Origin of the sequence: Novipirellula herctigrandis (assembly GCA_007859835.1) — a bacterium.
GTDB lineage: Bacteria > Planctomycetota > Planctomycetia > Pirellulales > Pirellulaceae > Novipirellula_A > Novipirellula_A herctigrandis.
The window spans coordinates 6,175,632-6,233,302 of sequence record SJPJ01000001.1 but is presented as its reverse complement, the minus strand read 5'-3'; the positions used below and the strand labels follow the sequence as shown (position 1 = coordinate 6,233,302).

The following is a 57,671-nucleotide window of genomic DNA, read 5'->3' as shown; positions in this document are numbered from 1 at the left end:
ATGTCTTTCGCGCTGGACGCCACACCGCTCACTTTGACAACGTCTTGGATATCGTCGCTGGGGTGGATGCATGTCGCAAAAACCCGTTCGAGACGGTCGCCCCAGCCTTGGCGGATGAATTGAACAATATCTCGACCGTCGTTGGTGTATTTTTAGATTGGGATCAATCGCGACGACAACTTGTTCGTGCCGCCGTTGAGCGAGGCTGTAGCGTCAAAATTTTCGTCGTGAAAGACGGCGAGACATCCGAGCCGATCGAGTTTGACGAAGGCAACGTTGTGCAATTGGGGATCGCGGAAATTCGTGATGGAGCGATCGAGACGTTATGAAGACGCGATCCTCTATCCCAGCCACCCCTATCGCACTGGCCCCTATCACAGCCCAGCGAATTTGGGGTTCATTGTTGGTCGTGTTGCAAGCGTTCGCACTCGGGTACTTTTTCCACACGCCACTGTTTTCAACCACTATCGCCATAGCCACCGTTTTTGCTGTGGTGTCAAAAAAACGGTTCTTTACTCCGCAAGTCGCACAGCGGTTGCCAATTCTATTGTTTGTTTCGTATTTGGTTCAGCGCAGTGTGCTGCCCGGGACCTGGTCAACGGGGGTCCGAAGTTTTCTGGTTCCTGATGCGGCTCTGATCGCAGAGTACTTCCTGCTTTACCAAGTCGCTATGCTGTTGCTTCGGCGCGAAGAGGATTCTCTGCCAAGATTCATGCCGATCTTGGCTATTACAGCGGTCGTATTTATCGGCGATATCCGCGTGGGCGTTCAGGGGCGAATCGTCTTTCAATTGGTTTCGTTAACGCTCGTCTTACTGTCGATCGGTTTCTTTTTCGCGAATGGCCATCTTGGTGCGGGTGAGGGAAAACGCACTTCGCTCAAGCACAAGTGGTTGCTCGTTGCCGTTGCTGCGTTTTGCTGCGTCACCGCTTGGGTATCGGCCAGCGGTTTGCACCGCTACGCACGCCAAATCGAAGCGACGATGAATGCCATGATTAACCCTTCCTATGCCCCGCAATCGGGCGGCTTCTCAGGAACCGGCCAACTGGGCAGTGTGGCTCGACAAAAAGGAGGATCGAGTGACCGCATCTCGCTTCGTGTCTTTGCCCAAGATGCACCGGGCTATCTCCGAGGCAAAGCGTTCGAGACCTACAACCGTGGCCAGTGGCAAAGCGAGTCGAAATCGAGGCCCATCGCTCCGACGCCAAGCTCTGATGCTCATCTTGATCTTTCCAAAAACAGTCCTTACGACGAAACATTCAAGCTTGTAGACAATGCGGTGGGGGACCAAGCCTCGCTTGAGGTTTGGCCCAACCAATCTTTCCAGGAAGTGCTCTTTACGCCCTTTGGCGTCATGACGGTGCAAGCGCCCATCGAACAATTGTCCGTGGATATCCATGCGATTGTTACTGCCGATATGATGCCGCCTGACACTCGCTATTTTGTGTGGCGAAGCGACACGGTGTCCGAGTGGGGTTCGGCCCAGGTTGCCTCGGAGATGACAGAAGATGATTGGGCAAGACTAACTGATTTGCCTGATGATCTTGATCCTCGGATTGCCAAGTTAGCGGAATTCATCATCGGTGAATCGGTGACGACTAGCGACAAGATTGCCGCCGTCGAGAACTTCTTTTTGGACCACTATGAATACCAAATTGGCATCGAGGTTCCAAGTGAAACCGATCCGATAGTGTATTTCCTGCTCGAACATCCGCCAGCTCACTGTGAGTACTTTGCCAGTGGTGCGGTTGTGTTGTTGCGATCGGTTGGCGTGCCATGTCGCTATGTCACAGGGTTCGTTGCTGTAGAAAAGAACGATTACGGCGACTATTGGGTTTCCAGGAACCGCGATGCACACGCTTGGGCGGAGGCTTATGATCCAGATCACGGGTGGGTGCTGGTCGAAGCGACACCGGCCAGTGGAATACCAACATCGCCCCAGCCATCATCGGCGGCAAGTCAAGCTTGGGATGCTGTCCGTACCGGATGGCAGCGGACCGTGAGCTCGATCCGTGCCGGGGGAGTACGCAAACTGCTAAGAGTGCTCGCGCAATTTTTCCTGCACCCTATCTCGCTGATTGTGTTTGGCATGATCACCGTGTCTCTTGTAATCCGCCATTTCCATCGACGGCGACGAAACGTTTCTTTGACTCAGCAGAATCCGATACTGACGCAATTCCAACATTTGCTTGACCAGATGGATCGTCGCTGGCAGCGAGATGGAATCATTCGCAAGCCTCACGAAACTCTTCACCAATTCGCAGTACGACTCGAACTGGACGGAGCAACACCCGAGCACCAAATTTCAGCACGATGGTATCGTCGTTTTGCAGCAATACGCTATGGAGGCCGAATCGATGCTGATGCGATTGAGGTGCTAAGGGATGAGAGTGGATTTTGATGCCGAGCCCCAGTTATTCGACGATAGAACGCTGCACATGCGTCGGCTCATTCGTTAAGATCAAGTGACATCAACGTCACCTAGCTATGATCAAATTCAACATACACGTTAAGAAAGTACAAGCCATCATGAACGGACGTGAACGGTATTTGGGCATCTTGAAATCTCAGCCAGTTGACTGGCTGCCTCGAACCCCAATCTTGATGCAGTATGCGGCTGAGTATATCGGATCGAATTATGCAGCCTTCGCATCCGACTATCGTATTTTGGTCCAATCCAACCGAAAGTGTGCAGAAGACTTCGGCATTGACCAGGTAAGTTGTATCTCTGATCCCTATCGGGAGACGCAGGGATTTGGTGCGACCATCAAGTATGTCAACGACGGTCCGCCACATAGTACGCATCCGCTCGAAGAAACCAAAGATCTATCGGTTCTTCTTTCACCCGACCCACTTTCATCCGAGCGGATGCATGATCGCGTGAAGGCCGCCGAAAAATACAAGTCCGAAGGCCAAGGCGAGTATTCGATACTGGGCTGGGTCGAAGGACCCGCAGCAGAGGCAGCGGACTTGCGAAACTTAATGAACTTCCTTTTCGATTTGATGGACGACGAGGCTTTCGCTTGTGAATTGATGGACCGCTGTGTCGATGTTGCAATTGCCTTTGCCCAGGCACAAGTCGACGCCGGATGTGACACAATCGGTATTGGCGATGCCATTGCCAGTCAAATTGACCCACGTACCTACGAAAAGGTAATCCAGCCTCGCGAGAAACGGTTGGTAAATGCAATTCAAGAGATGGGAGCCTACGTCAAGCTGCACATTTGCGGCAACATCACTCATCTACTTCCAGGGATCGCAGACTTGGGTGTTGATATTCTTGACGTCGACCACATGGTCGACATGTCCACAGTACGCGATACGGTTGGCAGTGCCGTCGCGCTAACGGGAAATCTCGATCCGGTTTCTGTCATCCGGAATGGGACACCCGAATTGATTCGAGAGGCAACGCTCGCTGCGTACAAAGCAGTTGGTAACCCCTATTTCGTGAATGCGGGGTGCGAGATTCCAGCGGCAACCCCGGCTGCCAATCTCAAGGCGTTCTGCGAACCGGTGACCTACGTCCCGTAATCAGCACTGCTTCGCGTCAGAGCGGGCAGGCCATTTTCATCCATAATATGCGTGAGCAATCGGCGCGTCTACCTTGTTCACTCTGAAACGAAAAAACCGGGAGCCAACGCTTTGCGTCGACCCCCGGTTCGATTTTGCATACACGAATCGTTTTCTATGCACTCTTGGTCGTTGGCATTTGGAACATCTTTCGTGATCCGCTGACGATACTTTCGTCAACCGTATAAACGCTGCCGCGTTCTTGTTCGGGAAGATCGTACATGATGTCTAACATGACTTCTTCGAGAATTCCACGAAGTCCACGTGCTCCAACACCCTTCTCCAAGGCTCTGGCAGCTACCATATGAAGTGCCTCGTCGGTGAACTTCAAATCGCAGTTTTCCATTTGGAACAACGCTTGGAACTGCTTGATGAGCGCGTTCTTCGGTTCTTTCATGACACGAACCAAACCGTCCTCGTCAAGTTGCTGCAGGTAGCTGACTACCGGCATACGTCCCACCAATTCGGGAATCAAACCAAACTGTAGGATGTCTTCGGTTTGCACGTTGCTTAGCAGTTCGTTGTCGGTCAACTCGCTGCGTTGGCTCGTTCCACCAAACCCAAGCGTGCGTTGCCCCATCCGTTTGCGGATGATGTCTTCGATGCCAACGAACGTTCCGCCGACAATGAACAAGATATTGCTCGTGTCGATTTGAATGTACTGCTGCTCGGGATGTTTCCGTCCGCCTTGTGGAGGAACATTTGCAACAGTGCCTTCGAGCATCTTAAGTAAGCTCTGCTGAACCCCTTCGCCGGAAACGTCTCGCGTGATCGAAACATTAGCACTGGTTTTGCCGATCTTGTCCACTTCATCGATGTACAAGATACCTCTTTGAGCCGCTTCGACGTCAAAATCCGCTGCATGCAACAATTTCAACAGAAGGTTCTCGACGTCTTCACCAACGTACCCAGCTTCGGTCAACGTGGTTGCATCACCGATAGCGAAGGGAACGTTCAACATTCGAGCGAGCGAACGAGCGAGAAGCGTTTTGCCGCTGCCGGTAGGCCCGGCAAGCAAAATATTGCTCTTCTCGATCTCGACATCCGACGTTCCTTCCCACTCGCTAGTCAAGCGTTTGTAATGGTTGTGGACCGCAACGGCCAAAACACGTTTGGCTGAACCTTGACCAATGACATATTGGTCAAGGTGCTCGACAATCCGCTTTGGAGTTGGGATCTCATTGAAGAGTTCCTTACTTGGGCCGCGTCGGCGTTGCTCTTGGTCGAGAATCGATTGGCACAATTCAATGCACTCGCCACAGATGTAAACATCACCTGGGCCTTCAACAAGCGGTCCGACATCCCGATAACTCTTTCGACAAAACGAACAAGATGCGTTCTTTTTAGTCGATGAAGTTCCGCGGCGTGAACTAGGGGTTTCCTTCGAGGGCATACACGGCTCCTGGTTGTGCTACCGATGTTTTGCATTGTCTGTCCATGATTCCCTGCGAATTTCATGAGCCGAAGCTCTCGCGGTGTTCACAAACTCAAATAGCAAAAATCAGTAACGCGTCAAACGGTTAGGGCCACGGGCTCAAATGCTTTTCGGTGACTTTCGCATCATTGTCGCATTCTCGCCGGAAGGTTTCCGATTCGAACGCTTCGTTGAAGGTCACGGTCACCTGATAGGTCATCCGTTTCCTCGAAAGACTCGAGCCAATTGTGGTTTAATTAATTGAAAACAAAAATATAGTTTCCGATTGAACGCCCTCATGGAATTGGAAGGGTCATCTCAGTCGAAAAGGTTTTCCACCGAACTTACGTTTAGCTATTTGAATCATCGTGTGGAGTCTGAGGGTTTGGTGCCGAAGGAGTTTGGCTACTCGGACTGTTTTCGTGGTTCGCGTTGGCTAGTTGTCGATGGGTCGTCGCTTCTATCATTCGGTATTCTTGGTCGTCGATGTCACCCCGTAAGTGGATTTCTCTCAAATTTGCTAGCGTATCCGAGGCGGTTTCCCGGTCGTTGGCGTTGTAGTCGCGAAACTTTGACACAAGGGAAAATGCCACAGCAATCAAGACGCATAGGACTAGGACGGAAAGCCCAGCCTGTATTGTAGGATTGGAAAAGAAATCTGTCATAACCTTTCTTCTCGGCAAATGCGGTGGTGATCGTTTTGGTTGACAAATCCCACGTGTTCGACCTCCTTTCTTTTCGCGTGGCGAGTCCATTGGGGCGACAAGCGAATGATAGGAGTGTCCACCAAGCAGGGTCCAGCAATTTTGACCACTTCCGCTGGTTTTTTCCAGTTTCACGGAAATTACCGTCGTTTCACGCTAAATCCCATCCGCTCCTCGCCGAGTTCAGCCACTCCTCGCCGAGTTCAGCCACTCCTCGCCGAGTTCAGCCACTCCTCAGCGATTTCGGCCACTCCTAAGGGGGAGGCATGCCAGCTCGGATTTATTGACGGCTCGGATTTATTGACGGCTCGGATTTATTGACGGCTCGGATTTATTGACGGCTCGGATTTATTGACGGCTCGGGGCCATTTGGAAACGCTAACGGGCCAACTGGAAACGCTAACGCTTGACGCACATTCAATTGTGCCGGCCATGCTAAGTCACTGGGAACTTTGCGCCGAGCCAGAAAGCAGGGACAATCAACGCAAAAATGGCCAACCCCCATACTGGACCAGCAGCCAGTACTGCGACAGCTGCCGAAAGAGGAATGATCGTCAGAATGCCACTACGGACCGTCAATTGAATCTTCTGGGGATTCGGTGCGCTGATACATCGATAGCCTCGCAGCGCCACTGGATAGACGATCATCGCAATCAAGATCGGAAAATGCAGCCACGGTGACAAGTGCCAAACCACCTCGCGTGGTGCCGTTTGCGGGGCGAACGCCAAAACCCCTGCGCCGATCATGGTCACCACCAAACCAACCTTTAGATTGTGCGACCAATCGCTGGCCGAAACATCGCGGGCCGCTTCGTTGCGAGCCATGGTCGTAATTCCCATCACATAGAGCCCAAACCCCAGGGCGATCGCAATAACGTACTTCGCGGTGAACGGTTCACCAGCATCCGGCAACAACAACACAGGAGAAGCACCTAGCAAGAAACTAAGCAGCCGACAAATCCCCATTGCCGCAGGCGCAAGCGGAGTATTCTTGAGCGGTCCATCGTAGAAATAAATCATCATGGCAAGTGCCGCAGCAATCGCCGCGGGCAACCATGTTGGAACGACCGAATCACTATGAATGAGCCCACTCAATGCAGCAAGAAGAATCCCGACAACGAGCAGTGCCCAGCCGATCATTCGAGCGAATTTGGAACAAATATTCCCCGCCGGAAGTGGACGCATCGGACGTTCTTTGCGGTCGGTTTCGAGATCAAAAACGTCGTTGAGAATCATACCGCCCCAGTAGAGCGAGATACCGGCAAGGACCACAATTGCCCATCGCGAAAGCGGATTAGGACCACGGGCGATTAGCAAGAAACCGGCGCTCACATTAGCGATAACGGTGAAAACTGTCGGCAGCCGAACCAATTGGGACCAGTAATAGATTTTTCCACGTTGGCAAGATTCGGCGTTCAAAGGAAGGCTTTCGTTAGGCCGAACCGACCAACGGGAGTTCCGGCACCGGCATGATCGAACATTTGCTATTGATGCCGGAGATCCCGTTGGTCGCTCGCGGCCTACGCCATCTTACCACATTGCATTCGCATCCGGCTTGCTGGCAACATCGATCCCAAATTGCTTCATATAGCGGGTTGTTTCGTTGATGAAATTCACTTCCGCATCGCGGTTTTCAAATCGAAATCGAGCGATCGGCGGTGCCGTGATTTGCCGGATGGCGTAGAGCTCGATCAACGTGATCAGCCGCGCCTTGCTGATTGCATTGGTGTTAACTGCATTGGGTTCGGACTTTGCATCAGCCGTGTTTGCCTCCGGCAGACTCCAAAATTCAAACCGCACGGGCAAGAACTTGCCAAAACCGGTTTCGTCGCTTCCTGTCTTCGAAATAGCGATCCGCACTTTCACCGGATACAGTGCTGGCCATTGGCTCCGATTGCTTGATTGCATCAGGCGTTCACGCTGCTCTTTGGACATCACAGCTGTGATCACCCAAACCGATTGACCCTGCATCGTCGCACTATCGACATGCAAAAAATGTTCTCGATCGATCGACTCCAACATCTCGATCCATCCTCCTACGCGAAGCCGAAGCGGCAATTGGTCGGCGGGCATCGTGCCACTGGACCATTCATCCAACCGGCTCACGTCCACTCGTTTGAGCGAGACTTGATCAGCGATCTCGGTCCGTGTCCACGCAAGCCGGCCGTCACTGATCTGTTGCAAGGTGTGTTTGCCGTCACCATCGTGCATGGTCATTTGCAGGTGGAATTGGCCCGTTTGGTTCCCTGATTGTTCATAAGTGCCGACTCCAACGACTTCGCGGCCGGTCGACCACACTCTTTCTCGAACCTTGGATTCGAATGCTGGACCACTCGCCAGCCCAAAAATGACTCGCCGAAGCAATTTTTTGGCAGCCGCATGCGTTCGAGGCTGCTCGTTTTCAAATTTTTTTTCGCTTGTATTTGGATCCGTTTCACGCGCTGCGATTTGAGACTGCGCCGTTGGTGATGGCGTGTCAGCGAACGCGAGATTTGCAAAAAAAGCAGCCAAAACAAGGGGTATTAGTACTCGATGTTGTCGCTGGCCCGTGAAACACATTGGCGTGAAACCGAATTGGCTTTCGCTGCTCAGGTTGTTTTGTTTGTAGCGATCGATCTTCATGGTCGGGTTATGTCGATTTTTTCAAAGATACCGCCTGGTTTGTGCCGATGACCAACTACGAAGAAAGGTCTGGCCGTATGCCATCGAAATCGTAGTTGTTTTCGCGGCAGCGCGTCCACCCAGATCGTTCACACTTACAAAACAAATTCAGTCGGTGTCACGTGCGGCTTTATTGCTTTCTAAGCAAGACAGACCACTAAGTACATCACCCAAGGAACGGGGGGAAAGATGAAACGGATCGTCACTCATTTGTCGCTATTGGCGGCCACGGCGGTGATCGCCACCGGGTGCGTGCCGGTTCGCCACAACTTGCCACCGGAACAGCGATTGCTGGAACCCGGTCCAGGCGTTGGCGGTCCGGGACCAGGCGTACTTGGCCCACCATCAGTACAACCAGGTATGGGCGGGGCGATGCCCATGATGATGGGAGCCGGTGGAATGATGGGAGCCGGTGGGTTCGGAATGAACGGCCCAATGCCCGAAGGGGCCATCGGAGCTGCAGGCCCCGATGTGATGCGAAGCGCACCACTGATGCAAATGGCGTCCAACGGCAGTAACGGCGACATCCAACTCGCTAGCTGTGGTCCCGAATGTGGATCTTGTGGCGATGGCGGACTTCTCGGCATCGGCGGCGGAGCTTACTCAAACATCCCCGCAGGTGGTGGTGTTACTTCGGGTATGTCGATGATGCCTAGTGTTCCTGCGACCGTCCAAGTCACTCTTGGTCAACCTGAAGGAATGCAAGTACGCTACGACGCAACCGGTGCAGGCATGTTCGACAGTGAACCGCTTGTCGTACCAGCTCGGCAAAACTTCCCACAAGGTGGATTGTATCGTTTGAAATTGACGAACATCCCATCACGTGAAGGTGTCGAGCTCTATCCGACCGTGGAACTTGCTCACGCAAACCCACGCACGGGAGCCTACCTTGCTCACAATTCGGTGCCAATTCAGTTCACCCCCGAAGACTTCGACCAAGTCCTCACTGGTAACTTCGTCACCAAAGTCATTTACCTTCCCGATCCCGATTTCCAAGGTCCAGCCTTGGCCGGTATCGACACCTTGGTCAGCACGCGGCTTGATCCAGGCATCGACCCGATCGTGGAAGCCGACCGACGCGGTTCGATCCTAGCGATCATCCGATTGGGCGACAAAGACATTGAAATGGCCGGAACCGGTCAAGTCAGTGGTGGCATGATGGGTGCTCCCATCGCCGGACTACCTGCACCATTCGCAGCGGCAATGACCGAAGGGTGTGGCAGCTGTGCAGGTGACGGTTCAGGCTGCTCATCGACCCCGATGGGACTGCCCGGAATGATCGCGGGTGTCAATGCTCCTCAATACGGCATGCCTATCACAGGCACACCGATTGGGTTGGCCGGACCACCTCACATTCCACTCGGTCACCCAGCGGGATTGAAGAAGCATGTGATCAAGAACCACACGCCTATGCATATCCCACGACCTGTGGACAAGGTGAAGATGAGTGTGCGAATGCAGCCTGGATACAGCTATCCAAACCCTGTCAGTCGCGTTCGTATCACCGAGCAGAACATTCATCCCGGTGTACCTAACCAACGCGGTTTGTATCAACACGCTAGCCAGCAAGTTGATCCCGATTGCCGTCAGTAAACAGGTTTGAATGAAGTTGAAAAAGCGAAACGCGGCGATTGCTCGAAAGACACGCCGCGTTTCTTGTAAGTAAATGTTGTTGTCCAGCCCGCAGGCGTCGGAAAGATCCAAGTTTGATGCGGGTAAAGCATGGACACCAACAGGCTAACGTATACCTACGGTTGGTTTTCGAATGACACCTCCCCAGACATCTCTGTTGCGAATTGCTGCATCGATTATCATGATCGCAGTAAGCGGTTCGCTGTCCGAAGCAGCCGATCCGAGTCTGTACCTAAGCAACACAGGCCAACATCGATTGCATTCCTCGGACATGCCACCAGGCCAAATTGGCCAAGCACGGCTAACCGGTCGCGGTCCCGTCCAAAGCTACTTCCAGCCGGTCGCTTTCTCCGGACCCAAAGGGGTCGGATTCTCGATGCCCGAAAGTGGCAACTTCTTCGGCAAGCCCGATTCATCACTGCAAGTCGGTTTGATGATCGGTGGCGTTTATCGCTTTTGCATTACCGGGATTCCTGGAGCCGAAGGTGCTGAGCTATATCCAACGATCGAATTGATCGACCGAATCTATCCACCACCAGGATTGGCGACGTCGTTTCCGATCATGATCAATCTTGACAAAGAGGACCTCGCCGCGGCACTCGATGGCCGCATGGTCACGCGAGTGATCTATTTGGAAGACCCTCAAACGGCATTCGCATTGCCGGAAACTCCCAAGACATCACGAGCGATCGATATCGCCGAATACCAAGATGCTTTGGAAGTTGCCGATCGATTTGGGCGTCCGGTTGCGATCGTTCGTATCGGGTCGGTCAGTCCACCAAGCGCCGAAGCGCTCATGCCACAGTTCTTTTTCGGGTATCCACTTTGGGCTCCGATTTATCAACCTGAGCAACCCGAGTACGCGGTGCAACCATGAGTCGAATCAAAACACTATCCCATCTAACCAGCATCGCCATCATGGTAATGGCTACGGGATGCCAGCTACCCGGACAACGGACAAACCCGGTGTCTACGCCATCGGCTCCGACACCCAACGCGGCTGCGGCACTGCCAGTGGCACCATCGCAATGTTCGCCGACGATCCAACAAGTCGGTTGCATCCTGCCCGGCACAGACCCCGCATGCAGTGGTGATGGATGCAGTAGTGACAACTGCGAAGCGGAAACTTTTTCCATCAGCGATTGTAACCCTACCTCACAAAGCTGCGCTAACGGATGTTTAGCGTGCCAATCGGATTGCAACGTCGTGCCCCACGGCTACGCGGACTACGGCCCGATGGCATGGAATGCGTTTGGAATCGATCCAAACGAATTCCTATGCAATGGTGATGACTATCCACCCGATGCATTCGTACGCCAAAACGACCAAATGGGAGGCCTCCGTCTCGAAGACACCGTTGTCGATTACACCACCGAAGCGGGCGACATTCATGTTCAACCGAGCAACCGAACGTGCATTTACTCGCCCCGATTTGCCTCCGTTCGAAAAATCACCGGCGCCATTTCCGGCGGCCGAGCGGTCGGCGCGGCAGGGTTCGCGTTACCCGTTGGACCGAATCGAGTCCAGTACGATCAACCGCAGCTAACGATGACCGACACAACGGAACTAGCTCACGCGGATATTACTCGGCGGATCGACGCAATGCGAGATCGCAACCGAGGTGTTCGTATCGAAAGTGTCCTGCAACCGGAAATCGCCGAAGATGTGCTCGAGGTTTTGGCAAAGCTTTCGGCAGTCGAAATCACTCAATTGCAGGAAAACCAACTTGCTTTGTTGCAAGAAGCTGCAAACGCAGCCGTAGCTTGGGCGATCGACGAGTCGGTCGAAGTTGCGATCGAAGACGTATTGCCACCGACCTTAACACGAGATCAGCGAGTCGAAGAGCTAACGATCTACGAATTCCCGGATGCGGGGCGACTGCAAATTTGCAAACTTGCAGACAAAAAGCATGCACAGCCGGGCGAGATCGTAACCTTCATGATCCGAGTGGAAAACGTCGGCGACTCTGCGGTTAGTCACGTTCACTTGACCGACAACTTGACCACACGACTTGAATACGTCGCCGACAGTCAAACATGCAGCGGCGGTGCCGAATTTAAGACCGAAGCGAATGAAGGCGAATCGCTGACGTTGATGTGGAATCTCACCGATACGCTGAAGGTGGGCGAAAGCGTCACGATACGCTTCAAGTGCAAAGTACGCTAAGGTTTTGCTTCTAGAGAGCGATTAGACCTAAAGTGAAATTCAACCTTTAGGTTGCGGTCGAGCCAGCAACCAATACGTCCCGAGTGCTACAGCCGTAAGACTGCACCGGGACATTCTCGCGTTTCGATTTCTAAGCTAACCGGCATCGCGCGATTGGGATACAATACAAGCGGGAATTCGCCTTTCCGTTTGCCTTGTTTTCATAGACTTTCCGATGATGCGTTTATCATCCGTTCTTTTCGGGTTACTTTTCTTAGTCGCCTCTGGTTGTTGGCCGAACTACCGTGAGGATCTCGACTACAACTACGAAGTCGTGCAAACATGGCCCATTGAAGAATTAAATTTCGGCGATTTGGTGCAATTCAATTCGGTGACATTCGCTCCTGATGACACCGCTACGCTTCGCGACATGATCGTGAACGATGCGATCGTCAATAATCGTGACGTACTACAAATTGGAATCGACACGGGACTAGTAAGCCTTCTCTGTCTGCAAAACGACGCCCGCAAAGTGGTCGCGATTGATTCAAACACGGCTGCAATCGAAAACACTCGCTACAATGCGGCGCGGCTTCAAAGCGAAGAGAATCTCGATGTTCGCCTAATTCCGCCCGATGGCTCCTCCCCCTTTTCCGTACTCGCCGCTGACGAAAAATTTGACATTGTGATTTGCAATTTGCCTTGGCAAGAGAATCCCCTTAGCCATAATGGCGACAAAACGCCACAGGCAACGGTACGTCAAGATGCGATTCTTGATGCACTACCAAAACGTCTTCAAGTCGGCGGTCGGTGTTTGATCATTTATGGAAACAAATCCGCTGTCGAGCGACTTCAAGGGCAATCGAAACAGCGTCCCCTTCAGTTCAAGCAACTTGATGATCGAACGCTCGACACCCTTAGCGAAAACTTCCAACCGGGAATGTTGATCGAGTTACGTTTATCCATACCTACCGAAGTAGTATCCGATGGCGAATTTGTGACTCCGTAACCAAAGTTATTGGACGAATGGATTCGCTCGTTTGGTTTTGATGGCGATCAAAATTTCGTTAAACCGATCACGGGTCGATTGTCAAGAGAAGAAAGATTGTTCCAAAAAGTGGCAGTAATTTGGCTTGCGACCCATACCCCTGCGTCACTAACATAAAGTTATTGCAAGACGTTTTCTAATTCATTTTTTTCTTGATCGTTATTTGGCATCATTGCCAAAGACTTCTGCGAGATATCACTTTTATTGGCAGGATACTTGATTCATGATTCATTACACGTGCGATCGATGCAAACGAGAAATCGATGCAACTACCGAAATGCGTTACACCGTTCAGATTCAGGTTCAAGCTAATTCCGATTCCAATCGCGGCGACTTCGACGAAGACATCGATCACCTAACCGAACTGCACCAAATCCTCGAAGGCATTGCAGACGACGAATTCGAGTTCCCGTTGCCTGAGACGAGCCATTGTTCGTCGTATGACCTTTGCCCTGAATGCCATCGCCAATTCTTAAAGAACCCGCTCGGTCGCGATTCCGTTCTTGCACTCGGTTTTAGCAACAACTAACGTCGAATCTTTTACTTGGGTTTTGTCGCAGTCATCAATCCCAAATTGACGCGACTTGCGGCTAGAAAAGAAAACTGAATTTGACCAAACCCTACCGACATTAGCATTTGCTCGGATTCTTTGAGCGTCTTCATCGCTCCACTGGGTGTGTCCAGTTGAAGTTTTAACGCTTCGACACTCTCAGCCAAGTTCGGTTTCGTTGGACCACGAAACAAATCGACAATCACGATTCGTCCACCAGACTTCGTCGCCGACGCGGCCTTTGCAAGCAACCGCGTTTGATCGTCGCCCCCGAGCCCGAAGAGTCGTTGGGCAAGCAATACGATATCGTAAATCGGTTCCAATGATTCCACATCCATGGGGTCGGATTCAATCACCGAAAACCGATCGGCCACATTGATCGAAGCCGCCATCGTCGTCGCTGCTGCCAACGGCCCCTCAACGTCCACCGCTGTGATGGTTGCCTTCGCATCGCGATGCGCCATCGCGCAACTCCATACGGCTGAACTGCAACCAAGGTCCAAGATTTTTGCTCCTTCAATTTCACCTTCGCCACCCAAATTCAAAATTTCCGCGGCTTGGATTGCCGCGGGAGTGTGAACCCACTGCGTCGCAGCAACCTGTTCGAAATAGCGAACCGAATCGACATTCGAACGTTCATTGCGTCCACGCACATGATCGGTCAGCTGACTCCATCGCGAATCGCCAAGATCAGCGTCATAGTTGCATAGCAATTGCGCCGCTGACGACAACGCTAAATCGTCACCGTACTTTTCCACAATCCCAACTGCGACCAGCGCGTCGACCAGAAGCGAGGTTGGTTCAGGCAACACCCCCAACAATTCGCAAAGTTGGTCGATCGTTCGTTGGCCGTTCCTCAGTTCATTGAGGATTCCCGTTTGGCGCGAACTGCGGAGCAGTTGCGAAACGGCATTGACTTTCATCAATTCGTGGTAATGGTCGAGCGTTTGGTCTTGAGCAGTCATGGCCGTGTCAGAAAATCATGGCTGGGTATAGGGAAGCGATGAGACGCAGTTGGAAGCGAGCTTACGATAGCGACGCGAGTGCTTGTCGCACGACATTCACTCGCTGCATCGTTCGCTCGAAGCCTTCAAAGTTCAGCGATTGATACCCATCGCTCATCGCGGAGCTTGGATCGGGGTGAACTTCCAAGATCAACCCATCCGCACCCGCTGCGACGGCGGCAACCGCCATGTCCGGCACCATGTAGGTATGCCCCGTTCCGTGACTAGGGTCAATGATCACTGGCAAGTGAGTTTTGCGATGCAGGTACGGTACACTTGCCAGCGGCAAGGTGAATCGCGTGTGTTCCTCGAACGTACGGATACCTCGTTCGCAAAGCATGACATCTGGATTTCCTTCGTTGAGGATGTACTCGGCGGCCAATAGGAATTCATCCATCGTCGCCGACGCACCTCGTTTGAGTAGCACTGGTTTACCGACTGCACCAACCGCTTCAAGCAATCGATAGTTCTGCATATTTCGAGCACCGATTTGAAGCACATCGGCGTACTTGGCAACCAAGTCGACATCGCCGGTGCCCATAACCTCGGTAACGATCGCCAAATTGGTTTCGTCGCGAGCCGCGGCCAACATTTTTAGGCCGTCCTCTTTAAGACCTTGGAAACTGTAAGGGCTCGTCCGTGGTTTGAAGGCACCTCCGCGAAGGGCCGTTGCACCAGCAGCCTTGACCGCGCGGGCGGTTTGCAGAATTTGATCTTCGCTTTCGACACTGCAAGGACCAGCGATAACGCCGAACTGGCCCGCGCCGGCTTTGAAGTCGAGAACTTCGATGCAGCTCGGTTCGCCGCGAACTTCGAGACTCGCCATTTTGTAGGGAGCCACGATCGGGACGACGGCCGACACCCCTTCGAGGACTTCGAGCGAATCTTTGAAATGCTCCCTTTTCTCGCCAATCGCTGCGACGACGACTCGTTCGGTCCCAACGATAACATGCGATTTTAGACCCAACGCGTCGACACGTTGAGCGACGACTTTAACTTGGGCATCCGTAGCGCCCGTTTCCATTACCACAATCATTTTTGCACCAGCAGTAGCTGAATTTAGAAATTCGTAACCACCATGATTCTGATTGGAGGACCGATTTTTTCCAACCGGTCTAAAAACGAGTCCCGCTCTTTTTCTACGCTTTGGTCCAATCGAGAGTCCAGTGGCGATCGCTGGTCATGTTGACACATTCGGCAGAGATTCCGCATTCGGACGCCAATTCGCGAGCTTCTTCGAGCGTCAAGGATGCGTGTAGCGATTGCCGAAGGAGCTGCTGGGCCGCTTCGGGTTCCCCTTCGCCATGGATCTCGACCAATTTTTCAATTTCGGGTTCGGTTACAGGTCGGTAAAGATCCCGGATAAAGACTCGCCCGTTCGATTTGACAAGTCGAATGGCGGTTCGCAACCCCGCAATCGGGTTTTCCAAATGATGAATCACGCTATTACAGGCGACCGTATCGGCCATGCCTTCCTCAAATTCATCCATCGCTTTGACGTCGGCATGCTGCAGCATAACGCGGTCGAGCAACCCCGCTATATCGACTTGTCGTTTGGCCATGTCCAGCATTTCCACCGACATATCGATTCCCATGACCTGCAACGCGTCGTCGCGCCGAGCAATTTCAATCGCAATGAGTGCTGGCCCACAACCAAGCTCCATCACACGCGGTCCAACCGCACCACCCGCAAACAAATCGTCGGTGAAAACGCGATTGATTTGCTCGTGGTTCATATCCAGGTACAAGATGGCTTCATCCATCGTGTCCATGCTTTCGGGCTCAAGGGTTCGTGGCAGGCTCAATTTGACTACTTTCCGAAGAGGTGATTGTGTCGTGAGGAAACCAATACACTACAATGTAGCGAACTTCGATGAAATTGTACTCGCCCCCGCTAAGCATCCGACCGAGGTTGCTCGCTTCTGTTCCATCCTCTCTCAACGAAATCCTTCTCATGCGATCTATTCGTTTTATTGCCTTGGGCGTTCTCCTGGTCTCGACCTGCGGACTTATTGGGATGAAGGTAGCGGATCCGCCCGGGAAGCAACTGCAAGTCTTTGCGGAAGCGTTCCTAGCCACGCTCGACCAAGAACAATCGACCAAGGTCACCGAACCGTATGATTCGGAGCAACGCGTCGCTTGGCATTTCATTCCCATGCCGACGCGAAAGGGTGTTGCACTGCGTGACATGAACACAGCACAACGAACTGCGGCACTGCGACTGTTGCGAACGGCCTTAAGTGAGGCGGGCTATAGAAAGGCGAGCCAAATCATGCTGCTTGAAGGCGTGCTGCGACAACTCGAAGGCCCCGGCAGCGAAGCGAGACGCGATCCACAGAAGTACTTTGTTACCATTTTCGGAACCCCCAGTGACACGGACGCTTGGGGACTCAGTTTCGAAGGGCATCATATGTCGCTCAATTTCAGCTGCCGTGGCGGAACGCTTGTCGATACGACTCCGCAATTTTTCGCATCCAATCCCGCCACGATTATGACCGAAGTCGAAGGACCACTGGGCAAAGGAATTCGTGTGCTTCGGGAAGAAGAGGATCTTGGTTTTGAACTTCTCGAAAGTCTCGATGACCAGCAAAAAGAAGTGGCGATCATCGCATCCAAGGCTCCCGCCGAAGTGCGATTCGCTGGCGAACCTCAAGCAAAAGTAGGCGATCCCGAGGGCATTCGATTCGGCCGCATGCAACAACCTCAAAGAGACTTGCTCAAGCGATTGGTGGCTGTTTATACCGATGCAGCCCCCGAACCGATCTCGCAACAGCGTCGTGAATTGATTGAAGCCAATGGCTGGGAAAAAGTCCATTTTGCTTGGGCTGGCGCAACGAAACCTGGCATTGGACACTACTATCGAATCCGCGGACAAAGTTTCTTGATCGAATTCGTCAACACGCAACCAGATGCTTCCGGCAACCCAGCAAACCACATTCATTGCTTCTGGCGTGACCTCACCGGCGACTTTGACTTACCTAACGGCGAATAGTCCTCTTTGCTTCCAAGCCGAAGCCGATCCGCAAAGATTCACGCAAAACCCGATCGATCCCTGACGTCGGAGACCGTGCGAGAACGTTATTGTGCTTTGCCTGTTTTGTACGTGATGATTGGAGCCGAGTGATGATTCGATTTAGGTGCCCCGCTTGCAGCCACGTCCTCCAAGCTCCCGACAATGCTGCGGGTCGGCGAGCCAAATGTACTCAGTGTGGCAAGGCAATTTTGATTCCGAAGCCATCGAGTCCGAAGCCACCGAGTCCGAAGCCACCGAGTCCGAAGCCACCGAGTCCGAAGCCACCGAGTCGTTCGACGAAGACCAATCTCACCATGGCACCGCCTTCAATGCCGTCCGCAATATCCGAGGCATCGAAATCCGAGGCATCAGAGTTCAGGACGCCCGCAACGAATGCACCGGAGGACAAGAAGGCCCTCGCAAGTCGCTTAGCAGCGAAACTGGCCGCTTCGGCGTTGCCGACCGAGACGTCACCCTTAAATCCTTCCGACACTCTGAACCCTAGCGAGGCATTCAATCCTAACGACGAACCAGATGATTTCTTTCATGCGCTCGATGCGGCGACAGCCACGGTGGATGCCGCAGTCAAGGCTCAACAGAAACGTCACGCTGCGGCAATCAGTGCGAAGTTGACTCCATCGCAAATCGCCGGCTGCTTTCAAGGTAAGTTTGAACCGGTATCGCAAGCTCATTCGTACGGAAAGACCCTGATTGGGACGGCGGGAATGATGTTGCTCTTGCCAGCTTTGTTTGTTTTGCTGGTCGTCATCGCCACAATTGTCATGGGATGGGGCTTGTTTACGTGGATGGGGAGTGAGCCGACAGGCAAATTACCAAATCCATTTATTGTCTTTGGGTTGATCGGCTTAGGGCTGCTGCTGCTTGCTGCTTGGGTGCCGATTTTCAGTATGGTCTTTGCGGTTATCGCAACCTTGTTTAGTGGTAATCGAAAATCGCCTGAAACACGGACACTGACTCGTGAAGAACAACCAACGATGTATGAGTTCGTTGACCAAATCTGCAAAAAGCTCGGTGCCCCCGCTCCGTCGCGAATCGATCTTAATTGTGAATTCAACGCGTCGGCTTCGTTCGAAAGCGGACTGCTGAGCTTCCAGAATAACGATCTCGTATTGACCCTTGGCGTTCCGCTGATTGCCACTCAAACGGCCGATCAACTTGCATCGGTGATTGCCCACGAATTCGGTCATTTCTGCCAAGATACGGGAATGCGAGTGCAGTATGTGCTCTGCAATTTGAACGGGTGGTTTATGCAGTCAGCGATCCACAAAGCCTATCGCGATGAAGTCGTTGCCTATGCAGTATCCAATTCCGAGGCGGGTTCGAGCGTTTTCGGTTTACTGTGGGCGATCACTTATGTGATTGGCTACATCGGACGCTACATGATGTGGTGGTTCGCCTACGCAGGGCACGCGATTAGCGGAAACCTATCACGCGAGATGGAGTTTGATGCGGACCGCTATGCGATTCACTTGGCAGGCAGCAAAGCGTTTAGCGATTCACAGACGCTGGTCCAACGCTATGCGGTTGCCTATGGCGTTTCGATCAGCAATTTACAGATGCTCTACGGGCAAGGCATATTGGTCGACAACATTCCTCGCTTGGTTCAGCATATTGGTAAAACGATGCCGGCGACCACGATCGACCGAATCGCCAATGCAACCGAAAAGGAACAGCAAGACGCTTTGGATACCCACCCACCGACACGCGACCGCAAGCAAGCCGCGATGGCATTAGCCAAACCTGGCATCGTTTCGGTCGGCCGGCCAGCACACGATTTGATCGAGCAGTGGACGAAACTTTGCGAAAACATTACGCTCGATTTCTACAGCGAAGTGACAGGAAAAAAGATCACTACAGACAACGTGACGAAGCTAGAAAACATTCTTGCCGCCGAACACAAACTGTTGTTGGACAAGGCAGACTAGCGGTTTATCCCAACCGATCAAGCAACGAGGATGATTCGATGAAAGCACTGGTTAAACGTGAACGCGAAGTGGGACTTTGGATGGAAGACGTCCCTGAGCCGAAAATTGGCATCAACGATGTCTTGATTCGAGTCGACCGCACCGGAATCTGCGGGACCGATATCCATATCTATAAATGGGACGATTGGGCACAAAAAACCATTCCTGTTCCAATGGTCGTTGGCCATGAATTTGTAGGTGAAATCGTCGACATCGGCAGTAATGTTTCGGACTTTCGCACGGGTGACATCGTCAGCGGCGAAGGGCATGTGGTGTGCGGTCGTTGCCGTAACTGCATGGCGGGGCGAAGACATCTCTGTGCCCACACCAAGGGAATCGGCGTTAACCGCCCAGGTGCTTTTGCTCAATACATTTCGTTGCCCATGACGAATGTTTGGCACCACGACCATTCGATTGATCGTGACGTTGCCTCCATTTTCGATCCCTTTGGAAACGCGGTTCACACAGCATTGACGTTCCCCGTACTTGGCGAGGATGTCTTGATCACCGGTGCTGGGCCGATTGGATGCATGGCGGCGGCGGTGGCGAAGCATGCCGGGGCACGACATGTGGTTGTCACAGATGTGAATCCTTGGCGATTGGATTTAGCGAAAAAACTCGGAGCGACTCTTTGTGTCGATGTACGCACCGAAAAACTTGCCGATGTGCAACGAGAACTTGGCATGCGAGAAGGCTTTGACGTCGGCATGGAAATGTCAGGGAATCCGGACGCGTTCCGTGACATGATCAATCAAATGAACCATGGCGGCCGAATTGCGATGCTTGGAATCCCCTCGGGCGAAATCGCGATCGATTGGAATAAAGTGGTATTCAACATGTTAACCGTCAAAGGAATTTACGGACGCAGAATGTATGAGACGTGGTACAAGATGACGGTTATGTTACAAAGCGGCCTCGACATTTATCCTGTCATTACCCACCGCTTTCATTGTCTTGATTTTGAAAAAGGGTTCGAAGTCATGATGTCGGGACAATCCGGCAAAGTGATTCTCGATTGGAATTTGTAACCCTACGGCTTGTTCACCCTCCCTCTCACACAATTCATCCTGATGTACGGCGAATTCAAAACGCATCTTACCAAACAACTAGAGCAAATCCGCAGCGATGGGCTTTACAAATCCGAACGCAAAATCACCTCTCCCCAAGACGTGCACATTCGCATTGGAGACGGGCGTGAGGTAATCAATTTTTGTGCGAACAATTACCTCGGCTTAGCCGAACACCCACTCGTTAACCAAGCCGCCCGTGAAGGCTTGCTGAATTGGGGCTACGGACTCTCTTCGGTCCGCTTTATTTGTGGTACCCAAACGATTCACAAGGAACTCGAAGAACGACTGAGTGAATTTTTGGGGACCGAAGACACCATTCTTTACACTTCCTGCTTCGACGCTAACGGCGGTCTATTCGAGACACTATTGACTGAAGAAGATGCAGTGATCTCCGATGAGCTTAATCACGCATCGATCATTGATGGCGTACGTCTTTGCAAGGCAAAACGGTTTCGCTACCGAAACAACGACCTTGTCGAGTTGGAATCGAAATTGCAATCGTCGGCGTCGTCACGTTTTCGCCTCATTGCAACAGATGGTGTATTTTCGATGGATGGAACGATCGCCAACCTTCGTGGCATCTGTGATCTGGCAGACCGCTACAACGCATTGGTCATGGTCGACGACTCACACGCGGTCGGATTCATGGGAAAGCGAGGCCGAGGAACCCACGAGCACAACGACGTGATGGGACGAATCGACATTATCACCGGTACGCTCGGCAAAGCCCTTGGCGGGGCCAGTGGCGGTTACACTAGTGGTCGGCGTGAGATCGTCGAGATACTGCGTCAGCGATCAAGACCCTATCTGTTTTCCAATTCCCTAGCGCCGCCCATTGTTGCAGGTTCGATCGCGGCGATTGAACTGCTAAGCGAATCGACGGAGCTCCGCGATCGTTTACAATCCAACACACAACTCTTTCGCAAAGGACTTCGTGAGGCCGGGTTTGACATCGTCCCAGGCGAACATCCGATCGTGCCAATCATGCTAGGCGATGCGTCGCTAGCTTCCACTTTGGCTGACAAAATGCTCGACAAAGGAGTCTACGTCGTCGGTTTCTCTTATCCGGTTGTCCCCAAAGGCAAGGCGAGAATCCGTACTCAAATTTCCGCGGCGCATAGCGAAAAGGACATTGAATTCGCCCTCTCAAAATTCGCCGAAGCAAAGCGGGAATTGGGGATCTAAAACACCAAAATCGGCAGCTCGTGTCGTCACGACCGTTCGCCATGAAGGTAGCAACGCCGATCGGCTCGCAACCCAACTTGGACAAGAAAGACGAGTCAATCTTGCCAAGTGAGAGGGCTAAGAATCACAAGCAGCCATAGATCGGCGACGATAAATAACTGCTTTATTGCGGTAGGGGAGAGCGATTTCGCCCTCCACTCACTTTAGAAGTCGGCGCTGTACTTCTGAACCATTTCTCGGCGGATCGCCGCGGTCGCTTCGTCGATCTGTTGCCAAATCTGTTGGACCGTTGCCGCTCCACTGGTTCGTTCTTGACCTCGAATGATCGCGTCCGTCCGACCTTTTTCCCTTATCGAGGCTTGCGCGGCATTCACATTTGCCCCAACCGCTGCACCAAAGTTGCCATAATAACCGCCCCGGTATCCGCCATAGGAGCCATAGTAACCGCCTGATGTCGGATTGTTGCCGGAGGTTCGAACCGACGATCGCATGCCAACCCCTTTCATCGCCATTTCACCATTGCGAAGCAGCGTCGCGGTTTGAGCGCCAAAATCAAGCAATTGATCGTCGACGTTCAAGATTGGGAATTGGTCAATTTTGCGAGCGTAACGGTCGTACCAAGCAGCAGCCTGACCAAAGCTTGAAACATGATCACGGTGAGGCTTCTCACGCAGGTCGTCAAGTAACGTTGTGATTGATTGGAAGTACTGCTGAGAAGCAATGCGTTTGGCGGACCCTTCGGGATCGGAACCGGGTGAGGTGGCTTCGTGCATCGCGTCAGCAAGCGCCGGTGGCAATGCCAACACACTCAATACACGTCGAGTGCCATTGGTCGATAGGGTTCCGCGAAGCAGGAACGTGTTGCCGCTGATCGATGGTTTCCAATCGCGAATTTCTTCGATCATCACACCTTGGTTCTGCATGACTTCAATAATCAAATTCTTGCCAACCTTCGCCAAGAACTCAGGCGACTCCGAAAAATCGACGCGAATTGCACCGACCGTATCGCCTTGGACGGTAATGCCAAGGGTGACCCCTTTGGCTCCTTCCATCAACTTGGCCAACGCGTCAGGGGAAACACCGGAACCTTTGAGGGACTCGAATTGATCGAACTGTTGTTTCAAAGCCGCGCCAGAAATGACACCTTCGACATCGAGAGCCATCACGATCGGTGTCCCAACTTTTGCAGCGTAACCGAAGGCTCGTTCCAAATAGTCAGGAAGCTTTGCTGCCGATCCAACGTCGGTCGACTTTAGCCATCGAGTAACATCTTGGCGATTAGCAGGCGTGTAAGAACCAATCAGGTTACTCATGATTTGAATAACGTATTGGTCGTTCGGTAATCGCACTGCAGAGCGTCCTGCGACCGTGTCCATCGTACCGCCATATCGTTGCGCCGCGGCAGCGACGTTACGATCACTTCGCAATTTCATCATCGCCATTTCCCATACTGTCTCGCCAAATTCATGGTCGAGACGCCCGGCCAAGAGGACCGCCGTTGCATCAGGTGGCAATGCAGAAATCCCCGCATCGAAGGCAGCTTTACGACGAACTTCCCAACGCTCACGGTTCGCAACGGGTGACCCAAACAGTTTTTCGGCGTTAATCAAGACGATTGAGTTCGCGTCTTTGGGGACACGGTATTTCATCCCTTCAAATTGCGCCTCAGCGGTCGTCGAAGGAAGAGTTGCAATAGCGCAAACGGCGAGCAGAATCGAAACGGTAACAATGCGGTTCATCGAGGGTGCCCTGTTCAAAGTTAGAGACAATAAATTGCCAGACACCTTACCGGTGATTTAGTAGTGCTTGTCTGGCGAAGCTTTAAGGATAACAGAAGCGAAAGCAGATACTGCGTGAGTCACAAAAAAAAGGAACTCTTTTGAAGTCCCTGTTTTCGATCAAAAACCCAATACGGGTTCCGTTAATGTCGTTGGAAAGCTTAGAAGCGGTCGTCGAGCTCGACTGTTTCCATGACCTTGGTGTTCCGCTCGACTGCGACGACGGTGGTTCGTTGGCGAAGTCCATCGCGACTTTCTGCAGTGACCGGAAGTACTTGACGTTTGTCAGGCAGTTTTACGCGAACGGTGAACGAACCATCCGTTTGGAGCTTAACCGGACGACCGGCAATGTTCACCGTTGCGCTAGGGGCCGTCTTCCCAAACACGATCAATTCCGCATCCACTTTGAATGGCAGCTTGGATTGACGCAGCAAGCTTGGATCGGCCACCATTTGACCTTGTTCACCACGAGATGGCATGGGGCGTTGGAGGCGGTCTTCGAAGACCTCTTTCAAGTCCCCCGCGTCGCTCTCATAGCCGCCACTGAGGGAATAAATTCGTTCGTAGTCTTCGGCAATATCACTCCAATGTTCGTCGAGCCGATCACATTCACCTGGTGGCGGAGTCTCGACAACATTGCTTCTGCAAAGCGTGTAGAAGTCCCCCGTATCTGCCAAGTAACCGACCAGAACACGGAACCGGGAGGGTGGTTCATCAACATCGATGTACCAATTATCCACGCCGCCGTGGATCGGGATATCGCGGGCAACCACTTCCGCTTGGTTGTTGGAAATATCGCCAACCGCTAACAGACGAAGCATCGGCTTGGCGGAATGCCATCGTTCGGCCATAGACGATTCGGCTCGTTGAACACTGGCGCGTGTGATTTCCCAAGTTGCTTGCAGCCAATAGGAATCTCGCACCAGCAACACGACGCGATCCTGATGAGGATCAGGAGTGCGAGTTCGGCTTGATCCGCGGGCAACCGCAGATCCTCCCACGAGGGTTGCCGTAGACAGATCACGATGTTTTTGCATCGTCTCTCGTCGGCTTCGCATTTGGGCACGAATCCGAGCGGTCTTTGCCGAGATACGTTCCTTTTCTTCCAATTTCGCCGCTGCTTCGGCATTCTTCTTCGCGTTTTCCGCTGCCGTACGAGCTCGGGCCGCGGCGATTTGGGCCGACTTGCTTGGGGTTGATGACTGCTTTGCCTTGCTTGACGGAGACGCACTTCGGTTGGCACGCGCTGCAGTTTTGGTGGCGGTGGAGGCGACCGTTTTTTTCCCACGCGCCTTTGTTTCGCCGCCGTTTTTCGGCGCTGAAGCGCGTTGCTTCGCAGTGGAAGCACGTCGCAAACGACGTTGGACTTTCGAGATAGCCGTGACGAGGTCATCTTTCCGCATGCCGTGCCAACCTTCGACGCCGTAGTTCTTGGCTAATTCCGCGAGCTCTCGTCTAGTTTGCACTTTCAAATCAGCGTTCTTAATCAACTTCCGGTCTCCTAGCTGTGTCGCTCGCCCCGATTTCTCGGCTCAAGTTGTCAATGAATCATGATATTGGCGACCCCGCCTATCCGTCAGTAATGGCACAATCGTCACCTGAATCATTATGACAAGGGACAGACCCCTGTTCTAGATGCGGAAAGGTAAAACGGCCAGTTAAGTTCGTAGAAATTGAGGGTTAGCCCTCATTTTCAGTAAAACTACAGAAGAATCCCCAGCTGCCGCACCTTGCCATCTCAGAGTAGGTTGCCAAATTAGCTCCTAGGTCCGCGTCTGCTGGCCGAACAATGGTGCTTACAGTCCTTTTGACCTGCGAGTGCTAGGGTGATTCTCGGTTCGAACGGCGGAAACCAGGCCAATCGGCATGCGACAATACACCGCACCCCTGATTTACCATCATTGTAGACACCATGTTGAGCTTGTAGTCCGAGCTGGCTCAAAACGAGGAGCTGGCCCAAAACGAGGTCGTACGGGAGGAGAGTTGCAGTGACGGACGAAGATCAAATCGAGAAAGGCCGAAGATTAAAGGAGCAGATCGAGCCAACCGCTGAAGAAACTCGAACAACTCCGGCGATAGGCCCCAGAGGAGGCAGGACCTCCAAGAATGTCTGGATGCGGCTCGTCGGAATGGGACTCGAGCTAGCCGGGATCACCCTGATGTTTACTGCATTTGGCTATTGGATTGATGATTGGCGTCAAGCCGATCGCCCCTTTGTGACTGCTTTGGCGATGTTGGTCGGCTTTAGCCTTGCGATGACTCGGTTTATCATCGTCGCATTGAAGAGCGGAGCGACAAATCAGGTTCCCCCCAAACGAAACGAACCTGCTCCATTCCCCACCAAATCGAAGTGAAACACGGAATTCCATAAGATTGGATGATGCTGCCGTCCGAAGCGATCGCCCCATTCTCGAACCCGTTTCGATAGTCGACTCGTACGCTCGGGCGATTCGAGCGGTGACGATCGGATGGGGCTTGGCAACGGTCACTCTGTCCGCTGGGATGATGATGCTCGCACCTGAATTGCAGAGTAGTTTTCTGTTTCTTGCCATCCTTAGCGGGCTGATCGCGATCGCTTCGATGTTACCCGGGTACAGGCTTCGTCGCCGTGCCGAGATCACTTCGAAGGGCCACGGAACCGAGGAAGCGCCCCAAAGCGGGCAATCTTCGCCCGATCGTCTGCCTGATCCCGATCGTCTGCCTGATTCTGAGCGTCTGCCTGATCCTGAGCGTCTGCCTGATTCTGAGCGTCAAATCGAGGCCGTTGATCGAGTCGATGTATCCGAGTGCGGAACGCTCGAGAAAGTTGCACCAACAAGGGAAGAATTGTGGGCTGACTTTGGTCACTTTACCGTCGCTTGGGGCAGTGCAATGATGTTTCGCATTGTCGGCACGGTTGCACTGTTTTTGATCTGCCGTTATCAATTGGCCCATTCGCAAGATTGGATCGCACTAAATGTTCTCGGTTGGTACATTTACCTAACGACAATTGAAGTGTCTACTATCGTTCGTTCACGAATGTGAAACCAAGCTTTCGTCTTTGTCCTTTTCACTTTCTCGCTGTATTAACGACATTATCGGATGCCATTCCTCGTTGCCGCTGCCGATCACAGCCCGATCACCCATGTGGTTCCGCATCCACTGCACCCGGATCCATTGCTTGACCTCGATGTAGGCGGTGGTGATATCCCTGCGTTAAACATTTACGACGGTCATTACCAGTTCTTTATCACCAATCATTTGATGATGACGGCGGTCGCGGCGATCACGGTCATTTTGGTGTTTGCCTATGTGGCATTTCGTGTCCGGCCTAAGGGTGAAGGACTAAAAGCCTACAAAACGAAAGGGCGAATCTCGCAGCTCTTCGAGACGATGGCTGCATTCATACGCGATGAAGTCGCTCGGCCGAACCTTGGCTCGATGACTGACAGATATATCTATTACATTTGGACCGTTTTCTTCTTCATCCTGTTCTGCAACGTGATGGGATTGATTCCGATTGGCTATATCCTGCAATCGATTACCGGTGACAATCACTATGCTCATTGGGGCGGCACTGCGACGGGCAATTTGTCGCTCAACGTGATGTTGGCGTTGTGTAGCTTTGTGGCGATTTTGTTTATCGGCATTCGCGAAACTGGTGCCAAGGCGTTCTTCGCCCACTTCAATCCCGTTGGCTGGGACGATCCCAAAATGCTACTGATTGGCATTCCCCTCTACATTTTGGAGTGGGTTGGTTTGTGTATCAAGTCGGTGGTACTTGCCATGCGGCTTTTTGGAACGATGATGGCGGGCCACTTGGTGATTGCCGCTTTTGTCGGTCTGGTATTTTCTGCTGCGAAGGTGTCCACGATGCTCGGAATTGGTGTCGAGTTGTCGGTCATCCTTGGCGGTGTTGCTTTAACATTGTTGGAGTTGTTCATCTGTTTTTTGCAGGCGTTCATCTTCACGTTTTTGACGGTCCTGTTCATTTCGATGACGGCGACGCATCACGAGGATCACGAGCATGACGAACCTGGTTCAGATGCTGCCCAAATGGACCTTGATAAGATTGGTGACCTCAAACGTTTAGGTCCACTCGTCGATTAGCCCTATTCGGATAAGGGACAGCGATTGTTCGTTGAAACCCTTTCCGCTGAAATTTAACCTTTAACCCCAATTGGTCTGCTAGCCTCAAAACGGTGGCGGACTTTTCCTGTTCGAGAAAATAACCTCTGGAGTAATGTGAAGATGTTTGAATTGGCGATGATTCTGGCTCAAGAAGCTCTCAATGTTGGCAAAATGGGTGCTGGGATCGGCATCGGTCTCGTAATCCTAGGTGCCGGCTGGGGCATTGGTCGTATCGGTGCAACCGCAGTCGAATCGATCTCGCGTCAACCTGAAGCCGCTGGCCCAATCAGCACGCAAATGCTGATCTCCGCAGCGTTGATCGAAGGGGTGACCGTGATTGCATTGATCGTGATGTATATCCTCACCTAAGTTGTTTGCCTCGTTTCCTTTTCTCGGTTTGTTGCGATAAAGGCGACCCGATGCTTTTGAAATTTGTTCGTTTGTCGATTGTAAGCTTTGCCGTCATGACGGTCGGAGTCTGCTCGAGAGCGGTTTGCCATGCGGAAGTTGCTGAGCCGGTTGCGGCCGAAGCGGTCGAGGACGGCGGTGATAGCCAAGCCGGACACGATCTTGATGCAGCCACCCATGAGTCAGCCGATCACGATGCGGACGCTGGTCACGATGCGGACGCTGGTCACGATGCAGAGGCTGGTCACGATGCAGATGCCGATCACAGTGACACTCACACGCCACCGATTTTGCAGTTCGACATTGGTTCGGCCGTCATTAACATCGGGATTTTCCTTGGCGTGCTGGCGATTTTGTCCAAGTTTGTTTGGCCCCCGGTACTCGGTGGTTTGAAAGCACGCGAAGACAAAATCCACAGCGATCTTGAAGGTGCGGAGCAAGCCAATGCCGAGGCACGATCATTGCTGAGCGAGTACCAAACCAAACTCGATGAAGCGTCAGGGCAAGTGCAAGCAATGTTGGCCGAAGCTCGCCGTGATGCGGAAGCCAATAGCCAACGGATTTTAGCCGAAGCGAAAGCAGAAGCGGATCATAACCGCGAGCGTGCCGTTGCCGACATTGAGACCGCCAAGAAGGTTGCGTTGACTGAACTTGCTGGACAAACCTCCCAAATCGCCGTGAATGTTGCGAAACAGGTTGTCGGTCGTGAGCTTCAAGAGAGCGATCATGCGGACTTGATCCGTCAATCACTCGATCGTCTGCCAAGCAACAACTAGTAGCCTTTTCAGTCAAAACTTTCCCGATTCCATCACCATTTCATCGATGCGTTATTTGAAACGCCAGAGCGCCCCATGAGCGAAGCCCCAAAACACGACACGGTTCTTGATACCGGAGCCGAGCAATTGGGCAGGACTTACGCGCGAGCACTAATCGGAGCGGCCAGCAGTCAGGGCGTCGCCGAAGTGGTCGTGGAGCAGTTAGGCCGAATGGTCGACGAATACATTTCGCAAAGCGAGCCGCTAGCGACCGCCTTTGCGTCACCGCGAGTGAAACCGACAGAGAAAGTTCGAGTCCTGGACCGGATTTTCGGTGAAGAGTTTCACCCGGTGTTGGTCAAGTTCTTGAAAGTGATGGCCGATCGTGATCGACTCGGCTATATCTCGGCCGTACGCGTCGCGGCGGAGAAGTTGCTTGACGAATCGATTGGGCGAGTTGTCGCGAAAGTAACATCGGCCGTTCCGCTAGATGAAAATTTGCGAGGGCAAGTATCCGAGCGGTTATCCTCGGTACTCGGCAAAGCGGTTCGTTTGGAAGAATCGGTGGACCCCGATTTGGTCGGCGGCATGGTCATTCGTGTCGGCGACACCGTGTTCGATGGCAGTGTGTCGAACCGATTGGATCAAATGGGCCGTAAGGCTCGCGAAGGTTTCTCGAGCCAGTTGATGAAACGGTTCGAGACGTTTTTGAACGAAAATTAAAAGCAAAGCAGCAGTCATGGTGGTGCGACGTTGCCACCCTTTTACCAAACCATTTCAACGCCCCTATCAATCGATTAGCGTTACCCATGAAATTTAGCAGCGACGAGATCGCATCGGTCTTGCAACAAGAGATCGATCAATTTGACAGTAAGATTGACGTTCGTGAAGTCGGCACCGTGTTGGAAGTCGGTGACGGGATCGCACGTGTCTATGGACTTTCCGGAGTCATGGCCGGGGAGATGGTTGAATTCCCCAACGGCGCGATCGGGTTGGCTTTCAACCTTGAAGAGAACTCGGTCGGGGTCATCATTTTGGGCGACTACCTGTCGATCCAAGAAGGTGACGAAGTCAAAGCACTCGGAACCCTGTTGAGTGTTCCCGCAGGCGACGCGGTAATGGGGCGTGTGCTCGATCCGCTGGGCAACCCACTCGACGGCAAAGGGCCCGTTCAAACCGACATCACTCGACCCGTGGAAATTATCGCAACGGGTGTAGCCGAACGACAACCGGTCACCGAGCCGATGCAAACGGGCGTCAAAGCGATTGACGCAATGACACCGATCGGACGTGGTCAACGCGAATTGATCATTGGTGACCGAAAAACCGGTAAGACCGCAATCGCAATCGATGCCATCATCAACCAAAAAGGCACAGGCGTTAAATGCTTCTACATCGCTGTGGGCCAAAAGGACTCAGCGGTCGCCAGCATCGTCGAAGTATTGACGCAAAAAGGCGCGATGGAATACACCTGCGTGATCGCATCAGGAGCCAGTGCACCGGCTCCGCTTCAGTACATCGCACCGTATGCCGGAACCGCGATGGCCGAACACTTCATGTTCAACGGTGGCCACGCACTGATTGTTTACGATGACTTAAGTAAGCAAGCTACGGCCTATCGCCAAATGAGTTTGTTGATGCGTCGCCCACCAGGCCGCGAAGCCTACCCCGGGGACGTTTTCTATTGCCATAGCCGGTTGCTCGAACGTTCGGCCAAATTGTCGGAGGAACTCGGCGGCGGATCGATCACCAGTTTGCCGATCATCGAAACACTTGAAGGGGAAGTTTCCGCTTACATTCCCACGAATGTAATTTCGATTACCGATGGACAAATTTACCTCCAACCCGACTTATTCTTTGCTGGGATTCGTCCGGCCATGAATGCGGGAATCTCGGTATCGCGAGTGGGCGGTGCGGCTCAAATCAAGGCGATGAAAAAAGTTGCCGGTGGTTTGCGCCTCGACTTGGCTGCGTTTCGTGCCTTAGAAGCGTTTGCCCAGCTTGGTACGGACCTGGATTCGGCCACCCAGGCCCAACTTGACCGTGGATACCGAATGGTGGAATTGCTGAAACAACCGCAATATCAACCGATGGCGGTCTCCGAGCAAGTACTTAGCTTATACGCTGGTACACGCGGACACCTTGATGATGTGCCAATCAAATCGGTCCCACAATGGGAAAAAGACTTTTTGCAATATGCCAAAGACAAGCACAGCCAACTGCTTGCAGAATTGGATGACAAGAAAGACTTGACTGACGAGATTGCTGAAAAGATCGTTGCCGTGATTAAGGAATTCAAAGCCGGTTATAAGCCGGTCGAAGCGTAGCGAACTTAACCTGTTTGAAACCCAAGTGGCCAATCAAGCGAGGATTCCAGATGTCCAACCCTTTTTCGCCACCCGAACCGCAGCAGATAGACAACGACGTACCCGATCATTATTCGCCAAACCAAGATGACCGCAATCTCGCTTTGATCGCACACCTGAGCGGGTGTGTCGGCATCGTGCTTGGTGGCTTGGTTGGCTTCGTCGGACCGTTAATCCTCTATTTGATGTACAAAGACAAATCACCTTTTGTGGAGTCACAAGCGAAAGAAGCTCTGAATTTCCAAATCACCTTGCTGATTCTCGGTGCGATTTGTGTAGCGATCACACTGCTAAGCTGCGGGACATTGTTTCCAATCGTTTTCGCGCCCTTGATTTTGCAAATTGTCTTTGGAGTGATTGCCGCACTTTCGGTCCGAGATGGCAATGCCTACGAGTACCCGTATAACATTCGCCTGTTTCAATGAATCCCGTTTCAGAAAAGCTATAACCGCCTGTTTAGAATTTTATGGCCAACGCACGAGCACTCGATAAACGACGCAAATCCATTCGCAACATTCGCAAGATCACGCGAACGATGGAATTGATCGCGACGGCGCGGTACAAGAAATCGATGGATCGTGCGCATGCGGCAACGGCCTATACAAATCAAATCACCAAGATTGTCAGTCGGTTGGCCGCCGCCGGTTTGGATGTGAAGCATCCGTTACTAGAGAAACGCGAAGTGACCGAACATGCGCGAGTCTTGGTTCTGAGCAGCAACCGCGGCTTGTGCGGCGGCTACAACGGAAACATTCTTCGTACTGCCGTGCCGGCCATCCGTCAACTTCGCGAAACCGTCGAAGATTGTCCCGTCGACGTCAGCGGCAAACGTGGTTTGAATGGATTGAAATTTCGCAGAATCAAGACGGCCGATGCCTATTTGAACTTTGAAGACCAACCGGCTTTTGCAGAAGTCGAAAAGATCGCTGACAAGTACTTGTCGATGTATATTACTGGCGAGCTTGATCGACTTGATGTGGTCTACACGAGATTCATCAGCACCAGTCGCCAACAAGCAATCGTTGAAACTTTGTTGCCACTCGGTTCGCTCGATATGGATAGCGAAGAGGAAGAGCAATCCGGCGTGAATGCCGAATACGAATTCCTGCCATCGGCCGAGAGCATTTTGGAGGAGGTCGTGCCGACCAGTTTCAAGGTGCGATTGTTCAAGTGCTTCCTTGACGCGGCGGTGAGCGAGCAAGTTGCTCGGATGATTGCGATGAAGGGAGCAACCGAGAACGCGGGCGATATGATCAAGCAACTTTCAATGACTTACAACCGAGCCAGACAAAGTCAAATCACCGGCGAGATCATGGAAATCATCGGTGGCGTCGAGGCCCTCGAAGGATAGAAAACAACGTAGCGGAAGTTGCTGAGACTTCCGTGGAACCCATAATCACCGGAACTCTCCGCGAGTTCCGCTACGCATTTACCACCTGAAAACCCAGTTAACAAAAATTATGTCCACTGCAACCGAACAAGGTGTGACCGGCAAGGTTACCCAAGTCATTGGATCGACCTTCGACGCTGAATTCCCCGAAGGCCAACTGCCCGAGATCTACAACGCACTCGAAATCAAGAGCGAGCACAAAGGCGTCTCGATCAACTTGGTAGGTGAATGTCAACAACACCTCGGTGGCGGACGTATCCGTGCGATCGCACTAGGCAGTACCGACGGCATGATGCGTGGCATGGATGTTCTTGACCTCGGAAAACCGGTAACGGTTCCGGTTGGCCAAGCGACTCTCGGCCGCGTCTTCAATGTGCTCGGTAACCCGATCGATAATCGTGGCCCGGTTCAAGCCGATGACTACTGGGCAATTCACCGCCAAGCTCCTTTGATTTCGGAATTGTCAACCAGCACCGAAGTGTTCGAAACCGGCATCAAGGTGATCGACCTTTTGACCCCGTTCGTCCGTGGTGGTAAAGCGGGTCTGTTCGGTGGTGCGGGGTTGGGTAAGACAGTGATTCTGACCGAATTGATCGCTCGTATCGCTAGCAGTCATGGTGGCTATTCGGTCTTTGCAGGCGTTGGTGAACGAACTCGCGAAGGAACCGACCTGTGGCTTGAAATGCAGGAAACCGAAATTGGTCAAACCGGTCGCAAGGTGATCGAGCAGACATGTATGGTGTTCGGTCAAATGAACGAACCACCTGGGTCGCGTCTTCGCGTCGCGCTATCGGCATTGACGATGGCCGAGTATTTCCGCGATTCCACCGGAGCGGACACGTTGCTCTTCGTCGACAACATTTTCCGCTTCTCGCAAGCCGGTTCGGAAGTGTCGGCACTGCTAGGACGGATGCCATCGGCTGTAGGTTACCAACCAACGCTTGCAACCGAGATGGGTGCACTTCAAGAACGGATTACGTCAACCAAGAAGGGAGCGATCACATCGGTCCAAGCGGTCTACGTTCCTGCGGACGACCCGACCGACCCTGCACCGGCTACAGCGTTTAGCCAATTGGACGCGTTCATTTACTTGGAACGAGCGATTTCGGAAAAGGGTATTTATCCAGCGATTGACCCGCTTGCGTCGAACTCGCGAATTTTGGATCCACAATACGTCGGCGACCGCCACTACGCGATCGCTCGTCGAGTACAAACGATTTTGCAACGGTACCGCGAACTTCAAGACATCATCGCGATTCTCGGTGTCGACGAATTGAACGAAGAAGACAAGACCGTCGTGCATCGTGCTCGTCGAATCGAACGCTTTTTGTCGCAACCGTTCTTGGTTGCCGAAGTGTTCACAGGTAAAGCGGGTGAGGTCACGTCGCTCGAAGACACAATCCGCAGCTTTGAAGAGATTTGTGATGGCAAGTGGGATCACTTGCCCGAGCAAGCGTTCATGTACGTCGGAGCGATCGAACAGGCGGAAGCCCAAGCCAAGAAAATGGAGTCGAAGTAGCTCATGTCGATTCGTTGTGTTGTCGTCACCCCTGAACGAACCGAATTTGACCGCGAAGCGGATTCGGTGGTGCTACCAATGTATGATGGTGAGCTAGGCGTATTGAATGGCCGTGCGCCATTCATCGGCCGACTCGGTTTTGGAACGTTACGTCTACAAACCGCGGCGGGACCCGAACGCTATTTCATCGACGGTGGTTTTGCACAGGTAGAAAAAGACGTCGTCAATGTCGTCACGTCGCGAGCAGTCCCCGTCGATTTGCTCGACAGCGAGGAAGCACAAGCCTCGCTCGAAAAGGCATTCGAAATGCCTTCGGTGACGCCTGAACAAGCCGAACTCAAAGAAACGGCAATCCGCCGAGCTCGCGGGCAACTGCGAGCGTCCCGGTAACTCAGACGCGCCGTAACTCAGACGCGGAATTCGTCTAAGAACCTGAATGACGACTCTATCGTCGTAGGTTCAATAGCTCGTCAAGCAATTGCTGGCTTGTTGTGATCACTCGGCTATTCCCTCGGTATTGGGTACTGGCCAACACCAACTCAATCAAGTCTTTGCCGATGTCGGTGTTGCTCAACTCTAAAGCACCACCAATCACGCTACCAATGCCATTCTCACCCGGACCACCCATCACGGGAAGCCCCGTATTGACGCCTTGGGCATAGACGTTTAATCCACGTGATTCCAGACCGACGGGGTTGGCGAATCGAGCCAATTGCAGCTTTCCAAGGTCACGTGAGATCCCGTTACTGAATACGCCTCGCATCGTGCCGTCTTCACCAACAACAAAGCTATTCAACACCCCTGGTTCACTACCATCTTGTTGGGTCGCTGCAAGCGTGGCTTCTTGCGTTGCCAAACCCGATACTTTGCCGAAGTCGACGGTGAACTGCAGCGGCGAAACACTAGGGATGCCATTACGATTGATCGCAACTTGATCATTGGTCGTGGCGATAAAGTTGCCGTTCCCATCGAATTGAACCAACCCCGTTCCAACGGCAATGTTCGTTCCGTTGACCGATTGATTTTCGGGACTATCGGCATACCAGCGATAAACGGTCTGCTCATCGGTGCGACTTTCCAACGTCGCAGTCATGCGAACATTGATGGGAACGCCGAGCGAATCGTAGACGACGAAGTCACTCACCGCACTTTGCCCTACCGCTTCTTGGATCGTCCCAAAGCCAAGGTTTGGCGTTGTAACATTCCCCGATGCCGTTTCGATTCGGAAAGCGGATAGGTCAATGGTCAGTGCATTCGCCTCGCCATTGTTGCTAACAAAACGAATTGCTCCATCCTGGATATAGCCACCTGGAGAAATTTCTCCGGATTGGCCAGGCAAGTTATTTTGGGATTGCGGAATTGGATTCTGACCATCCACTTGAACCGTTTGAATTCCCGACGATGTTTCAATGAAGTCAATAAAGTCTTGCATCGTACTGGTGTCAGTAATTTCGAATTCTTTTGTTCCCAGTGCCCTGCCACCTTTGCGACCTGAGTAGCTGAGCGTGCCGAGTTCAAACGCATTTGAATAAGTAAGCCCGTCACGTTTGAGCACGTCCGTCAATAGCGTACTGGCGTTAACTTGGGGGCCGTCCATATCAAGCAGTTGATTACCGGTCGTTGTTAGATCTGCGATTTCCGCGTCTGTTTTACCGTCGGTAAACGTATCACCGGGTGCAACCGTATCCACCAAGTAGAAGTTGTTCTGGTCGTTCGACAAGTTGCGGTAAACACGGATTTCATCGTAGCTTGGATAACCATCACCAACCGCCGGGATCGGTGGTGTCGGGAAATCAGAAAGCGAGACACGTCCAGCGACGATGTTTTGTGGTCCGATCAATACGCTCGGGCGAGATTCCGATTCACCATTGCTGTGGTAAGTGATCATGTACGTGTAGTTACCGGTCAACGTGTCGGTGTCGAGTGCATTTGCCGAGAGAGCCGTCGCACCGTCATCAACAAAACTTGTACCCGCCGTAGCCGAACCAAGCATGAAAAAGTCGTTGCCATTGACGGCTGTTCGGTAAACGTTCACCGTCGGGTAATCACCACCATCGGGATCAAGCGGAAGATTACCAAGCTCGATCCGTCCGTTGGCTGCGACGGTTGCCGTCACCGCGCCGCTTGGCGCCGCTTCGTTCCCATTGGAATCGACCAGGGCCACGCGATACCGGTAAGTCCCCGCGGCAAGCGTTCCGACACCCGTATTATTAACCGTGATATTCGTATGGTCGGATAACGGTGCGCTACTAATGGAAACACCGGTTGCATCGGGCCGGGGTACCTTATCGTTGCCAAGCCGGAGACTTTGAACGATCTGTCCCGCATCGGCGATGTCACCCTCCGGCGTCAATCCACCTTCAAAAGTCACGTTCTCCGTCGCCTTGGCAACGCTTTCGGTTCCCAGTGGAACCGTCAACGGCACTAGGTCCGATTCCTGCAATCGAAATTGTTCGTCAATTCCGTAACCCAAGAGTCGCTGGCCCGTTGAATTGACAAGTTCCGCGTTGCTGTTGAGTCTGAAAATCCCGTTTCGCGTATAGAGACGTTCGCTCGAAGCACCTTCGACAATGAAGAAGCCGTCGCCTTGGATCGCCAAGTCCGACGCGCTACTGCTAATCTCGATTGTCCCTTGGTTGTGGTTGGCAGCGATCTCTGCCACTTGCACACCCAGCCCAATTTGCCGAGGATTCGTCCCACCGTTGTCCGCCGTCGGACCACCACCAAGCGAAAGTGTTTGCAGGAACTGAGTCGCGAAGACGGCGTCGGAGGATTTGAAACCGACCGTTTGCGAGTTGGCAAGGTTGTTACCAATCACGTCAATCTGCGTTTCCGCAGCAGAAAGTCCAGTTAGCGCGGTGGTCAGTGCGGAGGTTAGTCCCATCGACTTTGGTCCTGTCAGCGTATCGCGGATAAACCAAAAATCGATGCTCAGCGAAGCAAAAGAATGCTAGCTAAGGAATCGTAAAAGTTTACCCAGTTAGTATTTCACGAATGTTATCTATATCCATCGTCTTTCCACCCACGTGAACTTTGACAGAACGGGCATTGTTATCGCTGTTAGTTTCTACGGTAATACGATCAACTACCCCATCAACGTCGCTAGCATCATCAGCGAGCCCCGTGACGCTTCGACCGATCAGTGAACTGGCGGTCACAAGTTCCTGGCTCGATGACAGCGAAGAGAGCGTTTGCGTGAGTTGGTCGGTCGCGCCAATTTCACGAATTTGACCGATTTGCTGAATCATTTCACTATTATCCGTTGGATTCAGCGGGTCTTGGTTCTGTAGCTCGCTGATCAATAGTTTCATGAAACTATCGATGTCCACTCCCGAGAAGGCATCGTCCGAGCTTGCCTGTGCAGCCTGCTGCTGAGACGTAAAATCTGCGGTACTCGTTTGTCCGATTTGTGACATCGTTGTTGCCCTTCGCGAAGACAAGGAAAGCCAGTTAAAAATCCGTATCGGTTGTACGTCGCCAACGTGCCCAGACGCGAGAGCAGTTTTTAGTTCGAGTCCCTTCCCGCATTCCCGCATTCCGATCGAATCGGGAACAAGCCCCCGAAAAACAGGCAGCGTTCCCGTCTGGCTACCACCGGACGTCAACTCCGCCTGTCAGCGAGGTCGAGCCTTGCAGTCCCTCAGGTGAAATTTGGTCCTGTGATTTGGTGTCTCGATCCATTTTTTCCGAAGACGCGGGTGGCCGTCGCCAGGGACGATCAAACTGTCTGCCGTCGTCATCTTGTCCGCTCGACGAATGATCACCGAACGAACGATTCCCGTTTTGCGATTCCGATTCCACCTCGACACTCATCTTTTCAATTTGCATCCCTTGCGACTCAAGACGTTGGCGCAGTTCGGGCAAATTTTCGCGAAGCGCCGATGCTGCGGCTTCCGTTTCTGCGACCACTCGAGTTTGAATCTTTCGTTGCTGGATATGCATTTCCAAACGTACCGTTCCAAGCTCTGCTGGCGCAAGCCTCAATCGGACATGGCCGCCGTTAGGGCCTAAGTGTTGAAACGCTTTGCTGACACGCTGAATCAACTTGGCTCGCGAGATCAAATCGGTCTTCGATGACTTTTCGGTTTGCCCCGCTTGTTTTTTGGTAGAGGTATTCGCCCGATTCGCCTCTGATCCACCCGTTACAGCGTTAACCGAAGTCCTTTCCGAGCGCCCGGTTGCATTGGAAGTCGCTCCCGTCGCCGAGGCCACCGCGCTAACAGCACGAGTAGTTGCGGCGGCAGCGGCAGCGTTGGGGTCTGCGACAGCTTGGGGCACGACCGTCGATTGTGGCCGAGAAATTTCACTTGCATTAACCGTCGGAGCGGATGACTGCGTTGTTGAGGAAACGTTCGCTTGATCGGCCGCCTGTTCCGCCGCACGACGCTGCGAAGCCGCCGCATCGGCAGCACGTTCGGCACCTACTTTCTGGTTTGGGTCAATCACACCACGTCGGTTTCGCCGGTTACCGCGACGTTTCTTGCCATCATCTTCCGTTCCTTCTTCCGCCTCCCCAACCGACTGCACCACACTGCCAAGTGGATTTTCGACGGCCGAATCATCCGATGATGCTTTCTCGACTACCACTTCATTTTGGACCACGGGCTTTACTTCGACATTCTGCTTCGCCTTACCCGATTTCGAATCAACCTGTTTCTCGTCGGAAACCAACGATTCGTCAACGTTTTCCTGAACAACCGCTTCGGCTGAAGGATCACCGAGTTGATCCCCCATTTCGCTCATTTGCTCTGGCAAGCGTTCCTTCTGGGATTGGTCTGACGATTCCTCCGATGTCGCTTTCAAGATCGACTTGTCGTCTGAAACCGTTTCGCCGTCGCCGGTTTTATGGGGATCGACTTGTTCGACTTTGCCCATTGCCCCCAACAAAGCAACGTCAGCGTTCGCCTCGGATTTCGATTCTACTTCGGAGGTCTCGTCGTGTTCTTCCGCCGCAGAAGCCTCCTGATCCGGTTCGCCTGACGATGCCGTTAGGAGATCTTCGGTTTGGTTCTCTGGCTTTGCGTCGACCGGTTTAGCCAAGGCCATTTGAGAAAACACATCCGCGAAGGCATCGAGAATTCCTTGGGAACCTCCGCTGGCCGAAAACTGAAGTCCTAAACCTCGTTGATACGAGGATCGCAGCGAACTTCGAGCCTCGGTGATTGTTTGCGCAGCACTGGTCGCATATGAATTTGTTTGCGTATCACCCATCTTTGCTTGTTCCCTTTACGAAGCAACTTTTGGAATCGCAAAGTGGGAGCCCCCCCAGCAATCGCAAACCCTTAGCCGCCGCCTGCCTGATTAATCAGAGACGTGGTTGGATACCCTTCGCCGATTCGGCGCAGGATCTCGGCGAGTTTGTCCGCTTCGGTTGGTGTTACAAACTCCGCCAGTATATCTTTTCGTTTTTCGATTGGCATGGCTTGAATGATATTGACGACCTCATCAACTCTTTCATCCTCATAAATTCTCAAAAGTTGGTCCTTGGCCTGCACTGCATCGAGAGATTGCAGGGTTCTTTGCACTTCTTGGACTCCTTTGTCGCGAGCTCCTTGTTCCATTTTTTCTAATTTTTCTTTGAACGCTTCTCGCCGTTCATCGAAAAAATCTCTCTGACCGCGCAATTCTGCTAGCATTTTACTGAGGTCATCACGGTATTCGTTCTGACTTCGGAGACGCATATCCATCTCCAAGCTTTCCATTTTTCTTGCTTGAAGGATCTCTTCAAAGTCAGGCTGCTCGCGGTCTTCGCTTTGTTTCAAAATTTGTTGCAAACGGTTTCCCGAAATATCGATACCGTTCATCAATGCAACCATTTTGGTCAGCGTATCGCCATTAAAGCTACCTTGGACCAAGAAATAGCCAAGCAAAATCATCTCGGTCAAAACGGTCGCGACGCAAAACGCGACAAAAGCGTAGGTGAGTTTGTTTAACATGGTATCAATCAGGGCTAGTGTTTTGTCGCTCGAACCGCATCACGACGATTGTTCATTTCATCGATCTCAATTTGTTCGCGACGATTGATTTCATTTCGAAAATGATGCAAATCCATTTCCATCATTCTTTCAAATTTCTTCACTTCCGTTTCCGCATCGCGAAGTCGCTGCTGTCGCCGCTCGAGTTCTTCGATTAGCTTCAACCGTGTTTCACGAAGCTCATGGATATCCGCCTGCAGTTGCAGGTCATAACGTCCGCGAGCGAGCAATCGATCAACCGAAACATCGCCGACACGTTTTTCAGCATCATCAATCGCAAGCTGCTTTCGCTCTTGTTCGATCGCTTCAATTTGATCTTCTACTTTCCCAATCGCCGCATTCGCTTCACCAACCATTCCTCCTGCTTCATCCCTCTCTCGGCGGCGAAGATCGAGAATCGATGCGAATCGAAAGTGAAATTTCATGTTCTGTTTTGCCTGCTAAGACGATAACCCTACGAAATGTTTCACGCAGGCATTTGTGCTGTTTGCACTTGCCCCGCAGAAACTTGAGCTGCTTGCACTTGACCCGGATTGCCTGGCGCAGGTGCCTTTGGCTGCATCGTTGCCAATACGTTGAGCGCCGCCAAAGATTGTTCCATAGGCGCCACTTCGTTTGCATCTTGCGATAAAAACAACTTCATGGGCTCGCGCATCGAAATCGCCGCGTCGACACTCGGGTCGCTACCGTTGCGGTACGCACCGATCGAAATCAAGTCGGCGTTCTTCTGATAGACGCTCAAATGTCGTCTTGCGATGCTGGCCGAGTTAAGGGTCTCGCGTGAAACCAAATGAGGCTGTAATCGACTTAGGCTTTGCAGCACATCGATCGGTGGCCATTGAGCCTGTGCCGCCAATTCGCGATTGAGCACGATATGTCCGTCAAGCAATCCACGAAGCGTATCGGCGATCGGCTCGTTATTGTCATCCCCTTCAACCAATACGGTATAGAACGCCGTGATCGATCCGAGCGACGTTCGTCCGGCACGCTCCACGACTTGAGGCAACAGATTGAAGACACTCGGCGGATAACCTCGCGTTGTTGGCGGTTCCCCCGCCGCTAACCCTAGCTCGCGTTGAGCCATCGCCAATCGCGTAACCGAATCGACCAACAACAAAACATTTTGTCCATCATCGCGAAATGATTCGGCAATTGCGGTGGCAGTCCATGTCGCCGCGATCCGCTGAGCCGCAGGCCGATCACTTGTCGCAACCACAACCACACTGCGGCGCAAGCCTTCTTCGCCCAAGCAGCGTTGGATGAATTCTTGGACCTCGCGACCTCGTTCCCCGACCATACAAATGACGATTCGGTCGGCACTCGAACCGCGAGCCAACATCCCAAGCAGCGTACTTTTCCCGACACCACTGCCCGCAAAAATTCCCAATCGCTGTCCGTTACCGCAGGTCAAAAGCGAATCAATCGCACGTACGCCGGTTTGTATCGCAGCGTCAATCGGCGGTCGATCGAGCGATTCGGGAGGCTGGCGTCGAGTATCGACGGGAATCAAATCGTCAGGCAATGGTTTGCCATCAATCGGACGGCCAAACGCATCGATCACTCGACCACACAACGACGCACCACTTCGAAGTGCGATGTTTCGGCTTAGCAGTCGTACTTTATCACCCGCAGAAATCGCTCCCATTGTTTCCATCGGAGCGACAATGGGGCGGACACCTTGAAAGCCGATCACTTTCACTAACCGGCGATCGGGTGAATTGGGACTGATCTCACAAATCGCGCCCACGGGTGCCGTGATCCCATCGAGTTCAATCGAATCGCCTCGTACCGCCGCAACGCGACCGCTGATTTCGAATGTAATGGTCTCGCCAATCAATTCTGCCACAGGCCCAGGCAAATGGATTTTGGGCGTTTCCAAGGAATACTGAAATGTCGTCGATGTCACGATAGAAGTTCCCGAAGTCGTTCGAGTTGTTCGGTAAGCCCCGCGTGAATTTGACCGCCGGGTTGGCGTATAACGACCGCATCGATCGCAACCGATTCATCCGCTTCAACCGTCGATTGTTCAGGAAGGTCCGCTGAAGCCAACAATTCGTCGAAGGTTTGTCCTAAATTCGCAAGCGTCTCCGGGTGAACTGCAATCGTCAATTGGCTCGCCGAACGCGCGCTGTACACCGCTTCTTCGGCCCATCTAACCAACGTGGTTTGATCCTGTTCGAGTTTTTGCTTAACGATCTTCTCGGCTGCCGCGATAGCGATTGCTGACAAGGAATCGGCATACTGTTGCATCCAACTCTCATAAGTGACGTGCAACTGCTGAACCGCTTGATGAATCGTCGCCAAGGAATCACTGGCTAGTTTTTCAGCTTCTTTCTTGACTCGTTGATTGATTTCATTCTCTGCGCTGGCAAGCCCTTCTTGGCGGCCTTGCTGTTTCGCTTGTTGTCGAAGTTTTTCGGATTCGTTTTTTGCAGCCTCTAATATCTTCCGAGTTTCTTCTCGGCATTGATCAATCCGCAAGCGTCCCTGATCCGCCAAGTCGTCTAAGTTGAACCCGGCCAACCCGCTGACCTTGCGAGCAGCATCAGCAGAATCGGGTTGGTCCGCTGTACGATTCGGTTTGAGAACAATTGCCATGGATATGCTTAATATTTACGAAGAACGTGTTTCTAGGCTGCCATTGCGGTCCGCTTCATGGAACTTGCAGAATTCGATTCTTGCTGGAGTGCCGCTTTGGCGACGGCCGTTTTCGCATCGTCGATGTCTCGCAATTGAACCGACTCAAGAGAAATCATCTGAGTACGAACCTGTTTCGCTTGGGCCCGCGGCAGAAAGCTCAACGCTTGATCACAAACTTCATTGGGCAAGCCACACAACGCCAACAGAACTTGACGCGTTTGGACTTTGCCAAGAGCTTGGCACAGCTGTTTGCCTGAAAGTTTGACAAGGAATTGATGGGTTGCATCAGTGGAATCCAATACCGCAGCGCCGGGTGCGAAAAATTCATCGGCGTCGGCACCTTGAATCGTCGATTGTGGCGTACCCGAATGGGTTTCCTTTTCAACCTCCTGAGGCGTCGGTGAAGTCCCCGGGGCCACCCTCAGTGAATGCACTTCGATATGCTTTAGATTGGCGTTCGCTTCGGTTTCCTTTTCGACTTGATCGGTTGCCGAAGACGTTGGCACATAGGCGTCGCGTTGTGGCGAAGCATCGCGTTGTGGTTTCGCTTCGGTTAGCGGTTGCATCTCGCCTTGCGATTGGCTGAGTCCGTTGGGCATCGCGGCAAGTATCGCACTCAGTGCTCTTTGCCCGGTGGTCTTGTTTTGCTGTTGGGCATGCTGCTCGACTCGAGTTCGCAGATGCGTTGCCAGCTCTTCGACCGCTTCTTTTGGCACGTCGCCAAGTCGGCCAATCCGACTTAATGATTCGCTTTGGATCGCAGGATCCAATCGCGGAATGATTCGCGCCGCTTGTGCAGGAGAGATTGATGCTAGCACGAGCGCAACGGCTTGGGGATGTTCCAGCGACAACATTTCAACAAGCGAATCGTCTTCTACGTCGCTGAGGAAAGAGAGTGGCGAATGATTTGATGTGTCATTGTCTGTTTTCGGATCGAACGAATCTTCGCGAAGTCGCTTGACCACGTTCGCCGTGTGTCCGATATCGGAATGGTCATCACGGGTTCCTACGGAAGCTTTGTCAACGGATTGGTTTTGCCGTGTGAATGTGTCCATCTGTGACTGCGTCACCATCCCCTTGAATGCAGCCAACGCCCGTCGGCGTTCGAGCGGATCAACGTCCGAGAGGTTTGTCATGGCTCGGCGCACGAGTTTTTTCAATGAGGGCTCGATGCTCGTCATCAAGTTTGCTGCAACTGCCGGCGGTAGACTACTTAGAACGATTGCCACTCGCCGCAGTGCTGCTTCGCGATTGGCCATGGTGGTTGCTCCTAGAAGGTGTTTGGATCATCACGGGCTTTCGTGACCCATACCTTGTAAGAAACAACGCCGCCTGAGGGAAGATCGAATTAAGCGGCGTCGGCTACCCAATTGCGAATCACATTGGCGGCAACTTCGGGATTGGATTCGACAATCGAGACCAACTCATCTTTAAGGGTCCCGCCGGTAATTTCCATCGCATCGTTCTTTTCAGTACTCTCAGCGACTTCCGCAGGCGGGGCAGGCAATTCGAGTCCAAAGCCCTCGTTGAATTCACTCGGCACGCCATTGTCACTACCGCTGCCACGAATGGCCGATCGAGCGACCAACAAAGCAACCAAGGCTAGACCAATCATCGCGATCGTTTGCCAAGACCCGGCAAGCCAAGTCAATGCTAATTTCGCCGTTTCCGGTTCCAACGTAGCCGGTTGGGGCAGGGTAGGGTAGTCGGACACTTCGACCAATTCAATTTTGCTTTCACCCGCGTTGACTTCTGGCAATAGCGGAGTGACCGTTCTTTGGATGTTTGTCTTCACTTCCAACCGCAACTTTTCAAGATCCGCTGTCCGCATCGGTGGCACATCGGCAATCTTCTTGTCAGGATTATTGAGCAACCAATTTTGGGCCCACACTTCTTGATAGTAGCTTTGCGGCAATGAGATCGACGCGCGCACTCGAACGGTTTGCAGCGACGCCATCCGTGAATTTTCATACTGCTGGCCCGCCACCCCGACGCTTTCTCGCTCATCTTCCTTTGTCTTGGATGTCTGAGCGGTGCTTTCAAGGTCTTCGAGACTTTGAGCACGGTTTCCGATCGCGTTGGGAGCGGCACCTGGCACGCCCTGGTTGAGCGGACGGATCGTTTGCGTATCAATCTTCCTTGATTTGTCTTGCAGCGTGGTACGCTCCGAATCGTACTTCAATGTTGTTTTTTCAACATCCATCGTCGGATCGATTTCGGCATAAACCGAAATACTAAGCCCGCTGCCGTAACCGATCAGGTGTTTACGGATTTTCTGTTCGTAGAAGGCGATTTCGTCACGCCGTTTCGCGGCAAGTGGATCCGCATCCTCATCAAAGCCGATGGAGCCATCCGAATTGGTATCGATCACTGCAACATCATCGCTGGACATCCCCGCGTAAGAGGCGCGGATCATTTCCTTGATTTGGTCGATACGCTGTTTCGATAATGGCTCTGTGCCTTCGGGCGTAACGACAACACTAGCCGATTGTGGCCGATCCCGACTTAGTCCAACTCGCTCGGCGCGGTCGTATTCGACGCTTGCGAACTTAATATCGGGAAAACGGGCTAAATGACTGCCAAGGTCTTGTTCTTTCGCGTGCATTTCTCGCGAAAGTCGTTGTTCGCTCGACTCAAACGGGCTAGCACTATTGATTGCGGTTTGGACGTGGCTTTGCAGCGAAACGGGCAGCGATGCGGATTCTTCGAGGGCAGCTAAATAGGCATTGCGTGATTCGCGTGGGATTCGGATTCGTCGCCCTTCACGTTCCCAATCGTTTAGTCCGGCGTGGCTGAATGATAATTCGACAGCATCAATTTCATTTTCATTGAGGACCCGGCCACCGAACAAAACTTCGTGATTGACCGAACTCGTGCCGCGAACCAAAAAGCCAAGCCCAATTGCAATCGCAGCGACAAGCAACGCAGTGATGATGCGTGATTGCATCGGCATCGCATTGAATGCTTCACGCATCTGTTCGCTAGATTGACTAAAAAAATTCATAACTGGTTAGTGAGATCTAAATCTGGATTTGCTGAACTTCGCGATACGCTTCGAGTAATTTATTTCGTACTTGCAATAGCATGCGGAACGCCAGATCAGCTTTTTGCACCGATGTGAGCACCTCCGCCTCGTTCACATCACCACCGGTCAACAACGAATGCACCATTTCGTTCGCATCGGTTTGCATCGCGTTGACTTTGTCGACCTGACCGCCGAGCAAATTCACAAATGTATCTGCACCCGTCTTGGCACCTTGTCCGGCTGACGCCTTGGCAAAGGGATTGATCGGCTTGAGCGGCGGCCCAAAAGAGGTGGAGATCGATTTCATGTGTCCGAAGCTGTTCTAGGAGGGTCTACGCCAAAATCGACAAAGTTTCGCGGCTGAGCCCTTTCGAAATTTCCATCACGCCGACGTTCGCTTCGTACGCTCGCGTGGTTTCAAGTGCGTCGACCATTTGCGTCGTTAGATCGATGTTTGGATAAGCGACATAACCTTTCCACTTGCCTTCTTGGATCGCTAACGGATGGTTGGGCTGGTAGCGATACAATGGATCGGACTCGTTCGTTTTGATCTCAGCAACCTTCACTCCGGCAGCTCCGGTAGACGAGAAGGAATCGTCGGATTGGAAGACAACTTCGCGCGCCTTGTAAGCGTTGGGTTCGCCATTTTCGTCGGTGAGAGTCGAAATATTGGCAATATTGCCAGAGATCGCATTCAAACGAGTACGCTGTGCAACGAGCGCGGAGGTACTGATATCAAGTGATCGCAACATTGTCTTAAGCCCTTTCGGTAATCGCCGCTCTCAACAATGCGAATTGGCTTCGCATCGTCGTGATGGCTAAGCTGTGTAAATGTTGATTCTTTGCGATTTCAGTGACTTGATGTTCCATCGAAACGTCACTGCCGTCGTGATAGACAACTTGCTCGGTCGCATTCCGCGGACCGGAATACAAGTCGTCTCGCGTGACCGGCTCAATCTTGCTGCTGGCATCAGGGCTTTGAGCATTGTGGATCGATTCAGCCAATGCATTTTGAAACTCGCCAACATCCAAGTCGCGTGACCGATAACCGGGCACATCAAGGTTTGCCAAGTTTCCCGCGAGCAGTTCGTGGCGTTTCTCGGAAAACTGGAGCGTCTGTTCGAGGGCTGGAATCGTGCTCTTATTGAAGATGCCTAACATGGTCTAAGCCGCCATTCGTGAAGCACCCGCGTGTGGACGAAAAACAACCGTTGCGGCCGCGCCACCTTGAGGACAATTTTGCCAATGAACTTTTGCTCCGATTGCAGCTGCGGCAAACGGAATCGTCGTTTCGCGTTCTTCGATACTGCGACCGGTATCAGCGACTTCGAGCTCAAGCCCCGTTGCAGCGTCGATCGCCGTGATCGTAATGTCACCGCCTCCGTCGCCCATTTCGACAATCGAGTGATTGACCATCGTGCGAATCAATTCCGCCACTTTTTCCCCTTTCGCGGGAATGCAGAGATGGGAATCGATGTCAATTTCGAGGCAAATGGGAGCGTGATTCTGCGTGAGTTGGGCACATGCGACCGATTCCACAAGAATGGCTAAAGAATCGCAGGCTTTCGGGTCGATCCAATGATGTGACACGGTACGCTCCCAAGGAATGTCTTATTGGGGGGAAGGGTTAATTCGGAACTGGCTGATAACTTACCATCCCCCTCCAACGCAAGATGAATTCTTGTGGTTGCGCGTGGAGCGTTAAGGAGGATCGTTCAGGAAGCGCGGAAAAATCGCGTCGAATTGCCTCCGGGGCCAATCAAGATCTTGATTCGCTTAGCACATTTGGGGCAATTGCCAACATAGGCTGTTTGCGCAGCATTCCGATAGATTCGCCCATAAATCCCGCAGCACTCAAATTGGATCCCCAAAAAGGGCCGACGCTGGGAGACTTTCGAATCACCTGCCTTGTTATTGGAACCTGTATGTGAACCAGGATTCTTATTTGCCCCCGACCTCGAAACCGATGCGTCCGGGTTGTTATAGGCATCAAACTGGGATGACGACATTCCTATTCTCGATCAGCAAAATGTGCCTTCAATTGTTGGATTGATTCGGGCTTATCCCAACCATTCGGCTCCGTCACCGCTATCCATGCATCGATATAGCTCGACGAACTGTAATTGTGCCCGTAGCCGATTGGGACGGTAGTCGCCATCGGCAAATCAAATGCGATTTGCAAAAACGTGACGATCGGATACCAACGCAATTCAGGTGAAACGTCTGGCCCGCGAGGGTTGTTTAACCAATCGGGGCGATGCCACGCTAGATCAGGAGAGAACCAAACCATCGGATCACTGGCATGTTGGATGTAAACATTTCGAATGGAACTCCATCGCTTGCCGTTATCCAGAGCGTTTTTCTGGGCGGTGAAGCGTATGATCGCCTGATCGCGAAACGTCGGTAGCCACTGGGGACTGTCGGGGTTACGCGATTGGACAAGTGCTGCCCATTGAGCAGATGGAAACGGTGGGCCACTCCACACACACCCTTGCCCAGGATCTTCAAAGATTGTCAACACGTCGGCCGCTGTCTCGCCGCCAAAACAACCAAGACTCAAACCATGAAGGTAGAGGCGAGGCCGATTGTCCTTCGGAAGGGTTTTCCAGTGATCATAGATGCAGTCAAAAAGTGCTTTTGCCGATCTTTTCGCACGACTTGGATCGACCAAAATAGTGATCCAACTCGGCAGGTAAGAGTACTGAGTCGTAACCATCGCCGTATCGCCGTGATGGAGATATTCCAGCGTATCGACCGCGCCGGGGTCGAGCCAACCTGTTCCGGTGGGCGTTGCAACAATCAAGACACTTCGATCAAAACCGCCGACTCGCTTTAGTTCCGCCAAGGCCAACGCCGCTCGGGCTTCCATCGTCTGTTCGGTGCGCATTCCAACGTATACACGAATCGGAGCCATCGCATCAGCACCGGTCTGTTTGGCGATCGCTTCTTGGGTTGGTGCTGCAGCGATAAAGTCCTTCCCACGCCGACCGATCGACTCCCACAAGACCAACGAATCGGAACTGCCACAGGCGATCGTCCGAGTCGGCTGCTCAATGCCCTCGTCGATCAATTCGTCGGCTTTGGAAAAGAACGAATCGGCGGCATTCAACAACCCGCGAGCCAACACACCATTGGCGACAAAAATCAGTAAAACACCAATCACCGCTGTGCTGACAGCACGCGAAATGCGAGGAGGCAGAAATCGGTCGAGTTTATCGGCTAGCTTCGAGCCAGCGAGAATCATGACACGGGTAAATGCCACTATTCCAGCTGCTAAACCGACTGCGATCAGAAAAAAGCGGAGCGGGTATGCCGACTCCACGGGCGGCATTTCCATCAGTTCGCGGATCGAATTTTGCCACAGCGTTGATTGGCGAAGAAAGACAATGAAGACCATCGCCGTGAATACCACCGTGACTCGCTGGGACCATCGATTGAGCGAATCACTCGGTTGAGACAATCCGAGAAACTGCCAAAACCATACTGATGCAATGCCAATCGAATAGCCAATCGCAAGCGCAAACGCCGATAGGACACCTTGAGTCACGTAATGCCGAGGCAACAGCGAAGGGGTGACCGACGCTGAAAAAAACAAAGCAGCAACAATAAGCCCAATAAACGAGAACGATTGCGTGTAACGTGTCAGCCAAGCTTTCAAGGGTGGTTCTCGCGATCGAATTTGACGGCAAAAAAAGAGACAATCACGATGATACCAATTTGTCACGTCGTGGTTGATCGGTTTGCCGTTGCTAACAGCGGGTGGTGTTCAGGGACAGCAGGCCAACTCTGCAAATCCTCCCTATCTCAATACCGAATCGAGCGAAGAATTCGGGGGCAATTCATTGAGACCATGGTCGGTTAACCTATCGAGTTCCTGGTAGCGGATTTCAATCAACTCGGCAATTTCTTCAAACGTATCGGCAATGTGCTGCTTAACGATCCGGTTCGCTTTTTGACTGCTATACCTCTCGTCGACACCGATGCTCGTTGTAAAAACCAACTTGCTTTGCACCTTTTCGACAAACCGCTTTTCGAGCATCGGATCACTGGAAATGCGAACATGATCCAATTCGTGCAGGACGACGCGGTCGGTCCAAAACGTTTCCGCACTGGGGCGTTGGAGCAACCAAACCGTGTGACTATGATCGATACCCAGATCGAATAATTTAGCTGTCACCGTCACCTCCTTGTCAGACCGCCCATCGATCGTCTCGTTCCATCGATTGTAACTACGAAAACGATACGAGACTCGGTACTCGGTCAGCCCCGCAGTCTTGCGGCCTTTGCCGAGCGCTCGCGTACGCAATCTCTTTTGCGTTGTTGCTTTCTCTTGTGGTCCGAGGATGAATCGAACCTTTGCCGATTCGATCAACTCCGCGATCGCGGGCGGTGGCTCGGAAAGCTCCGAAAGATCAATCGTTTCGATGATCGCCTCTTCGTCATCTCGGTTGGTGCCTTCATCGGTGTCCTCATCAGCGAACAATTCAATTGCCCGTGTCGAAGCCAGACACCAAACCGATGATGCAAGTACAAAGAAATCGCGACGATTCAAAACCAAATGCTACCTTGCTCGGAGCGTGCCGCGCGGAGACATTTCTTCGTGCGAATGCGAAAAGTGTCTCGCTCTCAAACGTGTGGCCACCAGTGTGACAAATCGGCCTCGCTGGACAATTTTTCCATGTTGGTTGAGCAATTGACGAATCCAAGTGACTCGACCCGATCGGCGACCATGTTGTTGGATTTGCTCCACTTCCGTGAGAACCTGAACACAATCTCCAAAGAAAACCGGAGCTTCGAATTGCCAATCCGAAATACCCACCAATGCCAACGTCGCTACTTGAGGATGTTGACTGCTTAACCCCGCCAACACACTCAGTCCTAACAGTCCGTGCGCGACCGGTTCACCAAACGGGGACCTTGATGCGTCACTGCTATGAAGCGGGTCATTATCGCCAGTGAGCATTGCAAAATCAGCGACATCTTCCGATGAGATTTCACGCATTGGACTTAACCAATGATCCCCAACCTTCATGTCTTCAAGGAACAGCGGTTCGATTGCGGCAGTAGAATTCACCAATCGCTCGACATTTTGGTTGAAAAAGGATGTGCGGATCCCCACGGAGATCCGCAGTATCATGCCCGGTGCGAGTCAATTCCAAAAGCGAAATTCTTTCGATGACTATGACAAATGCCTGAATCACACGTCGGTCGATCCGATCGTAGGAAAAAGCTAGACTTCGCTAGCATTGCGGTGCCTCCTTTTCCTTCATTCGCCAAGTTGGATTCTCGCCGTTGGTTGACATTAGCATACTTGAGCTGAGTTCGATGTGAGACCCAACCGAGAGGTCGAGGCAGCGAAATTGTCTGTTTTTGTCCGTTTTCCCGCTTCAACATTAGAGTCAATTTCAAACATGTCCCCATCCCCCCCCCCCGAATCTTATCTATCCAACCTAACCATCCGTGATGCTCAGGTTCAAGTTGACCAGTGGATTCACTCGATCGGTGTGCGGTATTTTGACGAAATGACCAACCTTGCCCAATTGATCGAAGAGGTAGGCGAGGTGGCCCGAATTTTGTCCCGGACGTGCGGCGAACAATCGTGGAAAACGGGAAAAAAGCCGGCTGATATAACGAACTCGCTGGCTGATGAACTCGCGGATGTCCTGTTTGTGACTTTTTGTTTAGCCAACCAGTCCGGCATTGACTTGACCAAGGCGTTTCAACGGAACCTTGACAAAAAAAAACATCGTGATGCTGCTCGCCACCAGCAGAACGAGAAACTGCAAGACTAATTTGCTAGCAATCTACAGCTCCATATTCAGGTTGCGGAACTCCAATTCTTAATTGGGACGCAGCACTAACTTGATCCATTCTTCTCCCATCATGCATCTTGCTTGACGCTTGCCCTTGTTATTTGCTAATCCAAAAGCAGCGTTTTCTGCGACTGGAAAGCATGAGCAAACAAAAGCCCGAGAAGAATAAGGCCGATTCGAGTCAAAAAAGTTACGACAATGTGGCTTTGGGGCTATTGTTGTGCGCTGCCGTAGCGGCCGTCGGCGGTTCCGGAGTTCTATTTTCAGTTTGGTGGAAAACGGGTCCGCCCGATCCTATCGAAACGATTGATTTCGCTTCGCGAGAATATATCCAAGGCCGAGTGGTTTTAGCGGGCGAATTGGCCAGGACCGCCAAGTTCGAAGACGAACTCGACGCTGATGACGAAGACTTTCTGCCGGAGATCGAACCCGAAGAGCAGGCGGAACAGACAGCCGAACCGGATGACGAGACTGCCGCCGCACCAAATCCTGAAGATGAAACCGCTGCCCTAAAGAAAAAACGAGACTTTCTTATCGGTGCTGGCTTGGTCGCACGTGCCAAGGAATCTGCCGACGCGCGATCGCAGCGTGAACACTTTGCCGAAGCCGCACCGATTCTCGAAAAAATCGCCGCTTCTGGATTTCCAATCGGCCGCGAAGTCGACGGATTGCAGTTCTTAGGTGAAGCCATGTTCGGACTCGGCGAATATGACAAAGCCGCCAAGCTTCTCACGCAAGCCATCCAACGTGATCCAACGCTGCGTCGATCTCTGACGCCAACGCTCGCACAGGCTCAATTGAAATCAAACGAGCCATCCGCTGACGCTGCCCTCGCAACAATCGAAGAATACCTTCGCGACCCCGCCTTACGAGTACCGCTACGACGAGCCGCCGAGAATATCCAAATTGAAGCACTCACCCAGCTGCGCCGTTTTGAAGAAGCCCAGCAAATCATCGATAGCAAAATTTCGTCGTTGCCTGATCCAGAAAATGATCCGCAAAACGAGCTTTCGGAATACCGTGATCAATTGAAATTGGCTGGCGCGGTTGTGCAAATCCGAAAGACAATCGACCGCTACGGCAAAAAACCAAACGAAAAGTTTTTAGATCGCAGCAAAGCCGTCGCTGAACTGAGCGAGGCGATGCAGAGCCTAGCCGATATTCATCGCGAAGGACCGCCGCGACTCGCGGCAATCGCCCGCGTTTGGGCCGGGCGAGCCTATCTATGCCAAGGGATGCCCGACAGAGCTCTCGCACAAATGACGACAGTTCGCCAACAACGTCCGTTTGGTGCCGAGGCCATCATCGGCAGTCTTGAGGAGATGGAATTGCTAGCCGATCAGGGGCGTGGACTTGAAATGGTACAGACAACCCGGTTCATCATGCATGAACTCGTTAACGAACAAGGTTTTGACGCGTCGCTTCTGTCCTTTGATGAATTCCAGCGCCGCATGATTGTGGCACTGGAAAGATTGCGTGATCATGGAAAGTATCCAGCCGCGATCGACATTGCTCGGATGTTGCCCCCCGTTTTTTCGCCCGCCGAAGCGCTGATGCAAGAAGGGATCACGTACCGAGAATGGGGTGCTAGTACCGTTAAGGAAGGAACGGGCATCGGCGGCGATGTCTCCCGAGCGGCGTCGTCGCTTGCGAGAACCCGTTTTCGTGCAGCCGGTGACGCGTTTGCTCAGGCCGCCGAATACGATTATGACACGCCTCGCTACCTGCCGACCACATGGGCGGCGATCGACGCATACCAACAGGGACGCCACTATGGGCGAAGCATCCAATTGCTGCGACCGTACTTGCGTTACGAAGAACGCCGCCGACAACCACGTGGTTTAGTTGCCTTTGGCCGTGCATTGTTAGCTGACAACAAGCCGATCGAAGCCATCGATTCACTTGAGACTTGTATCGCTGAATTCACTCGCGATCCGCTTCGTTATGATGCCCGGTTGCTACTTGCAATGGCTTGTTCGGAAATCGGTGATCTGGACAAGGCACGAGCATACCTGATGGACAATTTGCACGATGGCGAATTGACTCCGCAAAGCCCTGCATGGCGAGATTCACTTTTTACTCTCGCAGAAATGCTGTACCGCAAAGGTTACGAAAACCATTTGCTTGCCGAGCAAGCTTATCCAGCCGAACGGATCGAGTTGCTAAAGAAAAATCAACCGATCTTAGAAGATGCCATCCGCAGACTTGACGAGTCCGCTGAGCGGTATTGGCCTTCGCCCCGCGCTCAAATGGCGGCTTACCTTGCTGCGCGCAGCCATGTATTGGCGGCCGAGTGGCCTCGGCTCGAATCGATCGCTCCTGATGTGCTTGATACCGCCCGACGCTCGCTTCGAAATAAGGTTGACACCGAACTGCAAGCCGCCCTTGATGGTTTTGGACGATTAAGAGAGAGTCTGCTCATCCGCGAAGATGAACAACGGCTATCGGACGATGCCAAATCAATGCTCCGCAATTGCTTCATGGCCGAAGCAGACACCCTAAAAGAACTGGGGCGGCTCGACGATGCGGCCGTCGCGTACCGTGCTGTATCGCTTCGCTATATGAATGAACCGCCTGCACTTGAAGCGATCCTCGGGCAAGCCCGATGCATGAAGGCGCTTTCAAGAAAACGCGAGGCCGATCTTTTGATTCGACAGGCCGAAGTGGTGCTGCAGCGGATTCCAACGAGATTCGACGGTGAATTTGATAGAACAACTCGGTACGATCGAAAAGGATGGGAGCAGTTGTTGGCGTGGATGAATTCGGGCATCGATGATCTTGGCGGAATTCCAGGTCGATCCTAACAGACGCTTTTAAAGGGCAACGCATGATCAATGGCAGCGAAATTTCTGTACTGGTGGCAAAGCGACACGCGACGCTCGTCGAACTAGTCGACCTTGGATACGAACAGATCGGCGCAGCTCGTTCGGGACGGATGAATGAGTTGATGCACATATTGGCGAAGAAACAAAACCCCTTGGCCGCATTAGCCGCAATATCAAAACAGTTGAGCCGAGCGGTAGGCGATGATCCCGACGAACGTGATTGGCCATCGATCGAAATGCGTAATCAATCACGCGAATTGAACACACAGTGTGATCGAATGCTCAAAGAATTGATGGATCAAGAAGCGGAGTGCGAGCAGGTGCTGGTGCACAGCCGAGATCAGATCCAAGAGCAGCTCGCTCGCTGTGACGGCGCGAAACGAGCGAACCAAAGTTACAACCAAGCAAGCCAAACGTCTCAGACGGGTGGACAATTGGATCTGTCCAGTGGTTGAAGAACCGGTCTAGACATCCGATCGACTCCTAATCTAAAAGGTCATCATGATCTATCAAATCCCGTTCGCACTTGAACGGGTCAAAAAGATACAAAACGGAGAACCACAATGAATGTCAATTTTTTTGAATGGCTACGTGACGGAGTGCGTCAATCGGTGCTTCTTGGTGTAAGCGATGCGATCGAGCAAATCGGCACGCCGGCCGACAGCGATGAGCTTCACCCCAACGTCGCCGCACTTCTAGTAGGCGAAACAGAGCAACCTAAAGTCACGCGGGGGCGAGCTGCGAATAACCGCAAGCGGCTTGGCAAATCACTCAAGGACATGAATTCCACGACCAAAAAATAAGACAATTCGTCGCTACGAATTGGAACTGTATTGCAGTCTTGGATCATCCAAACCGAGACGCTTCATCTTTTTGTAAAGCGTTGTGCGGTTAATATCGAGTGCCTCGGCCGTGGCCGCTCGGTTCCAGTGATGGTTCCTAAGCGATTGCAGAATAATTGTCCGCTCGGGACCCTCGAGCGCGTCACGCAATGTCTTACCGCTCACATCCTCAAAGCTATGTGTTGCGGTGGCGGAGGAATCGACCGAGTAGGCTGCAAACGAGACATCACCCATTTGCCCCGTCAATTCCGGAGGCAAATCATCCTTGGTTAATGTCGAGTTGCGACTCAACAAAACCGCTCGTTCCACCACGTTTTCAAGTTGCCGAACATTCCCTGGCCAAGCATAACTTTGCAAAACCGTCATCGCTTCGCGGTCGAATCCGAGGATATTACGATCACTCGCATCGGCGGCTTCACGTAGAAAATGTTCTACCAAAAGAGGTATGTCGCCGACGCGTTCACGAAGCGGTGGAATGACAATATTGACCACGTTCACGCGATAATAGAGGTCTTGTCGAAATGCCCCCGATGTGACCGCTTTGGACAAGTCTTCGTTGGTCGCCAAAATCACTCGCGTATCAACGCTATGCGTCTCGGAACCGCCAAGCGGTTCGAATTGAAATTCCTGTAGGACACGAAGCAGCTTGACTTGCATCGCTGGCGTGGCTGTGGCAATTTCATCGAGAAACAATGTACCGCCGTCGGCAAGTTGAAATTTCCCTGGCCGATCACCCACAGCACCGGTAAAAGCGCCGGCAACATGACCAAACAGTTCGCTTTCTAACAGCGTGTCTGGTAGTGCCCCACAAGCCACTTCGATAAATGCACCGCCACGTCGAGCACTGCGTGTATGAATGGCCCGAGCGACCATGCTTTTGCCCGTTCCATTTTCGCCGGTAATCAGTACGGATGCACGGGCGTCGGCAATCGAGTCGACGACATCAAAGATTTTCAACATTCGATAATCGTGGCTCAGAATGTTCTCCATGCCGCTGCGACGATCAAGCTGTTTGCGGAGCGCGTCGTTCTCGCTAGCGATCTTGCGCTGCTGGATCGACCGATCAATCGCAAGCGTAAGTTCTTCGTCGATCAGGGGCTTTGTTAACAAGTCATACGCACCGGCGCGGACGGCTTCAATAGCCGTGTTGGGCGTCGCATAGCCTGTGATCACCAAAACCGACGTCTCGGGGAAACGCTTCCGCGTATGGGTGATCAAATCAAAACCATCGTCGTTGCCCAATCGCAAGTCAGTAATGACTAAGTCGAAGGTTTGTTTTTTAAGTGCAGTTTTCGCTTCGTCAAGCGTCCCCGCCACAACAACAACGTGACTCATTTCACGAAGCCACAACGCCATGGATTCGGCTAGGTGATAGTCGTCGTCGACCAACAGGATCGATGCGGAACGCGTCATAGGTTCTACGTAGAGGCTATTACGGAAATGGATCGGGCGGTCGGGATGTCCATCCGCTCGCTGCGAAACGTGCTGCCTGCGGCAAGTGGCGACCTAGTGGATTGGGCAGAACACCAAGGTTATGTAGGTCATAGAAAGCACTCCGTCAAAAAATCCTTCGCAATCCACCCTTTTAATGTGCTGCGAGTATGCTCCGCAGCGGGTTTGCCGAAAAACGCCCTGAAGAACCCGCAAACTGTTTATGCAAAACAACTTACAGCAACATCCAGACAGAAATTCACTGCCCCGATTTTGCTGCAGAAGCCCTCCATGGGGTGCAATCCAGATCCGATGATGCCGACCATTTGGCGTTTCGCGTGGGCGAGGGGACGGTTTAGAACAGCGCGAGAAGTTTCGTTTTCACGATTCACCTTTGCCAGTTATGATGCTAATCAGCGATAATAGCCCGATTCATTTGGCACGTTTCATGGCTATGGATGCTCGTCTGCCAACCTCACCATTAAGGAACTCGACGGATGTGGTCGCGATTTATTCTGTTCTGCTTGGCTCTACTCGTATCGATCCATTCGCTCACTCACGCGGCGGAATTATCCGCTAGCGAAAAACAATTAGTCGTTTCCGTCACGCAAGCATTTAACGAAGTGGGCACTGATTTCAAGGCACAAGACTTTGAAGCTGCTGCCAGATCGATGACCGTAGCGATGGAAAAATTACAGGAGGCAATCGCGGATGGCTCGCCAGAGGTCTATCGGACACTGGAGCCGCTAATGCAACGCGTTGCTACGGCTCATTTCCTTCTTGAACTCGAAGGCGTTCGCGTACCGCCGTTTG

At 52.4% G+C, this 57,671-nt stretch carries 54 protein-coding genes and 1 pseudogene (1 of these 55 only partly in view); 28 read left to right on the top strand and 27 right to left on the bottom strand.

The genetic code is table 11. The features are described 5' to 3' along the window. The 3 genes from CA13_RS22870 to CA13_RS22860 form a co-directional block, all read left to right on the top strand. Positions 1–329 carry the 3' end of a DUF58 domain-containing protein gene (locus CA13_RS22870; protein ID WP_146400615.1) on the top strand. 910 nt of this gene lie to the left of the window's left edge, so 329 of the gene's 1,239 nt are visible here — the last part of the coding sequence; its start codon lies beyond the left edge, outside the window; its stop codon occupies positions 327–329. Then, positions 326–2,401, top strand: a complete 2,076-nt coding sequence (locus CA13_RS22865; protein ID WP_146400613.1) for a DUF4129 domain-containing transglutaminase family protein — start codon at positions 326–328, stop codon at positions 2,399–2,401. Before CA13_RS22870 ends, CA13_RS22865 begins: the two co-directional genes overlap by 4 nt. Before the next feature lie 86 nt (positions 2,402–2,487). Beyond that, a complete protein-coding gene (locus tag CA13_RS22860; RefSeq protein WP_146400611.1) occupies positions 2,488–3,531 on the top strand; it encodes a uroporphyrinogen decarboxylase family protein in 1,044 nt (347 codons plus the stop codon). 154 nt (positions 3,532–3,685) lie between these two features. Here the strand turns inward: CA13_RS22860 and clpX are convergent, their stop codons facing one another. From clpX to CA13_RS22840, 4 genes are all read right to left on the bottom strand, one after another. Beyond that, the gene (gene clpX / locus CA13_RS22855; RefSeq protein ID WP_146400609.1) at positions 3,686–4,963 is read right to left on the bottom strand and encodes an ATP-dependent Clp protease ATP-binding subunit ClpX; all 1,278 of its coding nucleotides are present in this window, start codon (positions 4,961–4,963) and stop codon (positions 3,686–3,688) included. Positions 4,964–5,334: 371 nt separating this feature from the next. After that, positions 5,335–5,649, bottom strand: coding sequence for an SHOCT domain-containing protein (locus tag CA13_RS22850; RefSeq protein ID WP_146400607.1), 315 nt, complete (start codon positions 5,647–5,649; stop codon positions 5,335–5,337). 474 nt (positions 5,650–6,123) lie between these two features. Next, positions 6,124–7,107 carry a UbiA family prenyltransferase gene (locus CA13_RS22845; RefSeq protein ID WP_419194714.1) on the bottom strand — a complete coding sequence of 328 codons (984 nt, stop codon included), beginning with the start codon at positions 7,105–7,107 and terminating at the stop codon, positions 6,124–6,126. Between the two features lie 111 nt (positions 7,108–7,218). Next, complete coding sequence (locus CA13_RS22840) at positions 7,219–8,310, bottom strand: hypothetical protein (RefSeq protein ID WP_146400604.1); 1,092 nt, start codon at positions 8,308–8,310, stop codon at positions 7,219–7,221. A 228-nt stretch (positions 8,311–8,538) separates the two neighbouring features. On the opposite strand from CA13_RS22840, the gene CA13_RS22835 reads away from it, so the two are divergent. From CA13_RS22835 to CA13_RS22815, 5 genes are all read left to right on the top strand, one after another. Beyond that, complete coding sequence (locus tag CA13_RS22835) at positions 8,539–9,942, top strand: hypothetical protein (RefSeq protein ID WP_146400602.1); 1,404 nt, start codon at positions 8,539–8,541, stop codon at positions 9,940–9,942. 172 nt (positions 9,943–10,114) lie between these two features. Further along, positions 10,115–10,858 (top strand): hypothetical protein, encoded by a 744-nt coding sequence (locus CA13_RS22830; protein ID WP_146400600.1) that lies wholly within the window; start codon positions 10,115–10,117, stop codon positions 10,856–10,858. Then, on the top strand, positions 10,855–12,147 hold the full coding sequence (locus CA13_RS22825; protein ID WP_146400598.1) for a DUF11 domain-containing protein: 1,293 nt from the start codon (positions 10,855–10,857) through the stop codon (positions 12,145–12,147). The genes CA13_RS22830 and CA13_RS22825 overlap by 4 nt, the downstream gene beginning before the upstream one ends. A gap of 214 nt (positions 12,148–12,361) precedes the next feature. Then, entirely contained in the window at positions 12,362–13,135 is a 774-nt protein-coding gene (locus CA13_RS22820) for a methyltransferase (RefSeq protein ID WP_146400596.1), read from the top strand. 262 nt (positions 13,136–13,397) lie between these two features. Next, on the top strand, positions 13,398–13,703 hold the full coding sequence (locus CA13_RS22815; protein ID WP_146400594.1) for a hypothetical protein: 306 nt from the start codon (positions 13,398–13,400) through the stop codon (positions 13,701–13,703). 11 nt (positions 13,704–13,714) lie between these two features. Here the strand turns inward: CA13_RS22815 and CA13_RS22810 are convergent, their stop codons facing one another. From CA13_RS22810 to CA13_RS22800, 3 genes are all read right to left on the bottom strand, one after another. Then, positions 13,715–14,689, bottom strand: coding sequence for a class I SAM-dependent methyltransferase (locus CA13_RS22810; protein ID WP_146400592.1), 975 nt, complete (start codon positions 14,687–14,689; stop codon positions 13,715–13,717). 61 nt (positions 14,690–14,750) lie between these two features. Continuing rightward, positions 14,751–15,752 carry a 3-deoxy-7-phosphoheptulonate synthase gene (gene aroF / locus CA13_RS22805; RefSeq protein WP_473087479.1) on the bottom strand — a complete coding sequence of 334 codons (1,002 nt, stop codon included), beginning with the start codon at positions 15,750–15,752 and terminating at the stop codon, positions 14,751–14,753. A gap of 115 nt (positions 15,753–15,867) precedes the next feature. Next, on the bottom strand, positions 15,868–16,500 hold the full coding sequence (locus CA13_RS22800) for a class I SAM-dependent methyltransferase (protein ID WP_146400588.1): 633 nt from the start codon (positions 16,498–16,500) through the stop codon (positions 15,868–15,870). Positions 16,501–16,682: 182 nt separating this feature from the next. Here CA13_RS22800 and CA13_RS22795 point away from each other — a divergent pair, with 182 nt between their 5' ends. Continuing rightward, positions 16,683–17,720 (top strand): DUF3500 domain-containing protein, encoded by a 1,038-nt coding sequence (locus CA13_RS22795; RefSeq protein ID WP_146400586.1) that lies wholly within the window; start codon positions 16,683–16,685, stop codon positions 17,718–17,720. A gap of 211 nt (positions 17,721–17,931) precedes the next feature. Here CA13_RS22795 and CA13_RS35510 read toward each other — a convergent pair whose 3' ends face one another. After that, positions 17,932–18,057: a hypothetical protein gene (locus tag CA13_RS35510; protein ID WP_419194713.1), complete on the bottom strand. Its 126-nt coding sequence runs from the start codon at positions 18,055–18,057 to the stop codon at positions 17,932–17,934. Here CA13_RS35510 and CA13_RS22790 point away from each other — a divergent pair. Genes CA13_RS22790 through CA13_RS22780 form a run of 3 tightly spaced genes read left to right on the top strand, consistent with a single transcriptional unit; the run spans position 18,056 to position 21,981 of the window. After that, positions 18,056–19,687 carry a M48 family metallopeptidase gene (locus tag CA13_RS22790; protein ID WP_146400584.1) on the top strand — a complete coding sequence of 544 codons (1,632 nt, stop codon included), beginning with the start codon at positions 18,056–18,058 and terminating at the stop codon, positions 19,685–19,687. The genes CA13_RS35510 and CA13_RS22790 overlap by 2 nt on opposite strands. Positions 19,688–19,725: 38 nt before the next feature. Further along, positions 19,726–20,754 (top strand): L-threonine 3-dehydrogenase, encoded by a 1,029-nt coding sequence (gene tdh, locus CA13_RS22785; RefSeq protein WP_146400581.1) that lies wholly within the window; start codon positions 19,726–19,728, stop codon positions 20,752–20,754. A 9-nt stretch (positions 20,755–20,763) separates the two neighbouring features. Then, positions 20,764–21,981, top strand: coding sequence for a glycine C-acetyltransferase (locus tag CA13_RS22780; protein WP_473087478.1), 1,218 nt, complete (start codon positions 20,764–20,766; stop codon positions 21,979–21,981). 203 nt (positions 21,982–22,184) lie between these two features. Here CA13_RS22780 and CA13_RS22775 read toward each other — a convergent pair whose 3' ends face one another. Both CA13_RS22775 and CA13_RS22770 read right to left on the bottom strand, forming a co-directional pair. Further along, the gene (locus CA13_RS22775; RefSeq protein ID WP_146400580.1) at positions 22,185–23,720 is read right to left on the bottom strand and encodes a hypothetical protein; all 1,536 of its coding nucleotides are present in this window, start codon (positions 23,718–23,720) and stop codon (positions 22,185–22,187) included. A 200-nt stretch (positions 23,721–23,920) separates the two neighbouring features. Further along, positions 23,921–25,249 carry a DUF4912 domain-containing protein gene (locus CA13_RS22770; protein WP_146400578.1) on the bottom strand — a complete coding sequence of 443 codons (1,329 nt, stop codon included), beginning with the start codon at positions 25,247–25,249 and terminating at the stop codon, positions 23,921–23,923. 498 nt (positions 25,250–25,747) lie between these two features. Between CA13_RS22770 and CA13_RS22765 the strand changes: the two genes are divergently transcribed. From CA13_RS22765 to atpC, 11 genes are all read left to right on the top strand, one after another. Then, complete coding sequence (locus CA13_RS22765) at positions 25,748–26,113, top strand: AtpZ/AtpI family protein (RefSeq protein ID WP_146400576.1); 366 nt, start codon at positions 25,748–25,750, stop codon at positions 26,111–26,113. 19 nt (positions 26,114–26,132) lie between these two features. Further along, positions 26,133–26,783 carry a hypothetical protein gene (locus CA13_RS22760; protein WP_146400574.1) on the top strand — a complete coding sequence of 217 codons (651 nt, stop codon included), beginning with the start codon at positions 26,133–26,135 and terminating at the stop codon, positions 26,781–26,783. A 57-nt stretch (positions 26,784–26,840) separates the two neighbouring features. Then, the gene (gene atpB, locus CA13_RS22755) at positions 26,841–27,848 is read left to right on the top strand and encodes a F0F1 ATP synthase subunit A (protein WP_146400572.1); all 1,008 of its coding nucleotides are present in this window, start codon (positions 26,841–26,843) and stop codon (positions 27,846–27,848) included. A 141-nt stretch (positions 27,849–27,989) separates the two neighbouring features. Then, positions 27,990–28,238: an ATP synthase F0 subunit C gene (gene atpE / locus CA13_RS22750; RefSeq protein ID WP_146400570.1), complete on the top strand. Its 249-nt coding sequence runs from the start codon at positions 27,990–27,992 to the stop codon at positions 28,236–28,238. 50 nt (positions 28,239–28,288) lie between these two features. Beyond that, the gene (gene atpF / locus CA13_RS22745) at positions 28,289–29,053 is read left to right on the top strand and encodes a F0F1 ATP synthase subunit B (protein WP_419194712.1); all 765 of its coding nucleotides are present in this window, start codon (positions 28,289–28,291) and stop codon (positions 29,051–29,053) included. 75 nt (positions 29,054–29,128) lie between these two features. Next, on the top strand, positions 29,129–29,755 hold the full coding sequence (atpH, locus tag CA13_RS22740; protein WP_146400568.1) for an ATP synthase F1 subunit delta: 627 nt from the start codon (positions 29,129–29,131) through the stop codon (positions 29,753–29,755). Positions 29,756–29,841: 86 nt separating this feature from the next. Continuing rightward, positions 29,842–31,359 (top strand): F0F1 ATP synthase subunit alpha, encoded by a 1,518-nt coding sequence (gene atpA / locus CA13_RS22735; RefSeq protein ID WP_146400566.1) that lies wholly within the window; start codon positions 29,842–29,844, stop codon positions 31,357–31,359. 50 nt (positions 31,360–31,409) lie between these two features. Beyond that, positions 31,410–31,823, top strand: a complete 414-nt coding sequence (locus tag CA13_RS22730; RefSeq protein WP_146400564.1) for a DUF4870 domain-containing protein — start codon at positions 31,410–31,412, stop codon at positions 31,821–31,823. Between the two features lie 41 nt (positions 31,824–31,864). Continuing rightward, positions 31,865–32,749 carry an ATP synthase F1 subunit gamma gene (gene atpG, locus CA13_RS22725; protein ID WP_146400562.1) on the top strand — a complete coding sequence of 295 codons (885 nt, stop codon included), beginning with the start codon at positions 31,865–31,867 and terminating at the stop codon, positions 32,747–32,749. A 109-nt stretch (positions 32,750–32,858) separates the two neighbouring features. Further along, positions 32,859–34,307, top strand: a complete 1,449-nt coding sequence (gene atpD / locus CA13_RS22720; RefSeq protein WP_146400560.1) for a F0F1 ATP synthase subunit beta — start codon at positions 32,859–32,861, stop codon at positions 34,305–34,307. A gap of 3 nt (positions 34,308–34,310) precedes the next feature. Next, positions 34,311–34,697, top strand: coding sequence for an ATP synthase F1 subunit epsilon (gene atpC, locus CA13_RS22715; RefSeq protein WP_146400558.1), 387 nt, complete (start codon positions 34,311–34,313; stop codon positions 34,695–34,697). A gap of 55 nt (positions 34,698–34,752) precedes the next feature. Here the strand turns inward: atpC and CA13_RS22710 are convergent, their stop codons facing one another. From CA13_RS22710 to CA13_RS22630, 16 genes are all read right to left on the bottom strand, one after another. Next, positions 34,753–37,191: a flagellar hook-basal body complex protein gene (locus CA13_RS22710; protein ID WP_146400556.1), complete on the bottom strand. Its 2,439-nt coding sequence runs from the start codon at positions 37,189–37,191 to the stop codon at positions 34,753–34,755. Between the two features lie 88 nt (positions 37,192–37,279). Then, positions 37,280–37,723, bottom strand: a complete 444-nt coding sequence (locus tag CA13_RS22705; RefSeq protein ID WP_146400554.1) for a flagellar hook capping FlgD N-terminal domain-containing protein — start codon at positions 37,721–37,723, stop codon at positions 37,280–37,282. Between the two features lie 172 nt (positions 37,724–37,895). Next, a complete protein-coding gene (locus tag CA13_RS22700) occupies positions 37,896–39,518 on the bottom strand; it encodes a flagellar hook-length control protein FliK (RefSeq protein WP_146400552.1) in 1,623 nt (540 codons plus the stop codon). 71 nt (positions 39,519–39,589) lie between these two features. Continuing rightward, positions 39,590–40,183: a hypothetical protein gene (locus tag CA13_RS22695; RefSeq protein ID WP_419195145.1), complete on the bottom strand. Its 594-nt coding sequence runs from the start codon at positions 40,181–40,183 to the stop codon at positions 39,590–39,592. Between the two features lie 74 nt (positions 40,184–40,257). Beyond that, on the bottom strand, positions 40,258–40,707 hold the full coding sequence (gene fliJ, locus CA13_RS22690) for a flagellar export protein FliJ (RefSeq protein WP_146400548.1): 450 nt from the start codon (positions 40,705–40,707) through the stop codon (positions 40,258–40,260). A 41-nt stretch (positions 40,708–40,748) separates the two neighbouring features. Beyond that, positions 40,749–42,188 (bottom strand): FliI/YscN family ATPase, encoded by a 1,440-nt coding sequence (locus CA13_RS22685; protein WP_473087477.1) that lies wholly within the window; start codon positions 42,186–42,188, stop codon positions 40,749–40,751. Continuing rightward, on the bottom strand, positions 42,185–42,880 hold the full coding sequence (locus tag CA13_RS22680; protein WP_146400546.1) for a FliH/SctL family protein: 696 nt from the start codon (positions 42,878–42,880) through the stop codon (positions 42,185–42,187). Before CA13_RS22680 ends, CA13_RS22685 begins: the two co-directional genes overlap by 4 nt. A gap of 32 nt (positions 42,881–42,912) precedes the next feature. Then, complete coding sequence (locus CA13_RS22675) at positions 42,913–44,181, bottom strand: FliG C-terminal domain-containing protein (RefSeq protein ID WP_146400544.1); 1,269 nt, start codon at positions 44,179–44,181, stop codon at positions 42,913–42,915. A gap of 89 nt (positions 44,182–44,270) precedes the next feature. Next, positions 44,271–45,926, bottom strand: coding sequence for a beta-cystathionase (locus CA13_RS22670; protein WP_146400542.1), 1,656 nt, complete (start codon positions 45,924–45,926; stop codon positions 44,271–44,273). A 16-nt stretch (positions 45,927–45,942) separates the two neighbouring features. Further along, a complete protein-coding gene (fliE, locus tag CA13_RS22665) occupies positions 45,943–46,254 on the bottom strand; it encodes a flagellar hook-basal body complex protein FliE (RefSeq protein WP_146400540.1) in 312 nt (103 codons plus the stop codon). A gap of 25 nt (positions 46,255–46,279) precedes the next feature. After that, on the bottom strand, positions 46,280–46,699 hold the full coding sequence (gene flgC / locus CA13_RS22660) for a flagellar basal body rod protein FlgC (protein WP_146400538.1): 420 nt from the start codon (positions 46,697–46,699) through the stop codon (positions 46,280–46,282). Between the two features lie 4 nt (positions 46,700–46,703). Continuing rightward, complete coding sequence (locus CA13_RS22655) at positions 46,704–47,108, bottom strand: flagellar basal body rod protein FlgB (protein ID WP_146400536.1); 405 nt, start codon at positions 47,106–47,108, stop codon at positions 46,704–46,706. A gap of 3 nt (positions 47,109–47,111) precedes the next feature. Then, positions 47,112–47,537, bottom strand: coding sequence for a HAMP domain-containing histidine kinase (locus CA13_RS22650; protein ID WP_146400534.1), 426 nt, complete (start codon positions 47,535–47,537; stop codon positions 47,112–47,114). Between the two features lie 421 nt (positions 47,538–47,958). Continuing rightward, on the bottom strand, positions 47,959–49,605 hold the full coding sequence (locus tag CA13_RS22640; protein ID WP_419194711.1) for an alpha/beta hydrolase: 1,647 nt from the start codon (positions 49,603–49,605) through the stop codon (positions 47,959–47,961). 141 nt (positions 49,606–49,746) lie between these two features. Further along, positions 49,747–50,499: a hypothetical protein gene (locus CA13_RS22635; RefSeq protein ID WP_146400530.1), complete on the bottom strand. Its 753-nt coding sequence runs from the start codon at positions 50,497–50,499 to the stop codon at positions 49,747–49,749. A 9-nt stretch (positions 50,500–50,508) separates the two neighbouring features. Further along, positions 50,509–51,021 (bottom strand): MaoC family dehydratase, encoded by a 513-nt coding sequence (locus tag CA13_RS22630; protein WP_419194710.1) that lies wholly within the window; start codon positions 51,019–51,021, stop codon positions 50,509–50,511. A 337-nt stretch (positions 51,022–51,358) separates the two neighbouring features. On the opposite strand from CA13_RS22630, the gene CA13_RS22625 reads away from it, so the two are divergent. The 4 genes from CA13_RS22625 to CA13_RS22610 all read left to right on the top strand — a co-directional run bounded on the left by CA13_RS22625 (position 51,359) and on the right by CA13_RS22610 (position 55,388). Further along, on the top strand, positions 51,359–51,739 hold the full coding sequence (locus CA13_RS22625; protein WP_146400526.1) for a nucleotide pyrophosphohydrolase: 381 nt from the start codon (positions 51,359–51,361) through the stop codon (positions 51,737–51,739). 161 nt (positions 51,740–51,900) lie between these two features. Continuing rightward, a complete protein-coding gene (locus tag CA13_RS22620; RefSeq protein ID WP_146400524.1) occupies positions 51,901–54,564 on the top strand; it encodes a tetratricopeptide repeat protein in 2,664 nt (887 codons plus the stop codon). Between the two features lie 53 nt (positions 54,565–54,617). Then, positions 54,618–55,040: a hypothetical protein gene (locus CA13_RS22615; protein WP_419194709.1), complete on the top strand. Its 423-nt coding sequence runs from the start codon at positions 54,618–54,620 to the stop codon at positions 55,038–55,040. 108 nt (positions 55,041–55,148) lie between these two features. Next, on the top strand, positions 55,149–55,388 hold the full coding sequence (locus CA13_RS22610) for a hypothetical protein (RefSeq protein ID WP_146400520.1): 240 nt from the start codon (positions 55,149–55,151) through the stop codon (positions 55,386–55,388). Positions 55,389–55,400: 12 nt separating this feature from the next. Here CA13_RS22610 and CA13_RS22605 read toward each other — a convergent pair whose 3' ends face one another. Beyond that, positions 55,401–56,840, bottom strand: coding sequence for a sigma-54-dependent transcriptional regulator (locus tag CA13_RS22605; RefSeq protein ID WP_146400518.1), 1,440 nt, complete (start codon positions 56,838–56,840; stop codon positions 55,401–55,403). A 515-nt stretch (positions 56,841–57,355) separates the two neighbouring features. On the opposite strand from CA13_RS22605, the pseudogene CA13_RS35505 reads away from it, so the two are divergent. Continuing rightward, a pseudogene (locus CA13_RS35505) lies at positions 57,356–57,671 on the top strand (hypothetical protein); the annotation flags it as partial.

What these genes read in the sequence shown, in the direction of transcription:
- CA13_RS22865 (WP_146400613.1), top strand. Translation starts at nt 326, where the DNA reads ATGAAGACGCGATCCTCTATCCCAGCCACCCCTATCGCACTGGCCCCT.
- CA13_RS22860 (WP_146400611.1), top strand. Translation starts at nt 2,488, where the DNA reads ATGATCAAATTCAACATACACGTTAAGAAAGTACAAGCCATCATGAAC.
- clpX (WP_146400609.1), bottom strand. Translation starts at nt 4,963, where the DNA reads ATGCCCTCGAAGGAAACCCCTAGTTCACGCCGCGGAACTTCATCGACT.
- CA13_RS22850 (WP_146400607.1), bottom strand. Translation starts at nt 5,649, where the DNA reads ATGACAGATTTCTTTTCCAATCCTACAATACAGGCTGGGCTTTCCGTC.
- CA13_RS22840 (WP_146400604.1), bottom strand. Translation starts at nt 8,310, where the DNA reads ATGAAGATCGATCGCTACAAACAAAACAACCTGAGCAGCGAAAGCCAA.
- CA13_RS22835 (WP_146400602.1), top strand. Translation starts at nt 8,539, where the DNA reads ATGAAACGGATCGTCACTCATTTGTCGCTATTGGCGGCCACGGCGGTG.
- CA13_RS22830 (WP_146400600.1), top strand. Translation starts at nt 10,115, where the DNA reads ATGACACCTCCCCAGACATCTCTGTTGCGAATTGCTGCATCGATTATC.
- CA13_RS22825 (WP_146400598.1), top strand. Translation starts at nt 10,855, where the DNA reads ATGAGTCGAATCAAAACACTATCCCATCTAACCAGCATCGCCATCATG.
- CA13_RS22820 (WP_146400596.1), top strand. Translation starts at nt 12,362, where the DNA reads ATGATGCGTTTATCATCCGTTCTTTTCGGGTTACTTTTCTTAGTCGCC.
- CA13_RS22815 (WP_146400594.1), top strand. Translation starts at nt 13,398, where the DNA reads ATGATTCATTACACGTGCGATCGATGCAAACGAGAAATCGATGCAACT.
- CA13_RS22810 (WP_146400592.1), bottom strand. Translation starts at nt 14,689, where the DNA reads ATGACTGCTCAAGACCAAACGCTCGACCATTACCACGAATTGATGAAA.
- aroF (WP_473087479.1), bottom strand. Translation starts at nt 15,752, where the DNA reads ATGGAAACGGGCGCTACGGATGCCCAAGTTAAAGTCGTCGCTCAACGT.
- CA13_RS22800 (WP_146400588.1), bottom strand. Translation starts at nt 16,500, where the DNA reads ATGGACACGATGGATGAAGCCATCTTGTACCTGGATATGAACCACGAG.
- CA13_RS22795 (WP_146400586.1), top strand. Translation starts at nt 16,683, where the DNA reads ATGCGATCTATTCGTTTTATTGCCTTGGGCGTTCTCCTGGTCTCGACC.
- CA13_RS22790 (WP_146400584.1), top strand. Translation starts at nt 18,056, where the DNA reads ATGGCACCGCCTTCAATGCCGTCCGCAATATCCGAGGCATCGAAATCC.
- CA13_RS35510 (WP_419194713.1), bottom strand. Translation starts at nt 18,057, where the DNA reads ATGGTGAGATTGGTCTTCGTCGAACGACTCGGTGGCTTCGGACTCGGT.
- tdh (WP_146400581.1), top strand. Translation starts at nt 19,726, where the DNA reads ATGAAAGCACTGGTTAAACGTGAACGCGAAGTGGGACTTTGGATGGAA.
- CA13_RS22775 (WP_146400580.1), bottom strand. Translation starts at nt 23,720, where the DNA reads ATGAACCGCATTGTTACCGTTTCGATTCTGCTCGCCGTTTGCGCTATT.
- atpB (WP_146400572.1), top strand. Translation starts at nt 26,841, where the DNA reads ATGCCATTCCTCGTTGCCGCTGCCGATCACAGCCCGATCACCCATGTG.
- atpE (WP_146400570.1), top strand. Translation starts at nt 27,990, where the DNA reads ATGTTTGAATTGGCGATGATTCTGGCTCAAGAAGCTCTCAATGTTGGC.
- atpF (WP_419194712.1), top strand. Translation starts at nt 28,289, where the DNA reads ATGCTTTTGAAATTTGTTCGTTTGTCGATTGTAAGCTTTGCCGTCATG.
- atpH (WP_146400568.1), top strand. Translation starts at nt 29,129, where the DNA reads ATGAGCGAAGCCCCAAAACACGACACGGTTCTTGATACCGGAGCCGAG.
- atpA (WP_146400566.1), top strand. Translation starts at nt 29,842, where the DNA reads ATGAAATTTAGCAGCGACGAGATCGCATCGGTCTTGCAACAAGAGATC.
- CA13_RS22730 (WP_146400564.1), top strand. Translation starts at nt 31,410, where the DNA reads ATGTCCAACCCTTTTTCGCCACCCGAACCGCAGCAGATAGACAACGAC.
- atpG (WP_146400562.1), top strand. Translation starts at nt 31,865, where the DNA reads ATGGCCAACGCACGAGCACTCGATAAACGACGCAAATCCATTCGCAAC.
- atpD (WP_146400560.1), top strand. Translation starts at nt 32,859, where the DNA reads ATGTCCACTGCAACCGAACAAGGTGTGACCGGCAAGGTTACCCAAGTC.
- atpC (WP_146400558.1), top strand. Translation starts at nt 34,311, where the DNA reads ATGTCGATTCGTTGTGTTGTCGTCACCCCTGAACGAACCGAATTTGAC.
- CA13_RS22710 (WP_146400556.1), bottom strand. Translation starts at nt 37,191, where the DNA reads ATGGGACTAACCTCCGCACTGACCACCGCGCTAACTGGACTTTCTGCT.
- CA13_RS22705 (WP_146400554.1), bottom strand. Translation starts at nt 37,723, where the DNA reads ATGTCACAAATCGGACAAACGAGTACCGCAGATTTTACGTCTCAGCAG.
- CA13_RS22700 (WP_146400552.1), bottom strand. Translation starts at nt 39,518, where the DNA reads ATGGGTGATACGCAAACAAATTCATATGCGACCAGTGCTGCGCAAACA.
- CA13_RS22695 (WP_419195145.1), bottom strand. Translation starts at nt 40,183, where the DNA reads ATGATTTTGCTTGGCTATTTCTTGGTCCAAGGTAGCTTTAATGGCGAT.
- fliJ (WP_146400548.1), bottom strand. Translation starts at nt 40,707, where the DNA reads ATGAAATTTCACTTTCGATTCGCATCGATTCTCGATCTTCGCCGCCGA.
- CA13_RS22680 (WP_146400546.1), bottom strand. Translation starts at nt 42,880, where the DNA reads ATGGCAATTGTTCTCAAACCGAATCGTACAGCGGACCAACCCGATTCT.
- CA13_RS22675 (WP_146400544.1), bottom strand. Translation starts at nt 44,181, where the DNA reads ATGGCCAATCGCGAAGCAGCACTGCGGCGAGTGGCAATCGTTCTAAGT.
- CA13_RS22670 (WP_146400542.1), bottom strand. Translation starts at nt 45,926, where the DNA reads ATGAATTTTTTTAGTCAATCTAGCGAACAGATGCGTGAAGCATTCAAT.
- fliE (WP_146400540.1), bottom strand. Translation starts at nt 46,254, where the DNA reads ATGAAATCGATCTCCACCTCTTTTGGGCCGCCGCTCAAGCCGATCAAT.
- flgC (WP_146400538.1), bottom strand. Translation starts at nt 46,699, where the DNA reads ATGTTGCGATCACTTGATATCAGTACCTCCGCGCTCGTTGCACAGCGT.
- CA13_RS22655 (WP_146400536.1), bottom strand. Translation starts at nt 47,108, where the DNA reads ATGTTAGGCATCTTCAATAAGAGCACGATTCCAGCCCTCGAACAGACG.
- CA13_RS22625 (WP_146400526.1), top strand. Translation starts at nt 51,359, where the DNA reads ATGTCCCCATCCCCCCCCCCCGAATCTTATCTATCCAACCTAACCATC.
- CA13_RS22620 (WP_146400524.1), top strand. Translation starts at nt 51,901, where the DNA reads ATGAGCAAACAAAAGCCCGAGAAGAATAAGGCCGATTCGAGTCAAAAA.
- CA13_RS22610 (WP_146400520.1), top strand. Translation starts at nt 55,149, where the DNA reads ATGAATGTCAATTTTTTTGAATGGCTACGTGACGGAGTGCGTCAATCG.
- CA13_RS22605 (WP_146400518.1), bottom strand. Translation starts at nt 56,840, where the DNA reads ATGACGCGTTCCGCATCGATCCTGTTGGTCGACGACGACTATCACCTA.